55 protein-coding genes, 1 tRNA gene and 1 pseudogene (2 of these 57 running past the window's edge) are annotated in these 56,592 nt (G+C 62.7%); 50 read left to right on the top strand and 7 right to left on the bottom strand.

Features of this window, described 5'->3' with window-relative positions:
- The 5 genes from AB4037_RS13635 to kdsA all read left to right on the top strand — a co-directional run.
- Positions 1-427, top strand: the 3' end of a protein-coding gene (locus AB4037_RS13635) for a lysine--tRNA ligase (RefSeq protein ID WP_441771876.1). Its footprint begins 1,280 nt before the window's first position; only the last 427 of its 1,707 coding nucleotides appear in the window; the start codon falls outside the window, past its left edge; it ends in the stop codon at positions 425-427.
- A 111-nt stretch (positions 428-538) separates the two neighbouring features.
- Complete coding sequence (secG, locus tag AB4037_RS13630; protein ID WP_434956657.1) at positions 539-943, top strand: preprotein translocase subunit SecG; 405 nt, start codon at positions 539-541, stop codon at positions 941-943.
- A 125-nt stretch (positions 944-1,068) separates the two neighbouring features.
- Positions 1,069-2,697: a CTP synthase gene (locus AB4037_RS13625; RefSeq protein ID WP_441771875.1), complete on the top strand. Its 1,629-nt coding sequence runs from the start codon at positions 1,069-1,071 to the stop codon at positions 2,695-2,697.
- A gap of 93 nt (positions 2,698-2,790) precedes the next feature.
- Positions 2,791-3,666, top strand: coding sequence for a VOC family protein (locus tag AB4037_RS13620; protein WP_441771874.1), 876 nt, complete (start codon positions 2,791-2,793; stop codon positions 3,664-3,666).
- 176 nt (positions 3,667-3,842) lie between these two features.
- A complete protein-coding gene (gene kdsA / locus AB4037_RS13615; RefSeq protein WP_434956654.1) occupies positions 3,843-4,676 on the top strand; it encodes a 3-deoxy-8-phosphooctulonate synthase in 834 nt (277 codons plus the stop codon).
- A 166-nt stretch (positions 4,677-4,842) separates the two neighbouring features.
- Here the strand turns inward: kdsA and queF are convergent, their stop codons facing one another.
- Positions 4,843-5,304, bottom strand: coding sequence for a preQ(1) synthase (gene queF / locus AB4037_RS13610; RefSeq protein ID WP_441771873.1), 462 nt, complete (start codon positions 5,302-5,304; stop codon positions 4,843-4,845).
- A gap of 141 nt (positions 5,305-5,445) precedes the next feature.
- On the opposite strand from queF, the gene AB4037_RS13605 reads away from it, so the two are divergent.
- From AB4037_RS13605 to lipA, 9 genes are all read left to right on the top strand, one after another.
- A complete protein-coding gene (locus AB4037_RS13605; RefSeq protein WP_434956652.1) occupies positions 5,446-5,976 on the top strand; it encodes a hypothetical protein in 531 nt (176 codons plus the stop codon).
- Between the two features lie 97 nt (positions 5,977-6,073).
- Positions 6,074-7,354: a phosphopyruvate hydratase gene (gene eno / locus AB4037_RS13600; protein WP_434956651.1), complete on the top strand. Its 1,281-nt coding sequence runs from the start codon at positions 6,074-6,076 to the stop codon at positions 7,352-7,354.
- A gap of 186 nt (positions 7,355-7,540) precedes the next feature.
- A complete protein-coding gene (locus AB4037_RS13595) occupies positions 7,541-7,855 on the top strand; it encodes an FtsB family cell division protein (protein ID WP_434956650.1) in 315 nt (104 codons plus the stop codon).
- 264 nt (positions 7,856-8,119) lie between these two features.
- Complete coding sequence (gene pdhA, locus AB4037_RS13590; protein ID WP_434956649.1) at positions 8,120-9,178, top strand: pyruvate dehydrogenase (acetyl-transferring) E1 component subunit alpha; 1,059 nt, start codon at positions 8,120-8,122, stop codon at positions 9,176-9,178.
- 56 nt (positions 9,179-9,234) lie between these two features.
- A complete protein-coding gene (locus AB4037_RS13585) occupies positions 9,235-10,605 on the top strand; it encodes a pyruvate dehydrogenase complex E1 component subunit beta (protein ID WP_441771872.1) in 1,371 nt (456 codons plus the stop codon).
- A gap of 10 nt (positions 10,606-10,615) precedes the next feature.
- Complete coding sequence (locus AB4037_RS13580; protein ID WP_441771871.1) at positions 10,616-11,968, top strand: pyruvate dehydrogenase complex dihydrolipoamide acetyltransferase; 1,353 nt, start codon at positions 10,616-10,618, stop codon at positions 11,966-11,968.
- The gene (locus tag AB4037_RS13575; protein ID WP_441771870.1) at positions 11,965-12,510 is read left to right on the top strand and encodes a hypothetical protein; all 546 of its coding nucleotides are present in this window, start codon (positions 11,965-11,967) and stop codon (positions 12,508-12,510) included. The genes AB4037_RS13580 and AB4037_RS13575 overlap by 4 nt, the downstream gene beginning before the upstream one ends.
- Positions 12,511-12,589: 79 nt before the next feature.
- Positions 12,590-14,029 carry a dihydrolipoyl dehydrogenase gene (lpdA, locus tag AB4037_RS13570; RefSeq protein ID WP_441771869.1) on the top strand — a complete coding sequence of 480 codons (1,440 nt, stop codon included), beginning with the start codon at positions 12,590-12,592 and terminating at the stop codon, positions 14,027-14,029.
- A 129-nt stretch (positions 14,030-14,158) separates the two neighbouring features.
- Positions 14,159-15,118, top strand: coding sequence for a lipoyl synthase (lipA, locus tag AB4037_RS13565; protein ID WP_434956644.1), 960 nt, complete (start codon positions 14,159-14,161; stop codon positions 15,116-15,118).
- Between the two features lie 39 nt (positions 15,119-15,157).
- Here lipA and AB4037_RS13560 read toward each other — a convergent pair whose 3' ends face one another.
- Positions 15,158-16,072: a bifunctional helix-turn-helix transcriptional regulator/GNAT family N-acetyltransferase gene (locus tag AB4037_RS13560; RefSeq protein WP_441771868.1), complete on the bottom strand. Its 915-nt coding sequence runs from the start codon at positions 16,070-16,072 to the stop codon at positions 15,158-15,160.
- A gap of 157 nt (positions 16,073-16,229) precedes the next feature.
- On the opposite strand from AB4037_RS13560, the gene AB4037_RS13555 reads away from it, so the two are divergent.
- Positions 16,230-16,700: a type II toxin-antitoxin system RatA family toxin gene (locus AB4037_RS13555; protein WP_441771867.1), complete on the top strand. Its 471-nt coding sequence runs from the start codon at positions 16,230-16,232 to the stop codon at positions 16,698-16,700.
- Here the strand turns inward: AB4037_RS13555 and AB4037_RS13550 are convergent.
- Together AB4037_RS13550 and AB4037_RS13545 are read right to left on the bottom strand one after the other, a co-directional pair.
- Positions 16,697-17,206 carry a CinA family protein gene (locus AB4037_RS13550; RefSeq protein ID WP_441771866.1) on the bottom strand — a complete coding sequence of 170 codons (510 nt, stop codon included), beginning with the start codon at positions 17,204-17,206 and terminating at the stop codon, positions 16,697-16,699. The genes AB4037_RS13555 and AB4037_RS13550 overlap by 4 nt on opposite strands.
- Before the next feature lie 27 nt (positions 17,207-17,233).
- Positions 17,234-18,427: a bifunctional 2-C-methyl-D-erythritol 4-phosphate cytidylyltransferase/2-C-methyl-D-erythritol 2,4-cyclodiphosphate synthase gene (locus AB4037_RS13545; protein ID WP_434956640.1), complete on the bottom strand. Its 1,194-nt coding sequence runs from the start codon at positions 18,425-18,427 to the stop codon at positions 17,234-17,236.
- A gap of 22 nt (positions 18,428-18,449) precedes the next feature.
- Here AB4037_RS13545 and AB4037_RS13540 point away from each other — a divergent pair, with 22 nt between their 5' ends.
- The 7 genes from AB4037_RS13540 (at position 18,450) to AB4037_RS13510 (ending at position 24,529) form a co-directional block, all read left to right on the top strand.
- The gene (locus AB4037_RS13540; protein ID WP_441771865.1) at positions 18,450-19,643 is read left to right on the top strand and encodes a Ppx/GppA phosphatase family protein; all 1,194 of its coding nucleotides are present in this window, start codon (positions 18,450-18,452) and stop codon (positions 19,641-19,643) included.
- Positions 19,640-20,404 (top strand): RlmE family RNA methyltransferase, encoded by a 765-nt coding sequence (locus AB4037_RS13535; RefSeq protein WP_434956638.1) that lies wholly within the window; start codon positions 19,640-19,642, stop codon positions 20,402-20,404. Before AB4037_RS13540 ends, AB4037_RS13535 begins: the two co-directional genes overlap by 4 nt.
- 86 nt (positions 20,405-20,490) lie before the next feature.
- The gene (locus AB4037_RS13530; protein ID WP_441771864.1) at positions 20,491-21,408 is read left to right on the top strand and encodes an alpha/beta hydrolase family protein; all 918 of its coding nucleotides are present in this window, start codon (positions 20,491-20,493) and stop codon (positions 21,406-21,408) included.
- Positions 21,405-21,548 (top strand): hypothetical protein, encoded by a 144-nt coding sequence (locus AB4037_RS13525; protein ID WP_434956636.1) that lies wholly within the window; start codon positions 21,405-21,407, stop codon positions 21,546-21,548. The genes AB4037_RS13530 and AB4037_RS13525 overlap by 4 nt, the downstream gene beginning before the upstream one ends.
- A gap of 124 nt (positions 21,549-21,672) precedes the next feature.
- Positions 21,673-22,998, top strand: a complete 1,326-nt coding sequence (locus tag AB4037_RS13520) for a homoserine dehydrogenase (RefSeq protein ID WP_441771863.1) — start codon at positions 21,673-21,675, stop codon at positions 22,996-22,998.
- Between the two features lie 89 nt (positions 22,999-23,087).
- Positions 23,088-24,086, top strand: coding sequence for a class II fructose-bisphosphatase (gene glpX, locus AB4037_RS13515; RefSeq protein ID WP_434956635.1), 999 nt, complete (start codon positions 23,088-23,090; stop codon positions 24,084-24,086).
- Complete coding sequence (locus AB4037_RS13510; protein ID WP_434956634.1) at positions 24,086-24,529, top strand: GNAT family N-acetyltransferase; 444 nt, start codon at positions 24,086-24,088, stop codon at positions 24,527-24,529. Before glpX ends, AB4037_RS13510 begins: the two co-directional genes overlap by 1 nt.
- A 28-nt stretch (positions 24,530-24,557) precedes the next feature.
- Here AB4037_RS13510 and AB4037_RS13505 read toward each other — a convergent pair whose 3' ends face one another.
- Entirely contained in the window at positions 24,558-25,631 is a 1,074-nt protein-coding gene (locus tag AB4037_RS13505) for a class I SAM-dependent methyltransferase (RefSeq protein ID WP_434956633.1), read from the bottom strand.
- Between the two features lie 410 nt (positions 25,632-26,041).
- Between AB4037_RS13505 and AB4037_RS13500 the strand changes: the two genes are divergently transcribed.
- The 24 genes and pseudogenes from AB4037_RS13500 to AB4037_RS13385 all read left to right on the top strand — a co-directional run bounded on the left by AB4037_RS13500 (position 26,042) and on the right by AB4037_RS13385 (position 51,488).
- On the top strand, positions 26,042-26,848 hold the full coding sequence (locus AB4037_RS13500) for a glycosyltransferase family 2 protein (RefSeq protein ID WP_441771862.1): 807 nt from the start codon (positions 26,042-26,044) through the stop codon (positions 26,846-26,848).
- Positions 26,849-26,923: 75 nt separating this feature from the next.
- A complete protein-coding gene (locus tag AB4037_RS13495) occupies positions 26,924-27,115 on the top strand; it encodes a DUF4089 domain-containing protein (protein ID WP_434956631.1) in 192 nt (63 codons plus the stop codon).
- Complete coding sequence (locus AB4037_RS13490) at positions 27,112-28,530, top strand: AtzE family amidohydrolase (RefSeq protein WP_434956630.1); 1,419 nt, start codon at positions 27,112-27,114, stop codon at positions 28,528-28,530. Before AB4037_RS13495 ends, AB4037_RS13490 begins: the two co-directional genes overlap by 4 nt.
- Positions 28,531-28,667: 137 nt before the next feature.
- Positions 28,668-29,345 (top strand): hypothetical protein, encoded by a 678-nt coding sequence (locus AB4037_RS13485; RefSeq protein WP_441771861.1) that lies wholly within the window; start codon positions 28,668-28,670, stop codon positions 29,343-29,345.
- Positions 29,346-29,440: 95 nt separating this feature from the next.
- A tRNA-Asp gene (locus AB4037_RS13480) sits at positions 29,441-29,517 on the top strand.
- A gap of 480 nt (positions 29,518-29,997) precedes the next feature.
- Positions 29,998-30,363: an NADH-quinone oxidoreductase subunit A gene (locus AB4037_RS13475; RefSeq protein WP_441771860.1), complete on the top strand. Its 366-nt coding sequence runs from the start codon at positions 29,998-30,000 to the stop codon at positions 30,361-30,363.
- Entirely contained in the window at positions 30,354-30,941 is a 588-nt protein-coding gene (locus tag AB4037_RS13470) for a NuoB/complex I 20 kDa subunit family protein (RefSeq protein WP_149255038.1), read from the top strand. The genes AB4037_RS13475 and AB4037_RS13470 overlap by 10 nt, the downstream gene beginning before the upstream one ends.
- 11 nt (positions 30,942-30,952) lie before the next feature.
- Positions 30,953-31,564, top strand: a complete 612-nt coding sequence (locus AB4037_RS13465; protein WP_441771859.1) for an NADH-quinone oxidoreductase subunit C — start codon at positions 30,953-30,955, stop codon at positions 31,562-31,564.
- An 86-nt stretch (positions 31,565-31,650) separates the two neighbouring features.
- Positions 31,651-32,838 carry an NADH-quinone oxidoreductase subunit D gene (locus AB4037_RS13460; protein WP_434956626.1) on the top strand — a complete coding sequence of 396 codons (1,188 nt, stop codon included), beginning with the start codon at positions 31,651-31,653 and terminating at the stop codon, positions 32,836-32,838.
- Between the two features lie 155 nt (positions 32,839-32,993).
- Positions 32,994-33,710 (top strand): annotated as a pseudogene (nuoE, locus tag AB4037_RS13455) (NADH-quinone oxidoreductase subunit NuoE); the annotation flags it as partial.
- Between the two features lie 117 nt (positions 33,711-33,827).
- Positions 33,828-35,129: an NADH-quinone oxidoreductase subunit NuoF gene (gene nuoF / locus AB4037_RS13450; protein ID WP_441771858.1), complete on the top strand. Its 1,302-nt coding sequence runs from the start codon at positions 33,828-33,830 to the stop codon at positions 35,127-35,129.
- Between the two features lie 276 nt (positions 35,130-35,405).
- Positions 35,406-37,484: an NADH-quinone oxidoreductase subunit NuoG gene (gene nuoG / locus AB4037_RS13445; RefSeq protein ID WP_441771857.1), complete on the top strand. Its 2,079-nt coding sequence runs from the start codon at positions 35,406-35,408 to the stop codon at positions 37,482-37,484.
- A gap of 9 nt (positions 37,485-37,493) precedes the next feature.
- On the top strand, positions 37,494-38,543 hold the full coding sequence (gene nuoH / locus AB4037_RS13440) for an NADH-quinone oxidoreductase subunit NuoH (RefSeq protein ID WP_434956623.1): 1,050 nt from the start codon (positions 37,494-37,496) through the stop codon (positions 38,541-38,543).
- Positions 38,540-39,058, top strand: coding sequence for an NADH-quinone oxidoreductase subunit NuoI (gene nuoI, locus AB4037_RS13435; protein ID WP_068282998.1), 519 nt, complete (start codon positions 38,540-38,542; stop codon positions 39,056-39,058). Before nuoH ends, nuoI begins: the two co-directional genes overlap by 4 nt.
- 103 nt (positions 39,059-39,161) lie before the next feature.
- Positions 39,162-39,770 (top strand): NADH-quinone oxidoreductase subunit J, encoded by a 609-nt coding sequence (locus AB4037_RS13430; protein ID WP_434956622.1) that lies wholly within the window; start codon positions 39,162-39,164, stop codon positions 39,768-39,770.
- Positions 39,771-39,773: 3 nt separating this feature from the next.
- Positions 39,774-40,082, top strand: a complete 309-nt coding sequence (gene nuoK / locus AB4037_RS13425; RefSeq protein ID WP_068282543.1) for an NADH-quinone oxidoreductase subunit NuoK — start codon at positions 39,774-39,776, stop codon at positions 40,080-40,082.
- Positions 40,083-40,086: 4 nt separating this feature from the next.
- On the top strand, positions 40,087-42,210 hold the full coding sequence (gene nuoL, locus AB4037_RS13420; protein WP_434956621.1) for an NADH-quinone oxidoreductase subunit L: 2,124 nt from the start codon (positions 40,087-40,089) through the stop codon (positions 42,208-42,210).
- Positions 42,210-43,709, top strand: coding sequence for an NADH-quinone oxidoreductase subunit M (locus AB4037_RS13415; protein WP_434956620.1), 1,500 nt, complete (start codon positions 42,210-42,212; stop codon positions 43,707-43,709). The genes nuoL and AB4037_RS13415 overlap by 1 nt, the downstream gene beginning before the upstream one ends.
- A 14-nt stretch (positions 43,710-43,723) precedes the next feature.
- Positions 43,724-45,154: an NADH-quinone oxidoreductase subunit NuoN gene (gene nuoN / locus AB4037_RS13410; RefSeq protein ID WP_434956619.1), complete on the top strand. Its 1,431-nt coding sequence runs from the start codon at positions 43,724-43,726 to the stop codon at positions 45,152-45,154.
- A 13-nt stretch (positions 45,155-45,167) separates the two neighbouring features.
- The gene (locus AB4037_RS13405; RefSeq protein ID WP_149255050.1) at positions 45,168-45,923 is read left to right on the top strand and encodes a biotin--[acetyl-CoA-carboxylase] ligase; all 756 of its coding nucleotides are present in this window, start codon (positions 45,168-45,170) and stop codon (positions 45,921-45,923) included.
- Positions 45,924-46,210: 287 nt separating this feature from the next.
- Positions 46,211-47,881 (top strand): ribonuclease J, encoded by a 1,671-nt coding sequence (locus AB4037_RS13400; protein ID WP_441771856.1) that lies wholly within the window; start codon positions 46,211-46,213, stop codon positions 47,879-47,881.
- A 36-nt stretch (positions 47,882-47,917) separates the two neighbouring features.
- Positions 47,918-49,114: a patatin-like phospholipase family protein gene (locus AB4037_RS13395; protein ID WP_441771855.1), complete on the top strand. Its 1,197-nt coding sequence runs from the start codon at positions 47,918-47,920 to the stop codon at positions 49,112-49,114.
- Positions 49,115-49,246: 132 nt separating this feature from the next.
- Complete coding sequence (gene ilvD, locus AB4037_RS13390; RefSeq protein WP_441771854.1) at positions 49,247-51,088, top strand: dihydroxy-acid dehydratase; 1,842 nt, start codon at positions 49,247-49,249, stop codon at positions 51,086-51,088.
- A 67-nt stretch (positions 51,089-51,155) separates the two neighbouring features.
- Positions 51,156-51,488, top strand: a complete 333-nt coding sequence (locus AB4037_RS13385) for a hypothetical protein (RefSeq protein WP_441771853.1) — start codon at positions 51,156-51,158, stop codon at positions 51,486-51,488.
- Between the two features lie 10 nt (positions 51,489-51,498).
- Here AB4037_RS13385 and AB4037_RS13380 read toward each other — a convergent pair whose 3' ends face one another.
- Positions 51,499-51,984, bottom strand: coding sequence for a GNAT family N-acetyltransferase (locus AB4037_RS13380; RefSeq protein WP_441771852.1), 486 nt, complete (start codon positions 51,982-51,984; stop codon positions 51,499-51,501).
- Between the two features lie 76 nt (positions 51,985-52,060).
- Positions 52,061-52,720 carry an alpha/beta hydrolase gene (locus AB4037_RS13375; RefSeq protein WP_149255056.1) on the bottom strand — a complete coding sequence of 220 codons (660 nt, stop codon included), beginning with the start codon at positions 52,718-52,720 and terminating at the stop codon, positions 52,061-52,063.
- A gap of 350 nt (positions 52,721-53,070) precedes the next feature.
- Here AB4037_RS13375 and AB4037_RS13370 point away from each other — a divergent pair, with 350 nt between their 5' ends.
- The 4 genes in view from AB4037_RS13370 to sufD are tightly spaced (at most 54 nt apart) and all read left to right on the top strand, a layout consistent with a single transcriptional unit that may run on beyond the window.
- The gene (locus AB4037_RS13370; RefSeq protein WP_441771851.1) at positions 53,071-54,246 is read left to right on the top strand and encodes a cysteine desulfurase family protein; all 1,176 of its coding nucleotides are present in this window, start codon (positions 53,071-53,073) and stop codon (positions 54,244-54,246) included.
- A gap of 54 nt (positions 54,247-54,300) precedes the next feature.
- Complete coding sequence (gene sufB, locus AB4037_RS13365) at positions 54,301-55,773, top strand: Fe-S cluster assembly protein SufB (protein WP_434956612.1); 1,473 nt, start codon at positions 54,301-54,303, stop codon at positions 55,771-55,773.
- A 54-nt stretch (positions 55,774-55,827) separates the two neighbouring features.
- The gene (gene sufC / locus AB4037_RS13360) at positions 55,828-56,574 is read left to right on the top strand and encodes a Fe-S cluster assembly ATPase SufC (protein WP_434956611.1); all 747 of its coding nucleotides are present in this window, start codon (positions 55,828-55,830) and stop codon (positions 56,572-56,574) included.
- 2 nt (positions 56,575-56,576) lie between these two features.
- Positions 56,577-56,592 carry the start of a Fe-S cluster assembly protein SufD gene (gene sufD, locus AB4037_RS13355; RefSeq protein WP_441771850.1) on the top strand. The gene runs 1,307 nt beyond the window's last position, so the window shows 16 of its 1,323 coding nt (coding positions 1-16); the start codon lies at positions 56,577-56,579; the stop codon falls past the right edge of the window.

Below are 56,592 nucleotides of genomic sequence, written 5' to 3'. Positions count from 1 at the left end.
GCAGCTCGACAGGCTGGTCGGCTACGCGATCCGCTATTTCCAGGATTTCGTGAAGCCCGCCAAGAGCTATGCCGTGCCGACCGAGGAGGAGAGGGGGGCACTGCAGAAATTGTCCGACGCCCTCGGTGCCCTGCCTGACGATGCAGACGCCGCGGCGATCCAGGAGGCGGTCTACGATGTCGGCCGCGCTCTGCCGCCCTATCAGGACTTCAAGGCCAAGGGCGCCACGCCCGAGCGCCCCGGCGTCTCGCTGGAGTGGTTCAACACCCTCTATCGCATCCTCCTGGGCGAGCAGCGCGGCCCTCGCTTCGGCTCTTTCGCGGCGATCTACGGCATCCCGGAGACGAGGGCACTGATCGCCAAGGCATTGTCGGGTGATCTCGTGCGTGAGCACGAGGCTTTTGTTGCCTCCCGGCAGCCTGGTTGATCTTCAAAAACGGGGGGCTGGCGCAGTTCATGCCAGCTTCCCATATGACAGGGGTAGTCAGCGGGCCTCGCTTCGTGTAGGAACGCGCCCGAATTCTTTCCGGATCAGTTCATGCAAACCGTTCTCATCTCGATCCACCTGATGGTGGTGCTGGCCCTTGTTGTTGTGGTGCTGTTGCAGCGCTCCGAAGGTGGGGGGCTCGGCATCGGCGGCGGAACGGGCGGTTTCATGACCGGACGCGGCCAGGCGAATCTGCTGACGCGGACGACGGCCGGTCTGGCAGCTGCCTTCTTCATTACCAGCCTGCTGCTGACGATTCTCGCCAATCAGCAGAGCCGCCCGGGTGGTTCGCTGCTCGACCAGTATCGTCCGGCCGCGCCGGCCAGCCAGCCGGCCCAATCTTCGCCATCGGCTCCCGCTCAGCCGGCACCGGCGGCTCCGGCCCCGTCCAATGGCGGTTCGGTGTTCGACCAGTTGCAGGGCGGTGGCGAACCGGCTGCGCCGGCCAAGCCGTAACTGTGTAGCCCGGCGGTCATTTGTCGGGCTGAGGACTGTCGCGTCTTTGCGTGAACTGAAAATAATCCTGCGGGCAGCGATTGTCCGCTCGTCGAATCATTGTGTTTTTGTCTAAGTGGGGCTCCATGACGCGGTACATTTTCATCACCGGCGGCGTGGTCTCCTCGCTTGGTAAAGGGCTGGCCTCAGCCGCCCTCGGCGCGCTTCTTCAGGCGCGCGGCTACAAAGTCCGCCTTCGCAAGCTCGATCCCTATCTCAATGTCGATCCGGGCACCATGAGCCCGTATGAGCACGGCGAGGTCTTCGTCACCGACGATGGGGCCGAGACCGACCTCGACCTCGGCCATTACGAGCGCTTCACCGGGCGTCCGGCCTCCAGGGACGACAACATCACCACGGGCCGGATCTATCTCGACATCATCACCAAGGAGCGGCGCGGGGACTATCTCGGCGCCACCATCCAGGTCATTCCCCACGTCACCAACGCCATCAAGGATTTCGTCCTCAAGGGCAATGACGGCGTGGATTTCGTGCTGGTCGAGATCGGCGGCACCGTCGGCGACATCGAAGGCCTGCCCTTCTTCGAGGCGATCCGCCAGATCAAGAGCGACCTGCCGCGCGGTGCCTGCATCTACACCCATCTGACGCTGCTGCCCTTCATTCCCTCGGCGGGCGAGCTCAAGACCAAGCCGACGCAGCATTCGGTCGCCGAACTGCGCTCGATCGGTATCCAGCCCGACATCCTGCTCTGTCGTTCCGACCGGGAGATTCCCAAGGAAGAGCGCCGCAAGCTCGCTCTGTTCTGCAATGTGCGCGAAACCGCGGTGATCGAGGCGCGCGACGTCGCTTCGATCTATGACGTGCCGATCGCCTATCACGAGCAGGGCCTGGACACCGAGGTGCTGGCGGCTTTCGGCATCGATGACGCGCCCAAGCCGGATCTGTCGCGCTGGCGCAAGATCTCCCAGACCGTCCACAATCCCGAGGGCGAGGTCACTATTGCCATCGTCGGCAAATATACCGGCCTTAAGGATGCCTATAAGTCGCTGACCGAGGCGCTGACCCATGGTGGCATCGCCAATGGCGTCAAGGTCAAGCTGGACTGGATCGAGAGCGAGATCTTCGAACAGGACGATCCGGCTCCGCATCTGGAGCATGTTCACGGCATCCTGGTTCCCGGCGGCTTCGGCCAGCGCGGCGCCGAGGGCAAGATCAAGGCGGTGACTTTCGCCCGCGAGCGCAAGGTGCCGTATTTCGGAATCTGTTTCGGCATGCAGATGGCGGTGATCGAGGGCGCCCGTTCGCTCGCTGGTATCAAGGGCGCCAACTCGACCGAGTTTGGCGCGACCAAGGAGCCGGTCGTCGGCCTGATGACCGAATGGATGAAGGGCAACGAGCTCGAGCAGCGCGCCCAGGGCGGCGATCTCGGTGGCACCATGCGCCTCGGCGCCTATCAAGCCACGCTGAAGCGGGATTCCAAGATTGCCGATATCTACAACTCGACCTCGATCTCCGAGCGCCATCGCCATCGCTATGAAGTGAATATGAGCTATCGCGAGCGCCTCGAAGACAAGGGCATGGTGTTCTGCGGCACTTCGCCGGATGGCCTGCTTCCGGAGACCATCGAATATGCCGACCATCCCTGGTTTATCGGCGTGCAGTATCATCCCGAACTGAAGTCGCGTCCCTTCGAGCCGCATCCCCTGTTCTCTAGCTTCATCGCGGCCGCCGTCGAGCAAAGCCGGTTGGTTTGACGGGGGGCGGGTCTTCAGACCCGCCCTTCCTGACAAGACCCTGTTTCAGGCGGGTTTGAAGACCCGCCCCCCGATTCCGACTGGAGCGGCCTCATGTCCCGCGGTCTCGATCATCTCGTTCTTGCCGTTCGCGACCTCGATGCCGCCGCTGCGCATTACCGGGCACTCGGCTTCACGGTCGGCGCTCGCAACAGCCATCCCTGGGGTACCGAGAACCACGTGGTGCAATTTCCGGGCATCTTCCTGGAATTGATCACGGTGGGGGCTGACGGCATCACGGATGCCGCCTGGGCCGATCGCTCCCGCTTCGCCTCTTTCTCCCGCGACTATCTGGCCCGCTTCGGGGACGGCTTCGCGATGCTGGTGGTGGAAGCGCAGGATGCCGCCGCCGACAAACTCAGTTTCGACGAGGCCGATATTGGCGGCTTTGAGCCGTTCTTCTTCGAACGCCAGGCCACGCGGCCGGATGGTTCGGTGGTTCGTGTCGCCTTCACGCTCGCCTTTGCCGCCGACACCGCCATGCCGGCTGCAGGCTTTTTCGCCACACAGCAGCACGAGCCGCAGAATTTCTGGAATCCCGACTTCCAGCGTCACGCGAACGGGGCGGTCAAAGTCGGCGGCATCGTCATGCTGGCCGCTGAGCCGGCGGCAACGGTGCCTTTCTTCGAGGCCTTCACGGGGGCAAGGGCGGTCTGCGCCAGCGCCCGCAACATGGCGATCGTCACACCACGCGGGACGGTCGAGGCGATGTCGCCGGATTGCTATCGCGACGTGCTGGGCCTGGAGCCCGATTTGTCGCTGGCCCACGGACCGCGTCTGGCTGCCTTCAAGGTGACGGCACCGCTCGAAGCCGTCGCTGCCCGCCTGGATGAGGCAGGCATTCCCTTCATCCGCCACCGCAAGCATCTGGCCATCGCGGCCGCCGACAATTTCGGCACCGCCCTGATTTTCGAAGAGCCCAAGACTTGATCGGAGGGGTACGATTTCCAGGATCGTAGACGCCTCGCCCGACGCAATCGCGCATCTATCTCGTTAAAATCAGCGCATTAGGGGCGAGACGCCTGATGCCCCGTAGCATGCGCCAAGCTTGCCTTCGACTGCCGCCAGCCTTATCTCCGCGATATCGATCAACCTCAGGAGCGCTCATGACCGCCGCCAATCCCGTCGTCTCCCTCGGCAAGCTTCGCATCGGCAATGCGCTCCCGCTCACCGTGATCGCCGGCCCCTGCCAGATGGAGAGCCGCGAGCATGCCATGGAAATGGCTTCGGCCATCAAGGAGATCACGGACAAGCTTGGATTGGGCCTGATCTACAAGAGCTCCTTCGACAAGGCCAACCGCACCTCCGCCAAAGGAGCCCGCGGCGTCGGCCTCGACAACGCACTGCCGATCTTCGCCGAGATCCGCGAGAAGTTCGGCCTGCCGGTGATCACGGACGTCCATGAAAACGATCAATGCGCCAAGGTCGCTCAGGTCGTCGACGTGCTGCAGATTCCCGCTTTTCTTTCGCGCCAGACCGATCTCCTGGTGGCCGCTGCCCGCACCGGGCGGGTCGTCAACGTCAAGAAGGGGCAGTTCCTGGCGCCCTGGGACATGAAGAATGTCGTCGCCAAGATCACCGAGGCGGGCAATCCCAACGTGCTGGTGACCGAGCGTGGCGCCTCCTTCGGCTATAATACGCTGGTGACCGACATGCGTGCTTTGCCGATCATGGCCGAGCAGATTGGCGCGCCCGTGGTGTTCGACGCCACCCATTCGGTGCAGCAGCCGGGCGGACAGGGGACGTCGAGCGGTGGCCAGCGCGAATTTGTGCCGGTGCTGGCCCGCGCTGCCGTGGCGGTGGGCGTGGCCGCCGTCTTCATCGAGACGCATCAGGATCCTGATCACGCCCCCTCCGATGGCCCGAACATGGTGCCCCTCAATCAACTCGAGGCGCTGCTCACGCGCCTGAAGCAGTTCGACGCCATCGCCAAGAGCTAGCGTCACGGTTGCGGTTTGCGAGCAACTTTTGGAGCGCCGATCTCCTCAGCTCCATCAAGTGATGGAACGAGATCGACAAGCCTGGACACGCGGCATTCCCAGCCAAGAAAGATGTCAGCCCCGCTCCATCAGGTGATGGAGCTGTGAGGCTGACACTCCGCGGAGCTCAGCCCCGTCCGCGATAGCTCGGGACGCCCTGATCGGGCAGCCATAGAGCCTCGGGCGGCTTGCCGGTCTGCCAGAACACATCGATCGGGATGCCGCCGCGCGGATACCAATAGCCGCCGATACGCAGCCAGTGCGGTTCCAGGAGGTCGGCCAGGCGGCGGCCAACGGCCACCGTGCAGTCCTCATGGAAGGCACCATGATTGCGGAAGCTGGTGAGGTAGAGCTTGAGCGACTTGGATTCGACCAGCCAGTCCTTCGGCGCATAATCGATGACGAGATGGGCGAAATCGGGCTGCCCTGTCACCGGACAGAGCGACGTGAATTCCGGGCAGGTAAAGCGCGCGAGATAGAGCGTATCGGCCTGCGGATTGGGAACGCGGTCGAGCCTGGCTTCCTCGGGAGTAGCGGGGATCTTGCTGTCGCTGCCGAGTTGAAGAGAGGAGGGGTCGAAACTGGTCATGTTTGGCTCCCATGCATGGTTCATCTGCTCGGCAATCGGTGATTTCTTGCACCCATGCAAGCTGTTTCGGAGGGAACGTCGCCTGTCGTGACAATGTGACTATTTCGTGGCAGATCTCTCGTGCTAACGCTGGGGAATGCCATGCCGGTCATCGCTTTGATCCTGAGTGCCCTGATGGGCTGGGTCGTCTTTTGGCTGATCCGTTTTGATGGCCATGAGGTCATCGCCTCTTATTTCAGTGCGGCAGCGCGCCAGCGGCGCATGCAGCGGGCTCGAGACGCGGAGGTCAAGGCGGCTGTGCGCTCGGTGACGGAAGCGCGCGATGGCGCGCTTGCCCTGTTGATCAAGCTCGGCAGTGTCGACCACGCCGTGCTGCCGGCTGCGGAAAGCCTGATCGACGAGGCTGCCCGCACCGTGTTCGGCTATGGCGACAAACTGGTCGAACATCGGACCTTCGCCGAATATGTCGCCCGCAATACGCCGAGCTTTTCGGTGCTGTTCCGTGAATTGGCGCCGCTGTTCGACAAGCAGCTCGCGGCGGGAGAGCGCAAGGACCTGATCGATCTCATGCACAAGGTGGCTGAAGCTGCTGGTGGCATGACACCGGCGCGCCGGGAAATGCTCGACGAAGTACAGGCTCGTTTGTTGCCTCCCAAGGCGGCGCGCGTCTGAGATGGCGGTTTGGTGACGTTGTTTTACTCTTCCGCCATGGCCGTTCATCCGCTATGAGCGCGACGAACAATCCGTCATCACAAACAGGAGCAGCCCCATGACCGCTATCAGCGACATCATCGCCCGCGAAATTCTGGACAGCCGCGGCAATCCGACGGTCGAGGTCGATGTCCTGCTGGAAGACGGATCCACGGGAAGGGCTGCGGTGCCATCAGGCGCTTCCACTGGTGCGCATGAGGCTGTCGAATTGCGTGATGGCGGCAAGCGCTATGGCGGCAAGGGCGTCGAGAAGGCGGTGGAAGCCGTCAATGGCGAGATCTATGAGGCGCTTGGCGGCCTGGACGCCGAGGACCAGATCCAGATCGACCAGACCATGATCGACCTCGACGGCACCCCGAATAAGTCCCGCCTGGGCGCCAATGCCATCCTCGGCGTTTCCCTCGCCGTCGCCAAGGCTGCTGCGCAGTCAGCCGGCCTGCCGCTGTGGCGCTATATCGGCGGCCCTGCCGCTCGCGTCCTGCCGGTACCGATGATGAACATCGTCAATGGTGGCATGCATGCCGATAACCCCATCGACTTCCAGGAATTCATGGTGATGCCGGTCGGCGCGCCGACCTTCGCCGAAGGCCTGCGCATGGGCGCCGAGATCTTCCATACCCTGAAGAAGGGGCTGAAGGATGCTGGCCACAACACCAATGTCGGTGACGAGGGCGGCTTTGCTCCCAACTTGCCATCCGCCAAGGCTGCGCTCGATTTCGTGATGAGCGCCATCGAGAAGGCCGGCTACAAGCCAGGCGAGGATGTCATGCTGGCGCTCGACTGCGCCGCCACCGAGTTCTTTAAGGATGGCGTCTATGACTATAGCGGCGAGGGCGTGAAGCGCTCGATCGCCGAACAGGCCGATTATCTCGCCCAGCTCACGGCGGACTATCCGATCGTCTCGATCGAGGACGGCCTGTCCGAGGATGATTTCGAGGGCTGGAAGCTGCTCACCGACAAGGTTGGCAGCAAGGTGCAACTCGTCGGCGACGACCTGTTCGTCACCAACACCGAACGTCTGTCGATGGGTATCAAGAAGGGGCTGGGTAACGCGATTTTGGTTAAGGTCAACCAGATCGGCACCTTGACCGAGACGCTTGCGGCCGTGGAAATGGCTCACAAGGCAGGCTATCGCGCCGTGATGTCCCATCGTTCGGGTGAGACCGAGGACTCCACCATCGCCGATCTCGCCGTGGCCACCAATTGCGGGCAGATCAAGACGGGCTCGCTGGCGCGCTCCGACCGCACGGCCAAGTACAACCAGCTTCTGCGCATCGAAGAGGCGCTCGGCACGCAGTCTCTCTATGGCGGCCGCGCCGCGCTGAAGGCGCTCGCCTGAGCCTGATTCACTTGGGTTGAAGACCAAAGTCGGGGAGCTTCTGCTCCCCGGTTTTTTATTTGGGCCGCATTTTTGCATGGCGGTCCTGCCGGACCGGCATGCGGGAGGGGCTGAAACGTCGTGGATTTTGCGCTGCAGCAAGCGGCGTCAACGGAATATCAACCATCCAGGGTTAACCATGGCCGCATGGTCATTCGCACACGCATCCGCGCCATCTTGAACCAGCTCGCGCTTCTGGCGGGAGCGGCCGCAGCCATCGCTTATTTCTCCTATCAGGCCTTCAATGGCGAGCATGGCATCCAGGCACAGCACCAATTCGACCAGCAGAAGCAGGATCTGGGCAGTGAATTGGTCCTGCTGCAGAAGGAGCATGCCGCTCTCGATCGGCGTGTGAACCTGCTCAGGTCACAGGCGATCGATCCGGACATGCTGGATGAGAAGGCGCGTGACGTGCTGGGCCTCGTTCATCCCAATGACGAAGTAGTGTTGCTGACCAAGTAGGATCGGCTTTCCACTTGTTGCGACTTCTCTCCCGTTAAATCGATTCTATTTCGACGACGTTCCAGGGCAGTGTCGAAGTTTGACAAAAATGTGTCGAAGAATAACGGGAATTGAGTTCATTGCTAAATGAACTGAAATTGAGTTTATTCATAATTGTGTTGCATGTTCAATATGTTGCAGTGCAGCATTTGGGTGTGGCTCTCGCTTTTTGATATTGGATGCGCTAGCACTTCCTCAGCTTAGCCACCAATAATCGGAGGGTTCATGGCCGCTACAGCCGCAAAGGCCGCTGCTACCGCTAGCAAGGCTTCGAAGACTGCCGCCCGCTCGGGCAAGGCAGCGGGGGCAACCAGGACGGCATCGTCGTTCTCCCGCGACCAGGAGCTCAAGGCTTATCGCGAGATGTTGCTGATCCGCCGCTTCGAGGAGAAGGCCGGACAGATGTACGGCATGGGCCTGATCGGCGGTTTCTGCCATCTCTATATCGGGCAGGAAGCCGTCGTGGTCGGGCTGCAGATGGCTTCGCGTGAAGGCGATCAGGTCATCACTGGCTATCGTGACCACGGCCATATGATCGCGGCGGGCATGGCCCCTCGCGGCGTCATGGCCGAGCTGACCGGACGCCAGGGCGGTTATTCGCACGGCAAGGGCGGCTCCATGCACATGTTCTCGGTGGAGAAGGCTTTCTATGGCGGCCACGGCATCGTGGGCGCGCAGGTATCGCTCGGCACCGGCCTGGCTTTTGCCAATGCCTATCGCTCCGACGGCAAGGTGAGCCTGACCTATTTCGGCGACGGCGCCGCCAACCAGGGCCAGGTCTATGAAAGCTTCAACATGGCGGCGCTGTGGAAGCTTCCCGTCGTCTATGTGATCGAGAACAACAAATACGCCATGGGCACGTCGGTGAATCGTGCCTCGGCCCAGACCGACTTCTCCCGCCGTGGCCTCTCCTTCAACATTCCCGGCGAACAGGTGGACGGCATGGATGTGCGCGCCATCTACGCGGCGGGCCAGAAGGCGATCGAACATGCTCGTTCCGGCAAGGGCCCCTACATCCTGGAGATGCTGACCTACCGCTATCGCGGCCACTCGATGTCGGATCCGGCGAAGTACCGTTCGAAGGACGAAGTCCAGAAGATGCGGACCGAGCACGATCCGATCGAACAGAGCCGCGCACGCCTGCTGGAAGAGCATGGGGCGAGCGAGGAGGAGCTGAAGAAGATCGATTCCGAAATCCGCGACATCGTCAACGATTCCGCCGATTTCGCCACCAGCGATTCCGAGCCCGATCCCTCGGAGCTGTGGACCGACATCCTGAAGTGATGGTCGGCAGTTCCAGCCTGCTCGCGTAATTCCATTCTCCAGACTTCGAGGCACCCATGCCTGATATCCTGATGCCGGCCCTCTCTCCCACCATGGAGCAGGGCAAACTCTCCAAATGGCTTAAAAAGGAAGGCGACACCATCAAGTCCGGCGACGTGATCGCCGAAATCGAGACCGACAAGGCGACGATGGAAGTCGAAGCCATCGACGAAGGTGTGCTCACGCAGATCCTGGTGCCCGAGGGTACCGACAATGTCGCGGTGAATACCAAGATCGCCTTCATCCAGGGTGAGGGCGAGGCAGCCGCGCCGGCAGCGTCGGCACCGGCACCGGCCCAGCCGGCCGCCGCTCCGGCTCCCAGCGTTGCCGCTCCCGCCGTGGTGCAGTCGGCGCCGGCGCCGGCTGAAGCCCATGATGCCTCTGGCGAGATTCCGGCCGGCACCGAGTTCGTCACCCAGACCGTCCGCGAAGCCCTGCGCGATGCCATGGCGGAGGAAATGCGCCTCGACGCCAACGTCTTCGTCATCGGCGAGGAAGTTGCCGAGTACCAGGGCGCCTACAAGATCACTCAAGGGCTGTTGCAGGAATTCGGAGCACGGCGCGTCGTCGATACGCCGATCACCGAGCATGGCTTCGCCGGTATCGCCACCGGCGCTGCCATGACGGGCTTGCGCCCGGTCGTGGAGTTCATGACCTTCAATTTCGCCATGCAGGCGATCGACCACATCATCAATTCCGCGGCCAAGACCCTCTATATGTCCGGCGGCCAGATGGGCTGCCCGATCGTGTTCCGCGGCCCCAACGGCGCGGCGGCGCGCGTGGGTGCCCAGCACAGCCAGGACTATGGTTCCTGGTACTCGCATGTGCCGGGCCTGAAGGTGGTGGCACCCTATTCGGCGGCCGACGCCAAGGGCCTGCTCAAGGCAGCCATTCGCGATCCCAATCCGGTGGTCTTCCTGGAGAATGAAATCCTCTATGGCCACAGCCATCCCGTGCCCAAGCTCGACGATTTCGTCTTGCCGATCGGCAAGGCCAAGGTGGTCAAGCCGGGCAAGGATGTCACTTTGGTCGCCTGGTCGATTGGCATGACCTATGCCCTGAAGGCGGCGGAGGCCCTGGCAGGCGAGGGGATCGATGCCGAGATCATCGACATGCGTTCGCTGCGCCCGCTCGATACCGACACGGTCATCGCATCGGTGCGCAAGACCAGTCGTTGCGTGGTGATCGAGGAGGGCTGGCAACAGTCCGGCGTCGGCTCGGAAATCGCTGCCCGCGTCAACGAGCAGGCCTTCGACTATCTCGATGCGCCGGTGGCTCGTGTGTCCGGCAAGGATGTGCCGATGCCCTATGCGGCGAACCTCGAGAAACTGGCTCTGCCGAGCGTGGCTGACGTCGTCGGGGCGGCCAAAGCCGTCCTCTATCGCTGAGGAGTTGCCGATGCCTGTGAATGTGCTGATGCCGGCTCTGTCTCCCACGATGGAGAAGGGCAACCTGGCCAAATGGCTGAAGAAGGAAGGCGACTCCATCAAGTCCGGTGACGTGCTGGCGGAGATCGAGACAGACAAGGCGACGATGGAAGTCGAAGCCATCGACGAGGGCGTTCTGGCCAAGATCGTGGTGCCGGAAGGCACCGCCGACGTGCCGGTCAACGACCTCATCGCCGTGATCGCCAGCGAGGGCGAGGATGTCAAGGCCGTCGCCGCCAGCGGCGGGGCTCCAACTCCCAAGGCTGCCGCTCCGGCTGCCGCTGCTGCACCGGCTCAGGCCGCGCCAGCAACTGCTCCGGCCGCAACGCCTCCCGCAGCGTCGGCGCCTGCTCCAGCCCAGGCCGGTACGCGTATCTTCGCATCGCCTCTGGCCAAGCGCCTCGCCAAGGAGGCCGGCCTCGACCTCGGCGCCATCCAGGGCTCCGGCCCGCATGGCCGCATCGTCGAGAAGGACGTCAAGGCGGCCATCGCCGGCGGCGGCGCCAAAGCCGCCCCTGCGGCGGCTCCTGCCCAGGCCGCGGCTGCTCCCCAGGCGGCGCCAGCTCCCGCCGCGCCGGCCGGCGCTTCGGACGAAGTCACCAAGAAGCTCTTTGCTCCTGGTTCCTTCGAGGAGATTCCGCATGACGGCATGCGCAAGACCATTGCGCGCCGCCTGACCGAGGCCAAGTCGACCATCCCGCATTTCTACCTGACGGTGGAAGTCGAGATCGACGCCCTGCTCGCCCTGCGCGAGCAGATCAACCACGGCGCCCCGCTGACCAAGGAAGGCAAGCCCACCTTCAAGGTCTCGGTCAACGACATGGTTATCAAGGCCTATGCGCTGGCGCTCAAAGCCGTGCCGGATGCGAACGTATCCTGGACCGATGGCGCCATGCTCAAGCACAAGCATGCCGATGTCGGCGTCGCCGTCTCCATCCCGGGCGGCCTGATCACCCCGATCATCCGAAATGCCGAGGCCAAGACGCTTTCCGCCATCTCCAACGAGATGAAGGACCTGGCCGCGCGGGCCAAGGGCCGCAAGCTCAAGCCGGAGGAATATCAGGGCGGTACCGGTTCGGTCTCCAATCTCGGCATGTTCGGGGTGAAGTCGTTCGCAGCGATCGTCAACCCGCCGCATGCCACCATTCTGGCGGTTGGAGCCGGCATCAAGCAGCCGGTGGTGCATGGCGGTGAGATCAAGGTGGCGACGATCATGTCGCTGACCCTGTCGACCGACCACCGTGCCGTCGACGGCGCACTCGGTGCCGAGCTGATGCAAGCCTTCAAGGGCTATATCGAAAAACCCATGGGGATGCTGGTGTGAGCGGCGGGGCCGCAGGACGGACTTTCGCGCCGGGTATCATGATCCTGGCGCTGGCGGCCGGGCTTGCCGGGTGCAACACCCCGGGCCTAGCCGGCAAGCCTATCGTTGCGGCCCCACCCAAGCCCGAGCCGACCATGGATCAGGCACGCGAACTTGCCATGTCCGGCACGGCGTCCATTGGCGACGGCATCCTGGTGAAGCTCCAGGGCGACGGATCGGGGCATGGTTGGCGCACCGGCGCGCAAGGCGTTTTCCCAGTAGCCTGGACGGTCGTCGATACCGATCAGGTCGCAGTCGACCGGGCAAAGCGGGCTAGAGATCCTTCTACGACACCTGCGACTATAGAGCAGCAGATCCAGAAGGACGGGCAGGCAGCCCAGGAGCGCCGCCAGCGCGGATTGCCGCCAACCTATCAAATCTGCGTCGAACTGCCGGTGACCCTCGGGCTCACCTCTGGTCGGAAACGCTGCATTTTCGCCCGGGACTGGAAAACGCAATCGAGCACCGTGCCGGCACCGGCCGCTCCGGCGACTGCCGGATAGCGCCGAACCATTCCCGATCTGAATTCGGCGCTGTGACGGAGGGCGAGCCCTCGGTGTAGCGCCCAAGAGGAGACCTCAAATGAGTTCCTACGACGTCATCGTGATCGGTTCCGGCCCCGGCGGCTATGTCACCGCCATTCGTGCCGCCCAGCTCGGCCTGAAGACGGCCGTGGTCGAGCGCGAGCATCTGGGCGGTATCTGCCTCAATTGGGGTTGCATCCCCACCAAGGCGCTGCTGCGCTCGGCCGAGGTTCTGCATAATTCCCAGCACGCTAAGGATTTCGGTCTCGTGCTCAGTGGCTCGATCAGCGCCGATGTCGGCGCCGTGGTCAAGCGCTCGCGCGGGGTTTCCGCCCAGCTCGCCACCGGCGTCGGCTTCCTCCTGAAGAAGAACAAGGTTGACGTGATCTGGGGCGAAGCCGAGATCACCAAGCCCGGCGAGATCGTGGTCAAGGCTTCGACCAAGTCGGTGCAGGGGCCGGCCATCCCGGCGCCCAAGGGCGCGCAGGCCCCCGGAACCTACCAGGCCAAGAACATCATCGTCGCCACTGGCGCCCGCCCACGCGTCCTGCCGGGCCTGGAGCCGGACAAAAAGCTGATCTGGACCTATTTCGACGCCATGGTGCCGCCGGACATGCCCAAATCGCTGATCGTGGTCGGCTCGGGCGCCATCGGCATCGAATTCGCGTCCTTCTATCGCACGCTCGGCGCCGAGGTCACGGTTGTCGAGGTGCTGCCGCAGATCCTGCCGGTGGAGGACGAGGAAATCGCCGCCCATGCGCGCAAGCGCTTCGAGAAGGCGGGCATGAAGATCCTCTCCAGCGCCAAGGTGACCAAGGTCGAAAAGACGGCCAATTCGGTCAAGGCGACGGTGGAGACGGCTGACGGCAAGTCGCAGGTAATCGAGGCCGACCGCATGATTTCAGCCGTCGGCGTGGTCGGCAATATCGAGAATCTCGGCCTGGAGAAGCTTGGCGTGAAGACCGATCGCGGCTGCGTGGTGGTCGACGGCTTCGGCAAGACCAATGTGCCGGGGATTTTCGCCATCGGCGACGTTGCCGGGCCACCGATGCTGGCGCACAAGGCCGAGCATGAGGGCGTGGTCTGTGTCGAGGCGATCGCCGGCAAGAACCCGCATGCCTTCGAGAAGGACAAGATTCCCGGCTGTACCTATTGCACGCCGCAGATCGCCAGCGTCGGCCTGACCGAGAAGAAGGCCAAGGAGGCGGGCTTCACCGTGAAAGTCGGCCGCTTCCCCTTCATCGGCAACGGCAAGGCCATTGCCCTCGGCGAGCCGGAAGGCCTGGTCAAGACGGTGTTCGACGCCAAGACCGGCAAGCTCCTGGGTGCACACATGGTCGGCGCCGAGGTGACCGAACTGGTCCAGGGCTTCGTGATCGCCATGAATCTGGAGACCACCGAGGAAGACCTCATGCATGCGGTGTTCCCGCATCCGACCCTGTCGGAAATGATGCATGAGAGCGTCCTGGACGCTTATGGGCGCGCCATCCATATGTAATGATCAACTTGATCGCATGCCTGCGATCGCGCGAGGCATGCGATCAGGAGAAGGTTGCCGGGCTTGTCCGGCAATGGTGCAGCGCGGGCGTTCCTGATATACCGGCCGCAGTGAACCGAAAGGCTTGTCATGGCTGTCGTCCTCGACCTCCTCAACAACGACAACCGGCCCCGCCATCCCGAGAAGGCGCACCGGCCGGATCAGCCCATGCTGCGCAAGCCGGACTGGATCCGCGTCAAGGCGCCCGGTTCACCGGGGTGGCGCGACACCCAGGCGATCGTCAAGGAGAACAAGCTCGTCACCGTCTGCGAGGAGGCGGGCTGCCCCAATATCGGCGAGTGCTGGGACAAGAAGCACGCCACCTTCATGATCATGGGCGACACCTGCACGCGGGCCTGTGCCTTCTGCAACGTCAAGACAGGCATGCCCGGGGCGCTCGACCCCAAGGAGCCCGAGCACACCGGCATTGCCGTGGCCAAGCTCGGCCTCAGCCACGTGGTGATCACCTCGGTCGATCGCGACGATCTCAAGGATGGCGGTGCCCAGCATTTCGCTGAAGTGATCAAGGCGATCCGCCACCATTCGCCCGGGACGACCATCGAGATCCTGACGCCCGACTTCCTGCGCAAGGAAGGCGCGCTCGAGATCGTGGTGGCGGCCAAGCCGGACGTGTTCAATCACAATATGGAAACGGTCGCTTCCAATTACCTCACCGTTCGTCCCGGCGCGCGCTATTTCCATTCGATGCGGCTGCTGCAGCGGGTGAAGGAGATCGACCCCACCATCTTCACCAAGTCAGGCATCATGGTCGGCCTTGGCGAGAAGCGGAACGAGGTTCTGCAGTTGATGGACGATCTGCGCTCGGCCAATGTCGATTTCATCACCATCGGTCAGTATCTGGCGCCGTCCCGCAAGCACCACCCGGTGGTCGCCTATATCACGCCGGACGAATTCAAGAGCTATGAGACGGTGGCCTACACCAAGGGCTTCCTGATGGTCTCCTCCTCGCCGCTGACGCGTTCCTCCCATCATGCCGGCGACGATTTCGCCCGGCTGAAGGCCAATCGGTCTGCTAAGCTGGGGCGGTAATCGTCAACAATACCGGCGTCCGCTCTTCGGCACCACGCTCTATAGATCCAGCGTCCAGGTCTGGCCGACGAGGTCCTTGCCGAAGGAATGGTGGCGGTTCTCCGCCGCCAGCTGGAAGCCTTCTGCCTGATAGATATTCCTTGCCGCTATCAGGATGTCGTTGGTCCACAGCGTGAGCGAGGCATAGCCGAGCGCCCGGGCACGCTCGATGCAGGCGCGTACCAGCCTCTTGCCGAGCCCGTGCCCACGGGCGCTGGGGTCGACATAGAGCAGGCGCAGCTTGCCGATGGGGGCGCTGTCGCTCTTCATCAGGAAGATCGAGCCGACGATGCGCCCGTCGAGCTCGGCGATCCAGGCATCCTCGCGGGCCGGATCGAAATTGGCGACAAAATCACCCAGGATCGTGGCAACCAGCCCTTCATAGGTCCAGTCCCAGTCATATTCCTGGTGATAGAGCTGGGTCTGGCGATGGATGACCCAGCCAAGATCCCCGGGCCTGGGCTTGCGGAGAATGACCGGCTGCGGCGAAGGCTCTTTCACGTCGAGCAGCTTCTTGATCTCCTGCATGGCGCCGACGAGTTGACCGCGATCTCCCTCGCCGAGAGGAGAGAGCAACCTGTCGAGCTGCGCCGTGGTGCCGGCTTCAAGCTCGGCGAACGCATGGCGGCCGGCAGGAGATAGCGACAGGAGATCGCGGCGGGCATGCGCGGGATCGGTGCGGCTTTCCAGCAGGCCGTCGGCCTTCAGGCGCGCGACGATCCGGCTGAGATGCGCCTTGTCCATGTCGAGGCGCCGGCCGATGTCGGCGGCAGTTTGCTCCCCGCCGGCAGCGAGTTCGTAAAGCACGCGCGCCTCCGGCAAGGGGAAGGAACTGGCTGGCATGTGCCGATCGAGCAGGCGAAGCTTATGGGTATAGAAGCGGTTGAAATCGCGGATATCGTCGATGACGGACATGGGGGAGCCATTGAATGTTGACCAAGTCAACATTGTAATCCCTCGACGATTTGTCAAACGAAATCGCGAGTTGGTCTCGCCATCTCAAGCCGGAACGCCTCGATTAAACTGTTTTGCATGCCGTCCCTTGCCTATATGAAGGCATCGGAGTTTGATCATGCCTTCTTTCCGCACCACGCGCCGCGTCAAGCATTCGCCAGCCGACATGTTCGATCTGGTGGCCGATGTCGAAAAATACCCGCTCTTCGTGCCGCTCTGCTCGGCGCTGCGGGTTCGCAGCCGTCAGCCTCAGGACGACGGCCGGCTTGTCATGGTCGCCGACATGACGGTGGCCTACAAGTTGATCCGCGAAACCTTCGCCAGCCGCGTGACCATGGACAGGGACAAGCTGCAGATCCTCGTCGAATATCTCGATGGCCCCTTCAGCCATCTGGAGAACCGCTGGTCCTTTTTGGATGACGGGGCAGGAGGCTGCGTCGTCGAGTTCTTCATCGACTACAGCTTCCGCTCCCGCACCCTCGGCATGCTGATGGGCGCCATGTTCGAGGCCGCGTTCCGCCGTTTCGCCGAAGCCTTCGAGAAACGGGCTGACGTCGTCTATGGGCGCAAGGTGACCGCGGCGTCCTAGACGGCAATCCTGATCTCGCCAGCAAGTTTCAATAGGAGGTCGAGGGCCTGCTCTACGGCTTGCTTGCGGATTTCCGAACGCGACAGCTCACCGAAGCGGCGCTCCACATGCAGGCGTGGTCCCTGCTGGCTCCAGGCCGCGAAATGCACCAGGCCCACCGGCTTGGCGGCCGTGCCGCCACCAGGGCCGGCGACCCCCGTGACCGCAACCGCCAGTCCCGCCCGGGAATGCAGCACCGCTCCCTCGGCCATGGCGAAGGCGACGCTTTCGCTCACCGCGCCGTCACGCTCGATCAGGGCCGGCGATACGCCGAGCATCTGCGCTTTTGCCTCGTTGGAATAGGTGACGAAGCCGCGATCCACCACGTCGGACGAGCCGGGGATGGCGGTGAGGGCGCCGGCCACGAGACCGCCCGTGCAGGATTCCGCCGTTGCCACCATGAGGCCCTTGGCGCGGCAGGCAGCGAGCACCTTTGCGGCACGCTCGAAGAAGATCTCGTCATTCATGATGCGCTCTCCTTATGATGCTCCCGATCATCCCCAGGGGAGCCTTACGGTCGCCGACGCCATGGCGGCGATGCCTTCGCGTCGGCCGGTAAAGCCCAGGCCCTCGGTGGTGGTCGCCTTGACTCCCACCCGGTCGACGGCAATTCCGGCGATCTCGGCGATGCGCGCCCGCATGGCGTCTCGGTGCGGGCCGATCTTCGGTGCCTCGCACAGCAGCGTGACGTCGAGATGGGCGATGGCACCACCGCGCGCCCGTACCAGGCCAACGGCATGAGCCAGGAAACGATCGGACGAGGCTCCCTTCCATTGCGGATCGGAAGGAGGGAAATGCGAGCCGATATCGCCGTCTCCGATGGCACCCAGAATGGCGTCGGTCAGGGCGTGGAGGCCGACATCGGCATCCGAATGCCCCTTGAGCTTGCGGTCGTGGGCGATCTTCACGCCATTGAGCCAGACATGGTCGCCTTCGGCGAAAGCATGGACGTCGAAGCCTGTTCCCGTTCGGACATCGCCGAGGGCTGCCAATTCGTTGGCTGCCCGTTCCGCACGCTGGAAGTCGCTTTCGGTCGTCAGTTTCATGTTGGTTGCTTCGCCTTCGAAGATATGGAGAGGATGGCCGGCCCACTCGGCGACCGCGCCATCGTCGGTCAGTGTCTCGATGCCGGCTTCCGCTGCCGCGAGATGGGACGACAGGATCAGGTCGAAGCCGAAGGCCTGCGGTGTCTGTACAGCCCGCAGCAGGCTGCGTTCCGGCGTCGCCTTGACCCTGCCGTCCAGGTCGATCTGTTTGATGGTATCGGTGACCGCCAGCCCCGGCACGGCTGCCCCGTGCGCTCGGGCGGCCTCGATGGCCCGGTCGATCAAGGCGGGGCTGGCGAAGGGGCGTGCCGCGTCGTGCAGCAGCACGATGTCGGGCCTGTCGCCGATAAGTGCCTTCAGGCCCGCCAGACAGGACGCCTGCCGGGTGCTGCCGCCGAGAACCCAGCCGGCCTGCTTGCTGATTCCCGCAGAGCTTGCCGTAAAGAACGCCTCGTCTCCCGCGCCGATCACCGTGACGATGCTGTCGATGGCAGGATGCTGCTCGAAAAGGGCGAGGGTGCGGGCGAGGACGGTTCGTCCGCCCAACAGGCGATACTGCTTGGGAACGGCGCCGCCGACACGCGATCCGCGTCCCGCTGCGACGATCAGCGCTGCTACGCGCAACTTGGCTGGAGCCTTCATGATCTTGATAACACGAACATAGATGGAATTCTTTCTCGCCACCGGCGCGGAACTTGTTACACTCGTAGACGAAGTGGCGAAATGCCTGTGGCGCAGGAAAATTGCGACCGGGCAGGGTCAAGGTAGTATTTTGGTGGATCGAAGTTTGGAGGCACAAGCGCCTCGGTCGAGTGAGGGTGCACATCTGCCCGTGCCGCAATTCCGGCAAGGAGAACAGCCGCGCCGTCACCACACCTATGCCGCGCTTGATCTTGGCACCAATAATTGCCGCCTTCTGGTTGCGCGCCCGACGGGAGAGGGATTTCGCGTCATCGACGCCTTCTCTCGCATCGTGCGGCTAGGCGAGGGGCTGGGAGCCAGTGGCAGCCTGCATATCAACGCCATGGGCCGGGCTGTCGATGCCTTGGCTGTCTGCGCCCAGAAGATGCGGGATCGCCGCGTTGACCGGGCAAGGTTGATCGCCACCGAGGCCTGCCGTGCGGCCGATAACGGCCTGCTGTTTGTCGAGCGCGTGCTGAAGGAAACCGGGCTCGACCTCGAAATCGTCGACCGGGAGACCGAGGCCAGGCTCGCAGCCGCAGGCTGCATTCCCTTGATCGATCGCAATCTCGACGGTGTGGTGCTTTTCGATATTGGCGGCGGCTCCTCCGAGATCGTCTGGCTCGACATCGATCCGGCCGATCGGAACCGGCAGCCCAAGGTGCGTGGCTGGACGTCGCTCCCCGTCGGGGTGGTGACGCTCTCCGAACGCCATGGCGGCGTCAGGGTGACGCGCGAGAGTTTCGAGCGCATGGTGGACGATGTTTCGACCATGCTGGCCTCATTCTCGCACCGCGAGGCCATCGCCAAGCGGGTCAAACGCCTGCATTTGCTGGGCACCTCGGGCACGGTGACTACCATGGCCGGCATTCATCTCGAACTGCCGCGCTATGATCGGCGTCGGGTGGATGGCTTGTGGATGTCGCGCGGCGAGATCGACGACGTGCTCGAACGCCTGCTGGATATGACCTATGAGGAGCGCGTCGCCAATGCCTGTATCGGCCCGGAGCGGGCCGATCTGGTGATGGCCGGATGCGCCATTTTCGAGGCCATTCGGCGGGCTTTTCCCTGTGAACGATTGCGCGTGGCCGATCGGGGCCTGCGCGAAGGATTATTGGTGCAGATGATGCAGGAGGATCGCGTCTGGCGTCACAACGGTGCGGGGCGCAACCCGTGAGTGGTGGAGCAGGCAAGGGCGGTGGTCCCGGCAAAGGCAAGAACAGTTCCGGCCGGGGCAGTGGCGCGCGTGAACTGGGCGTTCGGCTGAAGACGGCACGGGGACGGACACATTCCTCGCAACTCTGGCTCGAGCGCCAGCTCAACGACCCCTATGTCGCCCGCGCCAAACGGGAGGGACGGCGTTCGCGCGCGATCTACAAGCTGATCGAGATCAACGACAAGGCCAAGCTCCTTAAGCCCGGCCAACGTGTGCTCGATCTCGGCGCGGCCCCTGGCGGATGGTCCCAGCTGGCGGCGGAGATCACCGATTCCGTCAATGGCCGCGGCAAGGTGGTGGCGATCGACCTCCTGCCCATCGATCCCATTCCAGGCGTCGATTTCGAGCAGATGGACTTCATGGACGATGCCGCGCCCGACCGGTTGAAGGCGATGCTCGGCGGCCCCGCCGATCTCGTCCTGTCCGACATGGCCGCCAATACGGTCGGCCATCGTGCCACGGATCATCTGCGCATCATTGCGCTGGTGGAAGCGGCGGCGTATTTCGCCGTAGAGGTACTGGCCCCAGGCGGGGCTTTCCTCGCCAAGGTCTTCCAGGGCGGTACCGAAGGCGATGTCCTGACCCTTCTCAAGCGCGACTTCGCGGTGGTGAAACACCTGAAACCGGCGGCGAGCCGCGCGGGTTCGAGCGAGATGTATGTGCTGGCGACCGGGTTTCGGGGGAGGGGCCCTTCGGCCGATCGAGAGACCGGCAACGCCTGAGCGGAAGTTCTCTCTATCTCTTCGCGCAAGAATCGCCATGATTGCCGCTATCAAGGCACGGAAACGGTATCTTCGGAATCGCTGGCATGGCTTGCCGCCTACGACTGACGCGCCGATCATTCCTTGCAGTCTCTGCGGCCTCGTTCCTGCCCTTCGAGGCGAAGGCGGTGTCCACCTCTCCGGCACTGCCGCCGCTGGTCACGCGTGATTACGCGCTGGATCGCCAGAGTTTCCGCAGCCATCTCCTCAAGTCAGGTCCGGCGCCTGATCACGGCGATGTTTTGACGGAACCCCCACGCGGAGCCCAGATTCTACCTTATCGATCGGGCTCCCTCGACCTGCTGGCCTGGCGATCTCGACCAGACGGAAAGGGCGGCAGGAAACCGGCGGTCCTCTTCCTTCATGGCGGCAATGCGCTGGGGCTCGGCCACTGGGAACTGGCCAGGCCTTACCTCCAGGCCGGCTATGTGGTGATGGTACCGGCCTTCCGGGCGGAGAATGGGCAGAGGGGAGCCTTTTCGGGCTTTTACGATGAGAGCGCCGACGTATTGGCGGCCGCCGAGGTGCTGGTGGCCCAATCCGACGTCGATCCTTCGCGGCTCTTCGTTTGCGGCCACAGCGTCGGCGGCACACTGACGCTGCTTGCCGCCCTCAGCAGCGGCGGCTTTCGCGGTGCCTCCTCCTTCTCGGGCAATCCCAGTGCTTTTGCCTTTTTCAAGCGTTTTCCCGAGGATATCCGCTTCGATACGGACGACCCGCGTGAATTCGAGATGCGTTCGGCGGTCTGTTATGCCCCGAGCTTCAAATGCCCGGTTCTCATCCAGCACGGCACGGCAGAGGTGCACATTCAGGACATGTCGGTGCTGACGGAGCGGCGCGCAAAGGCTGCCGGGCTGCCGGTCGAGCACGCCGCCGTTCGCGGCGACCATTTCTCGGCGCTGCCGGAAGAGACGATGCGCAGCCTGGCCTTCTTCGCCAGGTTGGGAAGCGGGCGCGCCGGATGAGCGGCCTGATCAATCATTATCGCGATATGACGCGTAGCAACGCCTTTTCCAGCGCCAGCCTGCCCAAGGCATGCTGCCGGCTCAGCGACGATCGCGACCTGCGCGAGACGGCTGCGCGCCATTTCGATGCCGGTGCCTGAAGGCTGCCTTTTGGTGCTCTATCCACCAAAGTTGGAAAGTTCATCGCGAGAAATCCCTGTCTGGATGACTTGATCCCGGCAGCGTGCCATTGCACAAATGCGCAATCTCTAGTTCGGACTGATGATGGCTGATCCTCTTAAAATCGGTATTGCCGGCCTTGGCACCGTCGGTGCCTCCACCATTCGCCTTCTCGATCGTCGTGCCAATGCGCTTGCCGCCAGTTGCGGCCGGGGCGTGACGGTCACCGCCGTTTCCGCCCGTTCGCGAACGCGCGACCGCGGCTTGCCGATGGAGCGCTTTCGCTGGTTCGACGATCCGGTCGAGCTGGCTCGCGATCCCGGCATCGATGTCTTCGTCGAATTGATGGGCGGCGAGGAGGGAGCAGCGCATGAGGCGGTGAAGGCGGCCCTCGATGCCGGCAAGTCGGTGGTAACGGCCAACAAGGCTCTGCTGGCGCGCCATGGCTTCGATCTCGCCAGGCGGGCAGAGGAGGCCGGCGTCGCTCTTAATTTCGAAGCAGCCGTTGCCGGCGGCGTGCCGATCATCAAGACGCTGCGCGAGGCGCTTATCGGCAACAATATCGATCGCGTCTACGGCATCCTGAACGGCACCTGCAACTACATCCTGACCAAGATGGAGGCCGAGGGCCTGTCTTTCGACGCCTGCCTGAAGGAGGCTCAGCGCCTGGGCTATGCCGAAGCCGACCCCACCTTCGATATTGGCGGCTTCGATACCGCCCATAAGCTGGCTCTGCTCACCAGCCTGGCCTTCGGCACGCAGGTGAATGCCGATGCCATCCATGTCGAGGGTATCGAGCGCATCACCACCGAGGATCTGCTGGCCGCCGACGAACTTGGCTATCGCGTCAAGCTACTCGGAGTCGCCACCCGTTCCGAAGCAGGTGTGGAGCAGCGTGTTCACCCCACCATGGTGCCGAAGTCGACCCCGATCGCGCAGGTCAACGGCGTCACCAATGCGGTGGCTGTTGATGCCGATGCCGTTCCGGAACTGACCCTGGTCGGCCCCGGCGCGGGCGGCGAGGCTACGGCCTCTGCGGTGGTCGGCGATATTGCCGATATCGCGCGAGGACAGGCCGTAGCACCGTTCGGACGCAAGACCGGTGATCTCGAGCCGCTGCCGGCGGCCGCCATGCAGGCCCACAAGGGCGGTTATTATGTCCGCCTTTCGGTGGCGGACAGGCCGGGCGCGGCGGCGGGCATCGCCACCCGCATGGCCGAACGCGGGATTTCGCTGGAATCGATCGTGCAGAAACACCGGGGCGGCAGGGTCTATGGCGGCGACGACCCGAGCAAGGTCGCCGGCGCGGTGCCCGTCATCCTCATTACCTACGCCACGACCGAGGCGGATATTCGCGGCGCCGTCGACGCCATGGTTTCCGATGGCTACATCGTGGAAACGCCGCAATTGATCCGCATCGAGCGCGAATAAGCAACATCTCAGGGCGTGTCGTCAGTTATGGTTTGACCTCGTCAAACGCCAAACCATAACTGACGACACGCCTAACAACGGAGGAAGCCATGTCGGAGATTATTCAGGTCAAGCCGACGGATGTCATTGAGCGCATCCTTTCCCTTGAACTGGTTCGTGTGACCGAACGCGCCGCCGTTGCCTCGGCATTGCTGCGTGGAAGAGGGGATGAAAAGGCCGCAGACAAAGCGGCTGTCGACGCCATGCGGCGCGAGCTCAACAAGATGCCGATCGACGGTACCGTCGTCATCGGCGAGGGTGAGCGCGACGAGGCGCCGATGCTGTTCATCGGCGAAAAGGTCGGCAATGGCCTTGGCCCCAAGGTCGACATCGCCGTCGATCCGCTGGAAGGCACCACGCTCTGCGCCAAGGACATGCCGGGTTCGATCGCCGTGATGGCGATGGCCTCGGCCGGTTCGCTCCTCAACGCGCCGGACGTCTATATGGACAAGATCGCCATCGGGCCCGGTTATGCCGAAGGCATCGTCGATCTCGACGCCAGCGTGGAAGACAATCTGCATGCCCTGGCCAAGGCCAAGGGCGTCAAGCCGCGCGAACTGACCGCGCTGGTGCTCGATCGTCCGCGCCACGCCCCGATCATCGAGGCGATCCGCAAGGTCGGCGCTTCGATTCGCGTCATCACCGACGGCGACGTCGCGGGAGTCATCTTCACCACCAATGCCCACGAGACCGGCATCGACATCTATCTGGGCATCGGCGGTGCTCCGGAAGGCGTGCTGGCGGCTGCGGCACTGCGCTGCGTCGGCGGCCAGATGCAGGCCCGTCTCATCCTCGACACCGAGGCCAAGCGTGAGCGCGCCCTGAAGATGGGCGTCACCGATCCGGCCCGCAAATACAAGATGGAGGAACTCGCCTCCGGGGACGTCATCGTTGCCGCGACCGGCGTGACCGACGGGGCTCTGCTCCAGGGCGTGAAGTTCCGCGGGCCCGTGATCACCACCGAGACGGTGATCTACCGTTCGCTCAACGGCACGGTGCGCCGCATCCATGGCGAACATCGCCAGATGTCGAAATTCAATCTCGACTGATGGATATTCGTGCGCTCACGGCCGAGGAACGCCCTGCCTGGGAACCGCTCTGGCAGGGTTACCTCACTTTCTACAAGGCGTCGGTGCCCGAGGAGACGACGGCACTGACCTGGGCACGATTCCACGATCCCGCCGAGCCGATGTCCGTCTATGGCGCCTTCATCGACGGCCGGCTTGCCGGCATCGTGCACCTGATCCTGCATCGCTCGACCTGGACGCCGGGCCCCTATTGCTATCTGCAGGACCTGTTCACCGCCGAATGGGCGCGCCGCCAAGGCGTCGCCCGCGGATTGATCGAATGGTCCTATCAGGAAGCCACGCGCTGGGGTGCCAGCCGCGTCTATTGGCTGACGCACGAAACCAATGTGGAAGCGCAAGCCGTCTATGACCAGGTAGCATCCCGATCGGGCTTCATCCAGTACCGCAAGATGCTGCCGGCCTGAACGGCCGGCCGGCTTCATCCCGCTCTGGTTACGGCCTCGCTTCGAGGATGAGATTGAACGGTGTTTCCGTTGCACGGCGGAAGCGGGTGAAACCGGCTTCCGCCGCCACCTTGCGCAGCCGAGCCTCCCCGGCTTGCGCGCCGAGCGCCAGGCCGACTTCCTGGTCGAGTGAGGCCGGCGTGCAGATCACGGTGGAAGCGGCGTAGTAGATACGCCCGACCGGATTGAAATTGTCCTCGAGCCTGTCATTGGCGAAGGGTTCCACCAGCATGCAGGTGCCTTCAGGGGCCATCGTCGTCCTGACGTGGCGCAAGGCTCCGACAGGATCACCCATGTCGTGCAGGCAATCGAAGAAACAGACGAGATCGTAGCCGTGCGCCGGCACCGTCTTGGCCGTGCTCACCTCAAAGGTGACGCGGTCGGCCATTCCCGCGGCTGCGGCGGCACTTCTGGCGTCTTCGATCGAGCCGGGGTGATAGTCGAAGCCGTGGAAGCGCGAATTGGGGAAGGCGCGAGCCATGATCATGGTCGAGACGCCGTGTCCGCAGCCGATATCGGCAACGCTCGCGCCTTGCTCCAGTTTTTCAACCACGCCGTCCAAGGCGGGCAGCCATTCCTGCACGAGATGGTGGCGATAGGCGGTGCGGAAAAAACGGGCCGTGCCGCAGAACAGGCATTTGTTCCGCTTGTCCCAGCCGACCCCCTTGCCAGTCCGGAACGCATCGGAGATGGCCGGTTCGTCTCGCAAGGTCGCGGCGACAAGATCGCCGACAGCACCCAGAAAGACGGGGCTGTCTTCATCGGCAAAGACCGCGGCCTGCTCCGGCTGCATGGAAAAGCGGCCGGTCCCGGGATCATAGTCCACATAGTCGGATGCGGCTTGCGCGGCGAGCCATTCGCGTATGTAACGCTCGGAGGTCCCGGTCTTCTCGGCGAGTTCCTGAGATGTCATCGGCCCGGCCTCTGCGAGGGCCTTGTAGAGGCCGAGCTTGTCGCCGATGAGGAGCAGCGACGCATTTATCGCGGCGCCGACATCGCCGAGCATCTTGCCCATGAAGGCGTTGAGCTTGTCGGGGTCTATCGTTCTATTCTGTACGGCCATCGCTGCTCTCCTGTCGTTGGATGCGGCCGTCGTCGGCATTCCAATCGGATTCCCTCGGCGATGCGGTCCTTGCGTGTTTCGTTTCGAGGCAGGCATGAGGCATCACTGCCGGGTGACAGCGATCTGCGACTTGAACCGTGAAATTGGCGACGCCTGAACTGGCTCGATCACGAGACGAGAGCGAAGGCTTGCATGACGCCTGCGCCGGGAACCCAAGCCGGCGACGATGACATCTTCGTCCTTGCGGGATCTTTCGTTACAACCATACCTTGTGCGCGATGAATAATACCACAGCAAGATGAGCGCTGCTCTTGGCCATTAGGCGGATGCCGCAACGTCGGGATGGACAAAATCCCGGGGTTCCGGTCGACGGGCTGGTCATTTTTCGAGGCATCGATTAGATCACCGCCATGTCGCCACCCGCATCACCATCCGGGCTGCCGGGCCCGCCGCCATTGTCCGTCTTCATCATCGCCTTCAACGAGGCCGATCGCATCGGCGCGACGATTGAAGCGGTGCGCGCCCTGACGGATGATCTCGTCGTGGTCGATTCAGGATCGACCGACGGCACGCAGGCGATCGCCGAGAAGCTCGGCGCCAAGGTGATCCACAATGCCTGGCCCGGCTATGGTCCGCAAAAGCGCTTCGCCGAAACGCAATGCCGCCACAACTGGATCCTCAATATCGACGCGGACGAGGTTGTGTCCTCGCAGCTTGCGGCCGAGATCCGCACCCTGTTCTCGGGCAGCGGCCCTCAGGCCGATGGGTACGAGATCAACATCGCGGAGGTCTTTCCGGGGGAAAGGGAGCCTCATCGCTGGGGATACACGTTGGCGCCGGTGCGGCTCTATCGATTCGATCGCGGCCGCTATGCCGATTCGACCGTGCACGATCGCGTGCATTTCAACGATCAGCCGAGAATCGCACGGCTCAAGGGGCGCATTCATCATTATTCGATTCGCTCGCTCGGCGACGAAATTGCCAAGTTGAATGCCTATACCGAGCAACAGGCCGAAGATCTCGACAAGAGAGGAAAGACACTCGGCAGTTGGCGGATTCTGACCGAGTTCCCCCTCAACTTCCTGAAGGCCTATATTGTACGCCGTCATTTCGTACGCGGCCTCTACGGCATCGCGACGGCGACGAACTATGCCTATTTCCGGTTTCTTCGCCTGGCCAAGCATATGGAGAGGCGTCGCCTGCGCAAACTTCGGTGATGCCCTATCATTTGGCTTGTCTTCGCGAGATGAAGGAGGGACAGTCCGCCTACATCCTTCTCGAGGGGCGATGCGATGAGCGACAAACCCGAATTCGATGCGCAGGCGGTCATCGATGCGATGGCACCGATGATCGGAATCGAAGTCGATCCTGATTTTCGTGAAGGCGTCGCCGCCAATCTGAAATTGACTGCCGAATTGGCGCAACTGGTGCTGTCTTTCCCGATCGAGGACAGCAATCAGCCCGCTGCGGTTTTCGAAGCATGACAAGCCTGCTCGATCAGGGCTGCTCGCCGCAACTGGGCGTTCTGGAAATCTCCTCCGGCATCCGCAGCGGCCGCTTCACTGCCCGCGCGGCGATCGAACACAGCCTCGCGCGAATCGAACGCCTGGATGGCAAAGTGGGGGCCTTTACCGCTGTGCTCACTGAGCGCGCACTGTCACGGGCCGATGCCATCGATGCCCGCCATTCCGCCGGCAAGCCGGTCGGGGCCCTGGCCGGCGTCCCCTTCGCCGTGAAGAACCTCTACGACATCGCCGGGCTCGTCACACTCGCGGGTTCCAGGATCAACCGGGACAATCGGCCGGCCACCCGGGATGCGACGCTGATCGAGCGCCTGGAAGGGCAGGGGGCGATCTGCGTGGGCGCGCTCAACATGAGCGAATACGCCTATGATTTTACCGGCCAGAACCCGCATGGGGCGCCTTCCCGAAATCCCCACGCACTCGATCATCTGGCCGGCGGATCCTCCAGCGGCCCGGCCAGCGCGGTGGCGGCAGGCTTCGTACCCCTGGCCCTGGGCAGCGACACCAATGGAGCGATCCGTGTGCCGGCCTCTCTGTGTGGGCTGTTCAGCCTGAAGCCGACCTATGGTCGACTTAGCCGCGCACGCAGTTTTCCTTTCGTCGCCAGCCTCGATCACATGGGCCCGCTGGCACGCTCGGCCCGCGACCTCGCCTTCGCCTATGATGCCATGCAGGGGCCCGATCCCGACGATCCAAGCTGTGCTCAACGCCCGGCGCAGCCGGCCCTGTTCGAACTCGGCCGGGGGATCGAGGGGCTGCGTATCGCCGTGGCCGACGGTTACTTTCATCCAGAAGGCAATCGCGATGCTATCGAGGCCGTACGGCGCTGCGCCAAAGCACTCGACGCCAGCGAGACCGTCGAGATCCCCCAGGCAGCGATAGCCCGCGCTGCCGCCTTCCTGATCACCATTACCGAGAGTGGAGGACTGCATCGCGAAAGGCTGCGCGTGCGTGCCAAGGATTTTGCGCCGGCCGTGCGGGACCGCTTGATCGCGGGCAACATGGTGCCAGCGACCTGGGTAACAGCGGCGCATCACTTTCGGCATTGGTTCCAAGCGGAGATGCATCGCATCTTCGAACGAATCGACCTGATCCTGGCACCGGCCACGCCCTGCCGAGCCCCCAGAATCGATGCGACCACTATCGAGATCGGTGACCAGACTATGCCGCTTCGTGCGAATCTCGGGCTGTTTACCCAACCAATTTCCTTTATTGGATTGCCCGTGGTTACGGTGCCGCTCTGGAGCGAGGGCGAGAGACTCCCGATTGGCGTTCAGATCATCGCTCCCGCCTGGCGGGAGGATCTGGCCTTGCGGGCTGCCTGGGCGCTGGAAACGGCAGGGGTCGTGCGGGCACCGGTCGCCGATATCGAATAGAGTCCGATCCGCTAGGCTATGGCGTTTTGCGATTTGGCGGAATCGCCAGGAAACGCAAAGACGCGTAGGACCTACAGAGTGAGAGCAAACAAACGTTTCCGTCCAAACGCGCTTTGCTCCAAGGAAAAGCAGACATAATGATTGGTTCTTTGTTGCGTGCCATCGGGTTGGGGGCACTTGCGATGGGGCTATGCTGGGCCGCCCTGTCGCAGTCGGCATCCGCCGCCGCCATGGACTTCAAGGTGGTGAGCCTGTCCTTCGGCTCCAAATGCGGCAAGCGCTGTCCCAGCCTGATGGTCGCCAATGGCGAGATGACGAGCGGCACGGTGCAGCGTTTCATCGCCTTCGCTCAACAGGCCTCGAAACTCGGCACCAGCAATGTGCTGATCATCGATTCGCCCGGTGGCCATCTGGTCGAAGGCGTCAATCTGGGCCATGTGCTGCGGAAATTGCGCACGAGCGTGTTCGTTGGACGCGTGATCACGCTGGGCGGGCAGACAATTGCGGTCAACGGCTCCTGCATGTCGGCCTGTGTCTATGCGCTGATGGGCGGCAATAAGCGATTCGTCACGGCCGGATCGCGAGTCGGCGTGCATCGCGAATATCTGCCCAACAGTTCCGGCAGCGATCCGCTCTCGGTCCTGCGCAGCACGAGGCGATTCCCGGAAGTGACGCAGATGCTGCGCGACTACTCAAAAAGAATGGGCGTGAACCCCGCTTTGATCGATCTCGCGGAGCGATATGGCGTCGGAAGCATCCGGATTCTGACGCCGGAGGACATCAAGCGCTTTCGGCTGGCGCGCATTGCGAACTGAATTTGCAGTGCGTTGCGAAATGTCGCTTGACACTGCGCGGGTGGCCCTCTAATCACCGCGCCACGCCAGCACGGTTCGCCGCCGCTGGCGGAGACGGGGGAGTAGCTCAGTTGGTTAGAGCGTCGGCCTGTCACGCCGAAGGTCGCGGGTTCAAGTCCCGTCTCTCTCGCCATTTGTGACAAAAAGCCAGCCTTCGGGCTGGCTTTTGCATTTTCAGCCCGACAATACGCAAGGCGGTCGGTTGCAGGCATATGGCTCCTTGCAACTCATATCGGCTATGCGCCAAGATCATGCCAGAATCGCCCGATATTCTGCCGCAGTGCGGTAGGAATCTCTTGGCTGGAACGCTTCCAAGCTTGCGCCTCCCATAGCCGTGGTTTAAGGCTCGCTGCAGGTCGTTCACGACGCAGCATGATGGTGGTTTTCCAAAGCGCTGTAGAGGGATGACCGGTGTGAGTGCCGCTGTCGAAGCGCGCCCATACTCGTATCGTCCAAACGTGGTGGCCCCGAGTTCAAGCGCTCCCGGTCGATCACAGCTGGAGCAACGTGCGTCTCAGCGAAAACGCCGCATTGCTCCAACTCTTTGTCTCGACGCGTCTTTGCGATTCCTGGTGAGCCCACCAAATCGCAAGCCGCTTTAGGGTTCGTGCTGATGGACAACCTTCTCGCCGGCTATCTGCCGCTTATCATCTTCATCGGGGTCTCGGCCGTCATTGGCCTGGCGCTTCTGGTGGCGCCCTTCCTCGTGGCGTATCAGCGCCCGGACCCGGAAAAACTTTCCGCCTATGAGTGCGGGTTCAACGCCTTCGACGACGCGCGCATGAAGTTCGACGTGCGCTTCTATCTGGTGTCGATCCTGTTCATCATCTTCGACCTCGAAGTGGCATTCCTGTTCCCCTGGGCGATCAGTTTCAAGGAGGTTGGCCTGTTCGGCTTCACCTCGATGATGATTTTCCTGGCCGTGCTGACCATCGGCTTCGTTTATGAGTGGAAGAAGGGCGCGCTCGAATGGGATTGAACCTGGACACAGCCGGCGGCACGCTGGTGGCGCCGGCGCCCAAGGGCATCATCGACCCGAACACCGGCAAGCCGGTCGGTTCGACCGATCCATTTTTCGTGGACATCAACGCTGAGCTGGCCGATCGCGGCTTCCTCGTCACCTCGGCCGACAACCTGATCAACTGGGCCCGCACCGGCTCGCTGATGTGGATGACCTTCGGCCTTGCCTGCTGCGCGGTCGAGATGATGCAGGTCTCGATGCCCCGTTACGACGTCGAGCGCTTCGGCTTCGCGCCGCGCGCCTCGCCTCGGCAGTCCGACGTGATGATCGTGGCGGGCACCCTGACCAACAAGATGGCGCCGGCCCTGCGCAAGGTCTATGACCAGATGCCAGAGCCGCGTTACGTGATCTCGATGGGTTCCTGCGCCAATGGCGGGGGCTACTACCACTACTCTTATGCGGTCGTGCGTGGCTGCGATCGCATCGTGCCCGTTGACATCTACGTGCCCGGCTGCCCGCCCACTGCGGAAGCGCTGCTCTATGGCGTGCTGCTGCTGCAGAAGAAGATCCGCCGTACCGGCACTATCGAGCGTTGAGCGGAGCTGACATGGCAAATTCGCAAACCCTGCAGGAGATCGGCGAGGCGCTTCAAGTTGCCTTTCCGCAAGCCGTGTCTGGCCTGGTCCACGCCTTCGGCGAACTGACCGTCAGCACGGATGCAGACAACATCCTGGCTGTTCTCAAGCATCTGCGTGATGATGCCGGCTCGCGCTTCGTGTCGATCATCGATGTTTGTGGAGCCGACTATCCGGCTCGCGAGAAGCGCTTCGATGTGGTCTATCATCTGCTTTCGCCGACCAAGAACGTGCGCATTCGCGTGAAGCTGGAGACGGACGAGGCGACCCCGGTGCCCTCGGCTATCGAGCTGTTCCCCGGCGTGCTCTGGTTCGAGCGCGAAGCCTACGATCTCTACGGCATCCTGTTCACCGGCCATCCCGACCTGCGCCGGCTCCTGACCGACTACGGCTTTGACGGCCACCCCCTGCGCAAGGACTTCCCGATGACCGGGTTTGTCGAGGTGCGCTGGGACGACGAAGCCAAGCGCGTGGTCTACGAGCCCGTCAGGCTCAACCAGGAATTCCGCAACTTCGATTTCCTGTCGCCATGGGAAGGCACCGATTACGTGCTGCCCGGCGACGAGAAGGCGAAGGCGAGCTGACGCGTTCCCGCGCGCCGGATCAGGACTAGCAAGACTCTCGAAATGGCTCCGAACAAGCTGGCCAACTCGGAAAGTTTGGAAACGACATGAACGACCAACCGCATCTGCGCAATTTCGCGATCAATTTCGGCCCGCAGCATCCGGCGGCGCACGGCGTGTTGCGTCTGGTCATGGAGCTGGACGGCGAGGTGGTCGAGCGTGTCGATCCCCATATCGGCCTGCTGCATCGCGGTACCGAGAAGTTGATCGAAGCCAAGACCTTCATGCAGGCCATTCCCTATTTCGATCGGCTCGATTACGTCGCGCCGATGAATCAGGAGCATGCCTATTGCCTGGCCATCGAACGCCTGCTTGGCTTGGAAGTGCCCAGGCGTGGCCAGCTTGTCCGCGTCCTTTATTCCGAGATCGGCCGCATCCTCTCGCATCTGCTCAACGTCACTACGCAAGCCATGGATTGTGGTGCGCTGACCCCGCCACTGTGGGGCTTCGAAGAGCGCGAGAAGCTGATGATCTTTTACGAGCGTGCCTCGGGCAGCCGCATGCATGCCGCCTATTTCCGCGCGGGCGGCGTCCACCAGGACCTGCCGCCGGAACTGATCGACGACATCGAGGCCTTCTGCGATCCCTTCCTCAAGGTTTGCGACGACCTTGAGGGGCTGCTCACCGACAACCGCATCTTCAAGCAGCGTAATGTCGATATCGGCATCATCGCTTTGGATGACGCCTGGGCATGGGGCTATTCGGGTGTGATGGTGCGTGGCTCGGGCGCCGCCTGGGATCTGCGCAAGTCGCAACCCTATGAATGCTATTCCGAGCTCGATTTCGACATTCCGATCGGCAAGAACGGCGACAATTACGATCGCTACTGCATCCGCATGGAAGAGATGCGCCAGTCGGTCCGCATCATGAAGCAATGCTGCGCGCTTTTGCGTACGACGAGCGGGCCGGTTTCTGCCGCCGACAACAAGGTCGTGCCACCCAAGCGCGGCGAGATGAAGCGCTCGATGGAAGCGCTCATCCATCATTTCAAGCTCTACACCGAGGGCTATCACGTGCCTGCCGGCGAGGTTTACGCGGCCGTCGAAGCGCCCAAGGGCGAATTTGGCGTCTATCTAGTCTCCGACGGCGGCAACAAGCCCTATCGCTGCAAGATCCGCGCACCAGGGTTTGCGCATCTACAGTCGATGGACTGGCTGTGCCGTGGCTACATGCTGGCCGACGTCTCCGCCATTCTGGGTTCTCTCGACATCGTGTTCGGCGAAGTCGATCGTTGATTTCTTAGGTTGCTGCCGGCCTTGAACCGGCTGCAAAAGCGTCTTGTGATTTGAGGGGATCACCACGAATCGCAAAGACGCGTCGAAACCAGAAGTGAGAGTAGAAGGGCGTTTGCCAAAACGCGCTTTGCTCTAGCAGTTAAAGAGGAATGCGCATGTCCGTCCGCAGGCTCGCGCCCCAGGAACTCCAGCCGGCAAGCTTTGCCTTCACGCCCGAAAACGAGGCGTGGGTGGACAAGCAGATCGCCAAATATCCGCCCGGCCGCCAGGCTTCGGCGGTGATTCCGCTGTTGTGGAAGGCGCAGGAGCAGGCCGGTGGCTGGGTATCCCAGGCGGCGATCGAGGTGGTCGCAGCCCGTCTCGACATGCCCAAGATCCGCGTTCTGGAAGTCGCGACCTTCTACACCATGTTCGCGCTGGAGCCGGTCGGCAAACATTTCATCCAGCTCTGCGGCACGACGCCCTGCCAATTGCGTGGCGCCGGAGCCATCCGGGACGTGGTCAAGAAGCGCATCGGTCCCGAGCGTCATGTGACGGATGACGGCAAGTTCTCTTGGCTCGAGGTCGAATGCCTGGGCGCCTGCTGCAATGCACCAATGGTGCAGATCAATGCCGATTTCTACGAGGATCTCACCCCCGAGATCATGGAACGCATCATCGACGATCTTGCCGCCGGCAAGGAAGTGAAGCCCGGGCCGCAGAATGGCCGCTTCTCGTCCGAGCCGGAAGGCGGCGCCCAGACCCTGACAGACCCGTCGCTCTATGACGGCTCGATGATCGGTTCCTGGAAGCAACGCCTGGCCGAGGAAAAGACCAAGCTGGAAGCTGCCAAGGCAGCGGCGGCCGAGGCCGCCGCGGCGGCGCCGGCCAAATCGTGACTTTTAACAGGGCAGGGGCTGGGATGACCGGCTCCTTTCCGACGACGTGTTCTGCCGCAAGCCTTGCATCGGCGACAGGACGATCCCCGTTCTCAGATATCCGGATCCGCCATGCTTGCTGATCGCGACCGCATCTTCACCAATCTCTACGGCCTCCAGTCGCCCGGACTGCAGGCGGCCATCAAGCGTGGCTCGTGGGATGGCACCAAGCAAATCCTCGAGATGGGGCAGGACTGGATCATCAACGAGATGAAGGCCTCGGGGCTCAGGGGCCGCGGCGGCGCAGGCTTTCCGACCGGCCTGAAATGGTCGTTCATGCCCAAGAAGTCCGATGGACGGCCGAACTATCTCGTCGTCAATGCCGACGAGTCCGAGCCCGGCACCTGCAAGGACCGCGAGATCATGCGGCATGATCCGCAGCATCTGGTCGAAGGCTGCCTGATCGCCTCCTTCGCCATGAATGCGCATGCCTGCTACATCTATATTCGCGGCGAATATATCCGCGAGCGCGAGGCTCTGCAGCGCGCCGTGGACGAGGCCTATGAGGCCGGCCTGATCGGCAAGAACAACAAGAACGGCTGGGATTTCGACCTCTACGTTCATCACGGTGCCGGCGCCTATATCTGCGGCGAAGAGACCGCGCTGCTCGAAAGCCTCGAAGGCAAGAAGGGCATGCCGCGCATGAAGCCGCCCTTCCCGGCGAATATGGGCCTCTATGGCTGCCCGACCACGGTGAACAATGTCGAGTCGATTGCCGTCGCCCCGACGATCCTGCGCCGCGGCGCAGGCTGGTTCGCTGGCATCGGCAATCCCAACAATGTCGGCACCAAGCTCTTTTGCGTGTCGGGGCATGTGAACAAGCCCTGTAACGTCGAAGAGGCGATGGGCATTCCGTTCCGCGAACTGATCGAGCGCCATTGCGGCGGCATCCGTGGCGGCTGGGACAATCTGAAGGCCGTGATCCCGGGTGGTTCGTCGGTGCGCATGGTGCCGGCCGAGCAGATCATCGACACGCCGATGGACTTCGACTCGCTGTCGAAGCTGCGCTCTGGCCTCGGCACCGCCGCAGTCATCGTGATGGACAAGTCCACCGACGTCGTGCGGACGATCGCGCGGCTTGCCTATTTCTACAAGCATGAGAGCTGCGGCCAGTGCACCCCTTGCCGCGAGGGCACGGGCTGGATGTGGCGCGTGCTCACCCGCATGGCCGATGGCCGCGCCCAGAAGCGCGAGATCGACATGCTGCTCGACGTCACCAAGCAGGTCGAAGGGCATACGATCTGTGCGCTCGGCGATGCGGCGGCCTGGCCCATCCAGGGCCTGATCACCCATTTCCGTCATGAGATCGAAGCGCGCATCGATCAGTATGCCGCCAACCCCCATTCCGATCCTGTCCTGCAGGCGGCGGAATAACAGGCCGGCTTCCGCCGGTTACAATCTACCAAGGCAAAACGCGTTTTAGCGAAAACGCACTTTGCTCTGGCTCGTTGATCGAACGCGTTTTGCGATTCTTGGTGACTCCACCAAATCGCAACACACCTTGGGCCGGGATCGTCTCCCGTTTCCGGCCTGTCACAGCGCTGAATTTTCGTTTCGCGATGTTGATCGCGGCACTGAATTTTGCGAAGTCGAGTTTGGAAAGAGTCTGGACTGCGTCTTGCATTCCAGGCCTGATCGTCAAGGTTATCCATGGCCAAGTTGATCGTCGACGGACAGGAAATCGAGGTCCCGGCGGAGTACACACTCCTCCAGGCCTGTGAGGTCGCGGGTGCAGAGATCCCGCGTTTCTGCTTCCACGAGCGCCTGTCGATTGCCGGCAATTGCCGCATGTGTCTGGTCGAGGTGAAGGGCGGTCCGCCCAAGCCCACGGCCTCCTGCGCCATGGCGGTACGAGACCTCCGTCCTGGCCCGAACGGCGAGCCGCCGGTGGTGCTCACCAAGAGCCCTATGGTCAAGAAGGCTCGCGAAGGGGTGATGGAGTTCCTGCTCATCAACCATCCGCTGGACTGCCCGATCTGCGATCAGGGCGGTGAGTGCGACCTGCAGGACCAGGCCATGGCCTACGGCGTCGACAAGAACCGCTATGCCGAGAACAAGCGTGCGGTCGAGGACAAGTATATCGGCCCGCTGGTCAAGACGGTGATGAACCGCTGCATCCATTGCACGCGTTGCGTCCGCTTTACCACTGAGGTGGCCGGCGTCTCCGAACTCGGCGCCATCGGCCGTGGCGAAGATATGGAGATCACCACCTATCTCGAAAAGGCGATGAGTTCCGAACTGCAGGGCAATGTCATCGATCTCTGCCCGGTCGGCGCCCTGACCTCCAAGCCCTATGAATTCCATGCCCGTCCCTGGGAGCTTTCCAAGACCGAATCCGTCGACGTGATGGATGCGGTGGGCTCCGCCATCCGCATCGATGCGCGCGGGCGGGAAGTGCTGCGCATTGTGCCGCGGACCAATGAACTGGTGAACGAGGAGTGGATCTCCGACAAGACCCGCTTCATCTGGGACGGCCTGCGCACCCAGCGCCTCGACCGACCCTATCTGCGTGTCGACGGTCGCCTGAAGCCTGTGAGTTGGCAGGAGGCCTTTGCCGCCATCGCGACCAAGGTGAAGGCAGCCAAGCCTGAGCGCATCGGCGCCATCGCCGGCGATCTCGCCGCGGTGGAAGAGCTGTTCGCGTTGAAGGATCTCATCGGCAAGCTCGGTTCCAAGAACCTCGATGCCCGCCAGGACGGCGCCAAGATCGATCCCGCTTTGGGCCGGACCAGCTACCTTTTCAACCCGACGATCGCTGGTCTCGAAGAGGCGGACGCGATCCTGTTGGTCGGCACCAATCCGCGCAAGGAAGCGTCGGTCCTCAATGCCCGCATCCGCAAGCGTTGGTTGCGCGGCGTCAAGGTTGGCCTGATCGGTGAACAGGCCGATCTGACCTATGGCTATGATTATGTCGGAGCCGGCCCCGATACCCTGGCCGAGCTGGCTGCCAGCAAGGGCTCGTTCGCCGACCTGCTGAAGGGGGCGGCCAAGCCCGTCATCATCGTGGGCGGCGGCGTCTATGCGCGCGCCGACGGTGCGGCCCTGCTTTCGCTGGCCGCCAAGGCAGCCCAGGCCCTCGGCGTGGTCAAGGACGGCTGGAACGGCTTCGGCGTGCTGCACAATGCAGCCTCGCGCGTGGGAGCGCTCGATGTCGGCTTCGTGCCGGGGGAGGGCGGTCTCGATGCAGCCGGCATGGCTAAGGACGGGGCACTCGACGTGCTCTTCCTGCTCGGCGCCGACGAGGTCACCATCGAACCGGGCGCCTTCGTGGTCTATCAGGGCAGCCATGGCGACCGCGGCGCGCATCGTGCCGATGTGATCCTGCCGGCGGCAGCCTATCCGGAGCGCTCGGGCCTGTTCGTCAACACCGAAGGGCGGGTCCAGCTTGCCAACCGCGCGGCGTTCCCGCCGGGTGAGGCGCGCGAGGACTGGGCGATCCTGCGGGCGCTCTCTGAAGCGCTCGGCGCCAAACTCGGCTACGACTCGCTCGATGCCTTGCGCAAGACCTTGTTCGCGGCCATTCCCCATCTCGGCCGGATCGGCGAAGTCGCCGCCGGCGATGCCTCCGGCGTGACGGCCCTGGCGGGACTTGGGGGAGACGTCGACAAGTCGGCCTTCGCGGCAGCGATCAGCGATTTCTATTTGACCAACCCCATCGCGCGCGCTTCGGCCGTGATGGCGCAGTGTTCGCAGCTCGCCTCCGGCGCGCTGCCGCTGGCGGCGGAATAAGGACGGGCCATGACGATCTGGGAAACACTGCTCTGGAAGGTCGGCCTGCCGCTGGTGCAAAGCCTGGTGCTGCTGGTCTGCCTGCTTGTCTTCATCGCCTATTATCTGCTGGCCGACCGCAAGGTCTGGGCGGCCGTGCAGCTGCGACGCGGGCCCAACGTGGTGGGTCCGTGGGGGCTGTTCCAGTCCTTCGCCGACCTGCTCAAATTCGTGCTCAAGGAGCCGGTGATCCCGGCAGGCGCCAACAAGGGCGTCTTCCTGCTTGCCCCCTTCGTGACCTGTGTGCTCGCTCTGGCGGGCTGGGCGGTGCTGCCGGTGGCGGCCGGCACCATGATCGCCGACATCAATGTCGGCGTCCTCTACGTTTTCGCCATCTCCTCGCTCGGCGTCTACGGCACCATCATGGCGGGCTGGGCCTCGAACTCGAAATATCCCTTCCTGTCAGCCCTGCGCGCCGCCGCCCAGATGGTGTCCTATGAAGTCTCCATCGGCTTCGTCATCATCACCGTGCTGCTTTGCGCCGGTTCGCTGAACCTGACGGCCATCGTCGACGCTCAGCAGAGCCGCGGCCTCGCCAGCCTGATCGGTCTGCCCTGGCTGACCTTCCTGAACTGGTACTGGCTGCCGCTCTTCCCGATGTTCATCATCTTCTTCATCTCGGCCCTGGCCGAGACGAACCGGCCGCCCTTCGACCTGGCCGAAGCCGAGTCCGAACTCGTGGCCGGCTTCATGGTCGAATACGCCTCGACGCCTTACCTGCTGTTCATGCTGGGCGAGTATGTGGCGATCATGACCATGTGCGCCCTGACCACCATCCTGTTCATGGGTGGCTGGAGCGCGCCGATCGATCTGCCGCCCTTCACCTGGATCCCGGGCTTCATCTGGTTCCTGGTCAAGGTGACCTTCGTATTCTTCATGTTCGCGATGGTAAAGGCTTTCGTGCCGCGCTACCGCTATGACCAGCTGATGCGTCTCGGCTGGAAAGTCTTCCTGCCGCTGTCGATCGCCATGGTCGTGATCGTTGCTGGCTTCCTCCAGATCACCGGATGGGCACCATGACCGCCGCCAATCCCAGCCGGCCGCGTGTCGGTCTCGATCAGGCCGCCAAGGCCCTGTTCCTGAAGGAATTCGTTTCGGCCTTCTTCCTGTCGATGCGCTATTTCTTCAAGCCGAAGGCGACGCTGAACTATCCTTTCGAAAAGGGACGGTTGTCGCCGCGCTTCCGGGGTGAGCACGCCCTGCGCCGTTATCCCAACGGCGAGGAACGCTGCATCGCCTGCAAATTGTGCGAGGCGATCTGCCCGGCCCAGGCCATCACCATCGAGGCCGGCCCGCGCGGCAATGACGGTACGCGGCGGACCACCCGCTACGACATCGACATGGTCAAATGCATCTATTGCGGCTTCTGCCAGGAAGCCTGCCCGGTGGATGCCATCGTCGAGGGGCCGAACTTCGAGTTCGCCGTCGAGACGCGCGAAGAGCTGTTCTATGACAAGGATCGTCTTCTGGCCAATGGTGACCGCTGGGAGCGGGAAATCGCCAAGAATATCGCCAAGGACGCGCCTTATCGCTAGGCACCGAGCGGACCTGCGGGGCCGAGTTTGTTTGTAGTGCTTCAGCCACGCTGAAGCGGTTGAGACTAGACGGCACGGAAACGAGCCGGAGAGGGGTTTGAACATGAATGTGGCGACAGCCTTCTTCTACCTGTTCGCCTTTGTTTGCGTGGCATCGGCCTTGATGGTCATCCTGTCGCGCAACCCTGTGCATTCGGTGCTCTATCTGATCCTGGCCTTCGTCAACGCGGCCGGCCTGTTCATGCTCACCGGGGCCGAGTTCCTCGCGCTGATCCTGATCGTGGTCTATGTCGGCGCCGTCGCCGTGCTCTTCCTCTTCGTGGTGATGATGCTTGACGTCGATTTCACCGAATTGCGGCAGGGCTTCCTGCAATATCTGCCGATCGGTTTCCTGGTCGGCCTGATCGTGCTGATCGAACTCCTGATGGTGGTGGTCGGCTGGGCGATCTCCCCCGGCATCGTCGTCAATCCGCAGACGCAGATCGACACCTCCGTCACCAACACCGAGGCGCTCGGACGCGTGCTCTACACGCACTATGTCTTCTTCTTCCAAGGCGCCGGGCTGGTGCTGCTGGTGGCCATGATCGGCGCCATCGTGCTGACGCTGCGCCACAAGGAAGGCGTCAAGCGCCAGAATCCGGCCTTGCAATCGGCGCGCACCAAGGCGCAGTCGGTCGAGGTCGTCAAAGTTCAGCCAGGGCAGGGGATCTGACACATGGCCGTCGATCTTTCCCATTTTCTCGCCGTTGCCGCCGTTCTCTTCACCATCGGCGTGCTTGGGATTTTCATCAACCGCAAGAACGTCATCGTCATCCTGATGTCGGTGGAACTCATCCTGCTTGCGGTGAACATCAATATGGTCGCCTTCTCCGCGGCGCTGCATGACATTACGGGCCAGGTCTTCACCCTGCTGATCCTGACGGTCGCCGCCGCCGAGGCTGCGATCGGTCTGGCCATTCTGGTGGCGTTCTACCGCAACCGCGGTTCGATCGCCGTCGAAGATATCAACGTGATGAAGGGCTGAGGGCGTGTATAACGCAATTGTCTTCCTGCCGCTCCTCGGCTTCCTGATTGCCGGCATCGCCAACATGCTGACCTGGCGCCTGGCGCCGGCCGATGCCGCCGAGACCTCCGGACATGGTCATGACGACCACGGCCATGGCTCTCATGCTGCGCATGGACACGATGACCATGGCCATGATGCCCATGGTCATGACGATCATCACGCCGTCGAGGAATCTCCCCACTCCCCAGGCAAGATCCGCTTCGCCGAGTATCTGACGACGGGCCTGCTCTTCCTGTCCTGCATTTTGTCCTGGGTCGCCTTCATCAATGTCGGCTTCAACGGCGCCACCACCACGGTGCCGGTGCTCGACTGGATCCATGTCGGCAAGCTGCAGATCGACTGGGCCCTGCGCATCGATACGCTGACGGCGGTCATGCTGGTGGTGGTCACCACCGTGTCCTCGCTCGTCCACCTCTATTCCATCGGCTATATGGAAGAGGATCCCTCGCGGCCGCGCTTCTTCGCCTATCTGTCGCTGTTCACCTTCGCCATGCTGATGCTGGTGACCTCCGACAATCTGGTGCAGATGTTCTTCGGTTGGGAAGGCGTCGGTCTGGCCTCCTATCTGCTGATCGGCTTCTGGTACAAGAAGCCCTCGGCCAATGCAGCCGCCATCAAGGCCTTCGTGGTCAACCGCGTCGGCGACTTCGGCTTCTCGCTCGGCATCTTCGCGGTGTTCGTCATCTTCGGGCAGGTCGGCTTCGAGGGTATCTTCAAGGAAGCCGCCGGCAAGGCTGCTACCACCATCCACTTCCTCGGCTATACCCTGCCGGCTCTGGAAGTCGCCTGCTTCCTGCTGTTCATGGGCGCCATGGGCAAGTCGGCGCAGTTCCTGCTGCACACCTGGCTGCCGGACGCCATGGAAGGCCCGACGCCGGTCTCCGCGCTCATCCACGCCGCGACCATGGTCACGGCCGGCATCGTGATGGTGGCGCGCTTGTCGCCCCTGTTCCAGCATGCCCCTAATGCGCTGGCCTTCGTCACCTTTATCGGCGCTACCACGGCCTTCTTCGCCGCTACCGTGGGCCTCGTCCAGAACGACATCAAGCGCGTCATCGCCTATTCGACCTGTTCGCAGCTCGGCTACATGTTCGTGGCTCTGGGTGTCGGCGCCTACAATGTCGGCGTGTTCCACCTGTTCACGCACGCCTTCTTCAAGGCCTTGCTCTTCCTCGGTGCCGGTTCGGTGATCGTGGCGATGCATCACGAGCAGGACATGCGCAAGATGGGCGGCCTCAAGTCGAAGATTCCATGGACCTACGCGGCCATGATCATCGGCACGCTGGCGCTCACCGGTGTCGGCCTGCCCTTCACCCAGATCGGCTTCGCCGGCTTCAATTCCAAGGATGCCGTCATCGAGGCGGCCTGGGCCAGCTATGCCGAAAGCGGCCGCCTGATCCCGCTCTATGCCTTCTGGATGACGATCGTCGCCGCGCTGATGACCTCCTTCTATTCCTGGCGCCTGATCTTCATGACGTTCCACGGGCAGACCAGGGCTGATGCGCACACCTATGATCATGCGCATGAATCGCCGCTGCCGATGATGATCCCCCTCGCGGTGCTGTCTGTCGGCGCGGTGATCGCCGGCATGGCCTTCCACCATGCCTTCATCACCGAGGAAGGGCTGGAGCATTTCTGGCGCGAGGCGGTCTCGCTGGGCGAGGGCACCAAGATCCTGGAGGGCATGGAGCACGTTCCGGCGTTCGTGCATCTGGCGCCCTTCACCATGATGCTGATCGGCTTCCTGACGGCCTACTACATGTACATCGTCAAGCCGACGGTGCCGGCGGCGATCGCCGAACGCAATCCGCTGCTCTACAACTTCCTGCTCAACAAGTGGTATTTCGACGAGCTCTATGACTGGGCCTTCGTTCGCCCGGCCAAGTGGCTCGGCCGCTTCCTGTGGAAGAAGGGCGACGGCGCCACCATCGACGGTCTCGGCCCGGATGGTGTTTCCGCCCGCGTCGTCGACGTCACCCGCGGCGTCGTCAAGCTGCAGACCGGCTATCTCTATCACTATGCCTTCGCCATGCTGATCGGCATTGCGGCCTTGTTCACCTGGTCCATGCTCGGAGGCACGCACTGATGTCCTGGCCGGTTCTTTCCGTTACGACCTTTCTGCCACTGGTCGGGGTGGTGCTGATGCTCGTGCTTCGGGGCGATCCCGAAGGCGTGAAACGCAATTCGCGCATCATCTCGCTGTGGACCACCATCGCGACCTTCGTCGTCTCGTTGCTGCCGCTGTTCGCCTTCGATCCGGCGAATACCAGCTTCCAATTCGTCGAGAACACCAACTGGCTCGGCGGCACCACGGGTGGCGCCATCAACTACCGCATGGGCGTCGATGGCATCTCGTTGCCCTTCGTCATCCTGACGACCTTCCTGATGCCATTCTGCATCCTCGCCTCCTGGCGTTCGATCCAGAACCGCGTGCGCGAATACATGATCGCCTTCCTCGTGCTGGAAACGCTGATGATCGGCGTGTTCTGCGCGCAGGACATCGTGCTGTTCTACCTGTTCTTCGAAGGCGGCCTGATCCCGATGTTCCTGATCATCGGCGTCTGGGGCGGGCAGCGGCGCATCTATGCCAGCTTTAAGTTCTTCCTCTACACGCTGCTCGGCTCGGTGCTGATGCTGATCGCCATCATGGCGATGTATTGGAACGCGGGCTCCTCGGACATCGCCGTGCTGCTCAAGCACCAGTTCCCGGCCCATATGCAGACCTATCTATGGCTGGCCTTCTTTGCCTCCTTCGCGGTGAAGATGCCGATGTGGCCGGTGCATACCTGGCTGCCTGACGCGCATGTCGAAGCGCCGACGGCGGGCTCGGTGATCCTGGCCGGCATCCTTCTGAAGATGGGTGGCTACGGCTTCATCCGCTTCTCGCTGCCGATGTTCCCCGCGGCCTCCGAATATTTCGCGCCGCTGGTGTTCACCCTCTCCGTCATCGCCATCGTCTACACCTCCCTGGTGGCGCTGATGCAGGAGGACATCAAGAAGCTGATCGCCTATTCGTCGGTCGCCCATATGGGCTTCGTCACCATGGGCCTGTTCTCGATGAACGAGCAGGGCGTGCAGGGGGCGATCTTCCAGATGATCTCGCATGGCATCGTCTCGGGCGCGCTCTTCCTCTGCGTCGGCGTCGTCTATGATCGCATGCATACCCGCGAGATCGCGGCCTATGGCGGCTTGGTCAATCGCATGCCCTGGTATGCGCTGGCGCTGATGGTCTTCACCATGGCCAATGTCGGCTTGCCCGGCACCTCAGGCTTCGTCGGCGAATTCCTCACGCTGGTGGGCGCCTTCTCGGCCAACACCTGGGTGGCCTTCTTCGCCACGCTGGGCGTGATCCTGTCGGCGGCCTATGCGCTCTGGCTCTATCGCCGGGTCGTCTATGGGGCGCTGGAGAAGCCGAGCCTGGCCGGCATCGCCGACCTGACGGGCCGGGAATTCATCATCCTGGCGCCCCTGGTTCTCCTCACGATCTATTTCGGTGTCTATCCCAAGCCGATCCTGAACATGAGCGAGGCTGCCGTCACCCATCTCATCCAGGCGGCGAAAGCTGCCAGCGTTGCGCTTAACTGATCCGAAGGCGAGCCATGTCTGCTTCTGAAATTGCAACGGCGCTTCCGGAGATCGTTCTGGTTCTCGGCGCTATCGCATTGTTGATGATCGGCGTCTTCTCGGCGCCCCGCGGCTACGGCCTCGTCACCACGCTCTCGGTGCTGCTGCTGGCGGTGGTCGTGGTGCTGGTGGCAATCAGCCATGACGGCAAGGCCTTCAACGGGTCCTTCACCGTCGACGCCTTCGCGCGCTTCACCAAGATCCTGGTGCTGATCGGATCGGGGGCGGCCATCCTGATGTCGGGCGACTTCCTGCGCTCGAGAGGCATCGAGAAGTTCGAATATCCGGTGATGATCCTGCTGGCCACCACCGGCATGTTGATGATGCTCTCGGCCAACGACCTCATTGCCCTCTATATCGGGCTCGAACTGCAGTCGCTCGCCCTCTATGTGATTGCCTCGATCCATCGCGACGATCTGAAGTCGACCGAAGCGGGCCTCAAATATTTCGTCCTCGGCGCCCTTTCCTCGGGCATGCTGCTCTATGGCGCCTCGCTGATTTACGGCTTTGCCGGTACGGTGTCGTTCACCGGTATCGCCACCGCCGTGCAGGGGCATGTCGGCCTCGGTCTGGTCTTCGGCATTGTCTTCCTGCTTGCCGGGCTGGCCTTCAAGATTTCCGCCGTGCCCTTCCACATGTGGACGCCCGACGTCTATGAGGGCGCTCCCACGCCTGTGACGACGCTGTTCGCCGGCGCGCCGAAGATCGCGGCCATGGGCTTGATGGTCCGCGTGATCATCACGTCTTTCCCCTCGGCGCTGGCGCAGTGGCAGCAGATCGTGGTGTTTATCGCGATCGCCTCGATGGCGCTTGGTTCCTTCGCCGCCATCGGCCAGAGCAATATCAAGCGACTGATGGCCTATTCCTCCATCGGCCATATGGGCTTTGCCCTGGTCGGCCTGGCGGCGGGCACTTCCGAGGGCGTTCAGGGCGTGCTGATCTATCTGGCGCTCTATCTTGCCATGACCCTCGGCACTTTCGCGGTGATCCTGTCGATGAAGCGCAAGGGCGTCTATGTCGAGAGCATCAGCGATCTTGCCGGCCTGTCGCGGACGGATACCTTGACGGCCTATGCCTTGGCGGCCCTGATGTTCTCCCTGGCCGGCATCCCGCCGCTCTCTGGCTTCTGGGCCAAGTGGTACGTCTTTGTCGCCGCCGTGCATCAGGGACTGTGGCCTCTGGCGATCCTCGGCGTGCTCTGCAGCGTGGTCGGCGCGTTCTATTATCTGCGCGTCATCAAGCTGATGTTCTTCGACGAGCCAGCCGAGGCCTTCGAGCCGATGCCGGTGACACTGCGTGCCGTGTTGGTGCTCGCCACCATCGTGACCGTATTCTTCATCGTCTGGCCGACGTTGATCACCGGCCCGGCCGCGACGGCCGCAGCCCTCGTCGCGGCTGCGGGCTGATGCTTTTGAGGCGATGAAACTCGGAGCAGGAGCACAGGCGGCAGGCTTCCGTCATCTACACTTCGACAGCATTGGCTCAACCAATGCCGAAGCGCTGGAACGTGGCCAGGACCGTCTGTGGGTGACTGCCGGCGAGCAGGTAGCAGGCAAGGGGCGGCGCGGCCGCCCCTGGAGTTCGCCAAGAGGCAATCTTTATGCTTCGCTCCTGCTGGTCGATCCGGCTGAACCGAGGCGGGCGGCGGATCTGTGCTTCGTCGCCGCGCTGGCGCTGAGTGATGCCGTGTTGTCAACGGCCCCTCGGGCGGCTCCGGCCCTGGCGTTGAAATGGCCCAATGACGTACTGATCGGCGGGGCCAAGGTGTCCGGCATCCTGGTCGAAGGTGCCCATGCCGGCGGCGGCTTTTCGGCGGTCATCGGCTGCGGCGTCAATATCGCCAGCCATCCGGATGGCACGCCTTATCCTGCCACGCATCTGGCCATGACCGATGCGACCGTCAATGTGGTGAATTTCTTTGCTGCCTTGACGGATGGCTTCGCCCGGCGCCTGGAGCAATGGCAGCGGGGCCTCGGCTTTGCGACGATACGGGAAGCATGGCTGGAACGTGCCGCAGGTCTCGGGCGCAGGATCGTGGTGCGGCTGCCCTCTGGTGACATAGACGGCGTATTCGAGGCCTTGGATGCGGAAGGGGTCCTGATCCTGCGGGACGATTCCGGCGCGCGTCGGGAAATTTCCGCAGGCGAGATCTTCTTTCCGGGCCTGCTTTCTTGAGCAAAGCGCGTCCGGAGCATCGTGCCGAAGGGTGGGCGCCGGTCTTCGGCGAAAACGATGCGACGACAACGACCTGCTGCATCTGGCCCGCTTCCGACATCGGGTCCGATGCTGTAGACGGAAACCCTCTTTTGCTCGAACTCTCTGGTTCGACGCGTTTTTGCGATTCTTGGCGATTCCGCCAAGCTGCAAAACGCTTTAATTCATCCGATTCATGAACATGTCGGTTGCCACGCTTGTAGCCGGTTATGAAACAGTGGCGCGTTCGCGCCCGTAAGGAACCTGATATGGCACGCGACACCACCGATCTTGTCTTCTGCGCCCTGGGCGGCATCGGCGAGATCGGCATGAACATGGCTCTCTATGGCTATGGACCGGCCAACAAACGCCAATGGCTGATGGTCGATTGCGGCGTATCGTTTGCCGATGACAATTTGCCCGGCGTCGATCTCGTCATGCCCGACACGCGCTTTATCGAAGGCCAGCGCAAGAACCTGACTGGCATTGTGATCACCCATGCGCATGAGGACCATTTCGGCGCGCTCATTCACCTGGCGCCCAAGCTGCAGGTGCCGATCTACGCCACCAGGTTCACGGCAGCCCTGCTGGAAGCCAAGCGCCTGCATGATCCGGATGCCCCCAAGCTCGACGTGCGCATCATCCCGTCCCAGGCCCGCTTCACCTTGGGTCCGTTCGACATCGAATTGATCAATGTCGCTCATTCCATTCCGGAATCGAACGCGCTGGCCATCCGCACGCCGGCGGGCATGGTCATCCATACCGGCGACTGGAAGATCGACGAGACGCCGGTGATCCCGCCCCGCACCGATTCCGAACGCCTGAAGGCGCTGGGCGACGAGGGCGTGCTGGCACTGATCTGCGATTCCACCAATGCGATCCGCGAGGGACGCTCGCCTTCCGAGCGTGACGTCGCCAAGAGCCTTGGGGAAATCATCGCCGCCAAGAAGGGCAGGGTGGCGGTGACCACCTTCGCCTCCAATGTCGGGCGCATCCGCTCGATCGCCGAAGCCGCCATGCAGAATGACCGCAGCGTGGTGCTTGTCGGCCGGGCGATGGAACGGGTCTGCCAGGTTGCACGCGAATGTGGCCTGCTCGACGGCATTCCCGATTTCCTCAGCCCGGAAAGCTATGGCTTCCTGCCGCGCGAGAAGGTGGTGGCCGTGCTGACCGGCAGTCAGGGTGAACCGCGCGCCGCGCTGGCGCGTATCGCCCGCAGCGAACACCCCGAGGTCACCCTGGCCAAGGGCGATACGGTAATTTTCTCCTCGCGCACCATTCCGGGCAATGAGAAGGCTGTCGGCAACATCATCAATGGCTTGGTACGGCAGGGCGCGGAAATCGTGACCGATCGCAACCAACTCGTGCATGTTTCCGGACATCCCCGCCGTGGCGAACTCACGGACATGTATCAATGGACCCGGCCGAAGATCGCCATCCCCGTCCATGGCGAGGCCTGGCACCTCGCCGAGCACGCTGACCTTGCCCGTTCGCTCGGGGTGCCCGAGGTCGTTGCCGCCGGTGACGGCCAGATCATCGCGTTGCGGGAGGGCGGCACCCAGGTGGTGGACGAGGCACCGACCGGCCGCATCTGCCTCGATGGTGATGTGCTGATCAATGCGGCGGAGGAAACCATCCCCCAGCGGCGGCGTCTGTCCTGGTCCGGCGCCGTCTCGATCGCCCTGGCGCTGTCGGAGAAGGGCGAGATCGTCAACGAGCCCGATGTGAAGTTTTCGGGTCTGCCGCTGCGCATCGGCGATGGGCGCCTGATGGACGAGGTCATTGCCGAGGCGGCCCTGCAGGTGCTCGAGAGCCTGCCCAAGCCGAAGCGGCGTGATCCGGACGCGGTGGAACTGGCGGTCGAGCGCGCCGTGCGTTCGGCCGTGAACGGGGTATGGGGCAAGAAGCCCGTCTGTCATGTGATCGTGCTGGTGGTCTGATAGGCGGCTTGGCAGCCACAGAATGGACCTTGCCCCGTGACCGTTACAGACCGAAGCAGCAGCAAGACACGCCGTACCCGCAAGCCGGAGGAGCCGGAAGAAGGCCATAACGGTTTCGAGCGTGTCGCGCTGCTGCTGCAAGGCGGCGGTGCGCTCGGGGCCTATCAGGCCGGCGCCTACCAGGCTCTCGAAGAAGGGGGCGTTCAGCCCAACTGGATCGCCGGCATTTCCATCGGCGCCATCAACGCGGCCCTTATCGCGGGCAATGCCCCCGGCAAGCGTGTCGCCCAATTGCGCCGCTTTTGGGAGATGGTGAGCGATCCGCCCTTCGAGCCGGCCCTCGAATGGATCCGCCTGTTCGCCCGGGAGGGTGACCGCCAGCACAAGCTGGTGAATCAGTTCCAGGCCGGCCAGGTTCTGCTGAAGGGGGCGCCGAAATTCTTCGAGCCTCGCTTTCCGCCGCCTTACCTGATGCCGCCCGGCTCGGCCGGCGCCACCAGCTTCTATGACACCGCGCCTTTGAAGCAGACTTTGCTGGAGCTGATCGATTTCGAGCGGCTCAACAGCGGCGAGACCCGCTTTGCGGTCGGCGCCGTCAACATCGCCAGCGGCAACTTCGCCTATTTCGACAATGGCAACGGCACCGCCCGCCTCACGCCGGAACATATCATGGCAAGCGGGGCGCTGCCGCCCGGCTTTCCCCCGATCGAGATCGACGGGCAGTTTTATTGGGATGGCGGATTGGTCTCGAACACGCCGCTGCAATGGATCCTGGAGCGGCAGGACCTCGATACGCTCGCGTTCCAGGTCGATCTATGGAACGCACGCGGCGACATTCCCACGGACATGGCCGAGGTCGAGGTCCGGCAAAAGGAGATCCAGTATTCCAGCCGCACCCGTGCAGCCACGACCCGTGCTCGCGACTATCAGCGCCTGCGCGGTGCCCTCAAGCGTATCCTGGCAAAGCTGCCGGAGGATTTCGGCCTGGAGGAGGACGTCGGGTTGCTGAGCAAGGCCGTCGAGCGCAAGAGTTGCAACGTGGTGCAACTGATCTATCGAGCCCAGAAATATGAAGGGGCCAGCAAGGATTACGATTTCTCGCGCCTGATGATGGAGGAGCACTGGGCTGCGGGCTATGAGGATGCCAGGCGGGCGCTTGCCCATCCGGAGATCTTTCGCAAGCCCCGCAATGCCGAAGCTTTTGCCAGCTATGATTTCGGCCGGGGAGCGTGAAGCCCTTCCTCAGATCGCCATGGCAGCCAGCAGGAATTCCATCGGTCCATGAACTGCGGCTTGCCATTATCGGTTCGGCGGCTCATATACGATCGCTTCCCCGCCTGATTTAACGAACGCACAGAGACGCCGATGCCCGCCTATCGTTCCCGTACCACTACCCATGGCCGCAACATGGCCGGTGCCCGTGGCCTCTGGCGCGCCACCGGCATGAAGGACGGGGATTTCGGCAAGCCGATCATCGCGGTCGTCAACTCCTTCACCCAATTCGTCCCCGGCCATGTCCATCTCAAGGACCTCGGCCAATTGGTGGCGCGCGAGATCGAGCAGGCCGGCGGCGTTGCCAAGGAGTTCAACACCATCGCGGTGGATGACGGCATCGCCATGGGCCATGACGGCATGCTTTACAGTCTGCCTTCGCGCGAACTGATCGCCGACAGCGTCGAATATATGGTCAATGCCCATTGCGCCGACGCGATGGTGTGCATCTCCAATTGCGACAAGATCACGCCCGGCATGCTGATGGCCTCGCTGCGCCTCAACATTCCCACGGTCTTCGTGTCGGGTGGCCCGATGGAAGCCGGCAAGGTCGTCCTGGGCGGCAAGACCAAGGCGCTCGATCTCGTCGACGCCATGGTCGCTGCGGCCGACGACAAGGTCTCCGACGAGGATGTGAAGGCAATCGAGCGCTCGGCCTGCCCGACCTGCGGCTCCTGCTCGGGCATGTTCACCGCCAATTCGATGAACTGTCTCACCGAAGCCCTTGGCCTGTCGCTGCCCGGCAACGGCTCGACCCTGGCCACCCATGCCGACCGCAAACGTCTCTTCGTCGAGGCAGGCCATCTCATTGTCGATCTCGCGCGTCGCTACTATGAGCAGAACGACGAAAGCGTGCTGCCGCGCCAGGTCGCCAGTTTCGGCGCTTTCGAGAATGCCATGACGCTCGATATAGCCATGGGTGGCTCGACCAACACGGTGCTGCATATTCTGGCTGCCGCCCATGAAGGCGAGATTGCCTTCACCATGGACGATATCGACCGGCTGTCGCGCCATGTGCCGGTGCTCTGCAAGGTCGCCCCGGCCGTCAGCCACGTTCATATGGAGGACGTTCACCGTGCCGGCGGCATCATGGGCATTCTCGGCGAGCTCGACCGCGCCGGCCTGATCAACCGCGACCTGCCGACCGTGCATTCGGCCAGCCTGGCGGAAGCCTTGGACCGTTGGGACGTCGTGCGCACCAAGAGCGAGAGCGTGCGCGAGTTCTTCAAGGCCGCGCCGGGCGGCGTGCCGACCCAGGTCGCCTTCAGCCAGGATCGGCGCTGGGACGATGTCGATCTCGACCGCGAGAAGGGCGTGATCCGCTCGGCCGAGCATGCCTATTCCAAGGATGGCGGCCTCGCCGTGCTGAAGGGCAATCTCGCTCTCGACGGCTGCATCGTGAAAACCGCCGGCGTCGACGAATCCATCCTGAAATTCGCCGGGCCGGCCGTGGTGTTCGAAAGCCAGGACGCGGCGGTCGACGGCATCCTCAATGGCAAGGTCAAGGCCGGCGATGTCGTCGTCATCCGTTATGAGGGACCGCGCGGCGGGCCGGGCATGCAGGAAATGCTCTATCCGACCAGCTATCTGAAGTCGAAGGGCCTGGGCAAGGCCTGCGCCTTGATCACCGATGGGCGCTTCTCCGGCGGCACTTCGGGCCTGTCGATCGGACATGCCTCTCCGGAAGCCGAAGAGGGCGGCACTATCGGCCTCGTCGAGCCGGGCGATCGCATCGAGATCGACATTCCCAACCGCACCATCGTGCTGGCGGTGCCGGAAGCCGAGCTCGAGCGTCGCCGCGCCGCCAAGGGAGCCGCGCCCTGGCGCCCGGCCGCACCGCGCAAGCGCAAGGTCACCACGGCGCTGCGCGCCTACGCCGCCATGGCCACCAGCGCCGCCAAGGGCGCTGTCAGGCAGGTGCCCGATTTCGATTGACGCCGGTGTGTGTGCCGGTCTTCGGACCGGCATGCTTTGTCATGATTTGTCATCCGGGACACGGGCGATGGCCAGTATCGAATATCGTTTATTGACAACGGCTATAGGTGTTTTCTTTGGGGTCGTTTCCTGCACGCCCAATTTTTCAATGAGCGGTTGGGAATACGAGGCCTCTATTAGGCGAGAATTTGTGCCAGGTAGTGACTTCTTGACTGTTAAACGAGCCTTGTTGTCGAGAGGATTTCGTCAGAGTTCTGAAGATAATCGATATGGGTTTTCATTTTCCAATACCAAAGGATATTTTGTCTGCGGTCAGGTAATTAGCGGAGCATTAACGGAAGACGGGAAAGTCTCTCGTATTGGAGCTTACCAGGGGTGTTTTCGGACACTTGCGCCTTGAATATTCGGCTTCAATTGAGCGCGTCAGCCAGCGCTTCCAGCGCTTCGCCCGTCAACCGGCAGCCGATCCATTCCTTGCGCAGCACGGCGCCCTGTCTTTCATAAAAGCCGATGGCAGGCTCGTTCCAGTCGAGCACGGACCATTCGAGGCGGCCTAACTCCTCGCTGACGCAACGCTTGGCGAGATGGCCGAGCAGGGCCTGGCCAATGCCGTGGCCGCGATAGGCATCACGGACGAACAAATCTTCGAGATAGATGCCGTGGCGGCCGAGGAAGGTCGAGTAACTGTAGAACCACAGGGCGAAGCCGGCCGTCTCGCCCTGCCATTCCGCGATCTCGCAGAAGACGCGAGGATTGCTGGCGAATAGACTGGCCTCGATGTCGGCTTCGGTGGCGATCGCCTCGTGTTCGAGCTTCTCATAGAGCGCCAAGCCGCGGATCAGATCCAACACTGTTGCGGTATCGGCCGGTTCGGCGCGGCGGATGATCAGGGACATTGTCGTGCTCCAACAAAAAAGCCCGCCATGGAAGGCGGGCTGGCTGTGTTGCCTGGAACCAAGATTTCGACGCGGATCAGGCCGCGTCGATGTCGTTCAGCCCGAGGCGCTTGTCGAGATAGGACGAGCAGGAAGCGATCAACTCGTCCGTCTTGTTATCGAAGAAGTGATTGGCGCCGGCAATGACCGATTGTTCGATGACGATGCCCTTCTGCGTCTTCAGCTTGGAGACCAGTGTCTCGACATCCTTGAGCGGCGCGACGCGATCGGCGTCGCCATGGACGATCAGACCGGAGGACGGGCAGGGGGCGAGAAAGGAGAAGTCGAAGCGGTTGGCCGGTGGTGCCACCGAGATGAAGCCCTCGATCTCCGGGCGGCGCATCAGGAGCTGCATGCCGATCCAGGCGCCGAAGGAGACGCCGGCGATCCAGCAGGATTTGGCTTCCGGCGTCACCGCCTGGACCCAGTCGAGGGCGGAAGCTGCATCGGAGAGTTCGCCCGCGCCATGGTCGAAGGAGCCCTGGCTACGGCCGACGCCGCGGAAGTTGAAGCGCAAGGCCGAAAAGCCCCGCTGCACGAAGGCGTAGAACAGATCGTAGACGATCTTGTTGTTCATCGTCCCGCCGAACTGCGGATGCGGATGCAGGACGATCGCAATGGGGGCTCCGCGTTGCTTGGACGGCTGGAAGCGGCCTTCGATGCGGCCTGCCGGGCCGGTGAACGTAACTTCGGGCATATATTGAGTTGCCTTTTTCGTGTGCCAGAGCAGAATTTGGTTGATCGGAACGGCTTCCGGCCAATCAAATTCTGCTAGAACTTTCAAACCCTGCTCGGGACCCGCGCTCCGGCTCCGATGACTGGCCTTGACGGCTGAGGTCGGCAGGAGTAGAACTTTAGAATAATTCTAATGACTTAGAATAATTCTAAAGTAGCTCATCGCTGCTACGCGATGCGCTCCGATCCATGCGCCGATAAGGACGCATTGCACCCAGCCCGCGTTCGGGTAGCGCTTCTTAACACGAAGAGCAGGGCGTTTTGCAAGCTTTTCCGCATTGGTGGAGCGGTAGAACAACGGATTTTTGGGGTTTGACCAGGTCGCGCACCTATCTGGACCACAATGCAACCACGCCGTTGCGGCAGGAGGCTCGCGTCGCCTTGCTGTCGGCACTGGAGCTTTGCGGTGCGCCGTCTTCCGTTCACGCGGATGGCCGTGCGGCACGCAAGCTGGTCGAGTCGGCCCGGCATGAGGTTGCCGATCTCATCGGTGCCTTGGCCAAGAACGTGGTTTTTTGCGCCTCCGCCACCGAAGCCAACAATCTGGCCCTCAATCTCGACTGGCAGCGGCCCGGTCAGCCCTCTCTTCGACGCATGGCTGTGTCCAACGTGGAGCATGCCAGCGTGACCAATGGCGCCCATCCGCAGAATGCCGATATCGCCTTGTTGCCAGTGGATGGAAACGGGGTGCTCGACCTCGATGCCCTTGATGCCCTGTTGAACGAATGGCGCGCGAGGGGAGAGACCGGTCTTGTTTCGGTGATGCTGGCCAACAATGAAACCGGTGTGGTGCAGCCGGTGGAGGAGATCGCAGCGCGCGTTCACGCGGCCGGCAGCCTGTTTCATTGCGACGCTGCGCAGGCAGCGGGGAAGATATCGTGTCTGATCAATGAGATTGGAGCCGACCTTCTAACGATTTCGAGCCACAAGCTCGGCGGGCCGCTCGGTGCTGGCGCTCTGGTTTTGGGTAGCGCTGGCCTGCATCAGCCTAACCCCCTTATCCGTGGCGGTGGCCAGGAAAAGGGGCTGCGGGCCGGCACCGAGAACGTGCCGGCGCTGGCCGGTTTCGGCGCGGCGGCACGTGCCGCCGCACGGGATCTTGTGGCCTATGCCGAGAGAAGCCTTGCTCTGCGCTCGATGCTGGAGACGGCGTTGCGCGAAGCGTCGCCGGACGTGGTCGTGTTTGGCGAGGGAGTACCGCGCCTGCCCAACACGCTCAATGTGGCCGTGCCGGGGATGGCGGCGGAAACGACATTGATCGCATTGGATCTTGAGGGTATTTCCGTCTCCTCGGGATCTGCCTGTTCATCGGGCAAGGTGAAGGTCAGCCATGTGCTGACCGCGATGGGCGTGGCGCCGGCGCTGGCCGGTTGCGCCTTGCGCGTGTCGCTGGGACGGGAAACCACAGTCCAAGAGATCGAGTTTTTCATCGCGGCCTGGAAAAGGCTGCGCAAGAACTTACATGACAGAAAGCATCGGGCCGCATAAAGCCCTGTTCGATCTGTAAAATTTGTCGCTTTCGGGCGGCACCAGGAGACCAACATGCCTGCAGTCCAGGAAACCGTCGAACAGGTCCGGGCGATCGACGTCGACCAGTATAAATATGGCTTCGTCACGGACATCGAGATGGAGCTTGCACCCAAGGGCCTGTCCGAAGAGATCGTGCGCTACATCTCGGCCAAGAAGGGCGAGCCGGATTGGATGACCGAATGGCGTCTCGACGCCTACAGGCGCTGGATCACCATGCAGGAGCCGACCTGGGCGCGCGTGGAATATCCGCCGATCGATTTCCAGGATCTCTATTATTACGCGGCACCCAAGAAGAACGCCGCGCTGACTTCGCTCGACGAAATCGATCCGGCCATTCTCAAGACCTATGAGAAGCTCGGCATTCCCCTGCGCGAAGTCGAGATCCTCGAGGGCGTGGCGCCGGCCAACCGCATCGCCGTCGACGCGGTATTCGACTCGGTTTCCGTCGTCACCACCTTCAAGGACGAATTGAAGAAGGCCGGCGTGATCTTCTGCTCGATCTCCGAGGCGCTGCGTGAGCATCCGGATCTGGTGAGGAAGTATCTTGGTACCGTGGTACCGACCACCGACAATTTCTACGCGACGCTCAACTCGGCCGTGTTCTCGGACGGTTCCTTCGTCTATGTGCCGCCGGGCGTGCGCTGTCCGATGGAACTGTCGACCTATTTCCGTATCAACGAGGAAAAGACCGGCCAGTTCGAGCGCACCCTGATCATTGCCGACAAGGGCGCCTATGTCTCCTATCTCGAAGGCTGCACGGCGCCCCGTCGCGACGAGAACCAGCTCCATGCCGCCGTGGTCGAACTGATCGCGCTCGATGACGCCGAGATCAAATATTCCACGGTGCAGAACTGGTATCCGGGCGATTCCGAGGGCAAGGGCGGCATCTACAATTTCGTTACCAAGCGTGGCGATTGCCGCGGCGCGCGCTCGAAGATCTCGTGGACTCAGGTCGAGACCGGTTCGGCCATCACCTGGAAATATCCGTCCTGCATCCTGCGCGGCGAAGGCTCCCAGGGCGAGTTCTACTCGATCGCAGTATCGAATGGCCGCCAGCAGGTCGACAGCGGCACCAAGATGATTCATCTGGGCAAGAACACCAAAAGCCGGATCATCTCCAAGGGCATTTCGGCCGGCCACTCCAACAACACCTATCGCGGCCTGGTCTCGGCCCATCGCAAGGCAACCGGCGCCCGCAACTTCACCAATTGCGACTCGCTGCTGATCGGCGAGCACTGCGGGGCGCATACCGTGCCCTATATCGAGTCGAAGAACTCGACGGCGGTGTTCGAGCATGAGGCCACCACCTCGAAGATCTCGGACGACCAGCTGTTCTACTGCCTCCAGCGCGGCCTGTCGGCCGAAGAGGCGACGGCGCTGATCGTCAACGGCTTCGTCAAGGACGTGCTGCAGCATCTGCCGATGGAATTCGCGGTCGAAGCGCAGAAGCTCATCTCCATCAGCCTCGAAGGCAGCGTCGGCTGATCCGGCGCGCCAGTCTTTTCACGCTCCGGCGTTACTATTTCTAGGAACTTTACGATGCTCGAAATCAAGAACCTCCATGCCGAAATCGACGGCAAGCCGATCATCCAGGGCCTGAGCCTCAAGGTGGCAGACGGCGAAGTCGCGGCCATCATGGGTCCGAACGGCTCAGGCAAGTCGACACTGTCCTATATTCTGGCCGGCAAGGAGGATTACGAGGTCACCGCGGGTGAGATTCTGCTCGACGGCGAGAACATTCTCGAAGTTCCGGTCGAGGAGCGCGCGGCTCGCGGCGTCTTCCTGGCCTTTCAGTATCCGCTCGAAATTCCCGGCGTCGCCACCATGACCTTCCTGAAGGCGGCCTTGAACGCCCAGCGTAAGGCGCGCGGCGAAGCCGAGCTCACCACGCCCGATTTCATCAAACGGGTGAACAGCGCTGCCGATGAGCTTAAGATTGCGAAGGAAATGCTGCGTCGTGCCTTCAATGTCGGCTTTTCCGGCGGTGAGAAGAAGCGCATGGAGATCCTGCAGATGGCATTGCTGCAGCCCAGCCTTGCCGTGCTCGACGAGACCGATTCCGGCCTGGACATCGATGCGCTGCGCATCGTGGCCGATGGTGTGAACGCGCTGCGTTCGCCCAAGCGTTCCTTCATCGTCATCACCCATTATCAGCGCCTGCTCAACCACATCGTTCCCGACAGCGTGCACGTCCTCTCCAAGGGCCGCATCGTGAAGTCAGGCGGCAAGGAATTGGCGCTCGAGCTCGAAGCCAACGGCTATCGCGACTACGAGGAAGCTGCGTAACCATGGCCAATATCGTTG

Origin of the sequence: Labrys sp. KB_33_2 (assembly GCF_052114505.1) — a bacterium.
In the GTDB taxonomy this organism is placed as follows: Bacteria; Pseudomonadota; Alphaproteobacteria; order Rhizobiales; family Labraceae; genus Labrys.
This window is presented reverse-complemented; position numbering and strand designations above follow the sequence as displayed.

Bases quoted from the DNA above. Each gene is read 5' to 3' on its own strand.
- AB4037_RS13415 (WP_434956620.1), top strand. From the start codon at position 42,210: ATGTCCTGGCCGGTTCTTTCCGTTACGACCTTTCTGCCACTGGTCGGG.
- AB4037_RS13465 (WP_441771859.1), top strand. From the start codon at position 30,953: ATGGCAAATTCGCAAACCCTGCAGGAGATCGGCGAGGCGCTTCAAGTT.
- AB4037_RS13385 (WP_441771853.1), top strand. From the start codon at position 51,156: ATGGCCAGTATCGAATATCGTTTATTGACAACGGCTATAGGTGTTTTC.
- nuoG (WP_441771857.1), top strand. From the start codon at position 35,406: ATGGCCAAGTTGATCGTCGACGGACAGGAAATCGAGGTCCCGGCGGAG.
- nuoF (WP_441771858.1), top strand. From the start codon at position 33,828: ATGCTTGCTGATCGCGACCGCATCTTCACCAATCTCTACGGCCTCCAG.
- nuoI (WP_068282998.1), top strand. From the start codon at position 38,540: ATGACCGCCGCCAATCCCAGCCGGCCGCGTGTCGGTCTCGATCAGGCC.
- AB4037_RS13495 (WP_434956631.1), top strand. From the start codon at position 26,924: ATGAGCGACAAACCCGAATTCGATGCGCAGGCGGTCATCGATGCGATG.
- lipA (WP_434956644.1), top strand. From the start codon at position 14,159: ATGGCTGTCGTCCTCGACCTCCTCAACAACGACAACCGGCCCCGCCAT.
- AB4037_RS13545 (WP_434956640.1), bottom strand. From the start codon at position 18,427: ATGAAGGCTCCAGCCAAGTTGCGCGTAGCAGCGCTGATCGTCGCAGCG.
- AB4037_RS13400 (WP_441771856.1), top strand. From the start codon at position 46,211: ATGGCACGCGACACCACCGATCTTGTCTTCTGCGCCCTGGGCGGCATC.
- AB4037_RS13380 (WP_441771852.1), bottom strand. From the start codon at position 51,984: ATGTCCCTGATCATCCGCCGCGCCGAACCGGCCGATACCGCAACAGTG.
- ilvD (WP_441771854.1), top strand. From the start codon at position 49,247: ATGCCCGCCTATCGTTCCCGTACCACTACCCATGGCCGCAACATGGCC.
- glpX (WP_434956635.1), top strand. From the start codon at position 23,088: ATGTCGGAGATTATTCAGGTCAAGCCGACGGATGTCATTGAGCGCATC.
- AB4037_RS13520 (WP_441771863.1), top strand. From the start codon at position 21,673: ATGGCTGATCCTCTTAAAATCGGTATTGCCGGCCTTGGCACCGTCGGT.
- AB4037_RS13490 (WP_434956630.1), top strand. From the start codon at position 27,112: ATGACAAGCCTGCTCGATCAGGGCTGCTCGCCGCAACTGGGCGTTCTG.
- AB4037_RS13485 (WP_441771861.1), top strand. From the start codon at position 28,668: ATGATTGGTTCTTTGTTGCGTGCCATCGGGTTGGGGGCACTTGCGATG.
- pdhA (WP_434956649.1), top strand. From the start codon at position 8,120: ATGGCCGCTACAGCCGCAAAGGCCGCTGCTACCGCTAGCAAGGCTTCG.
- AB4037_RS13625 (WP_441771875.1), top strand. From the start codon at position 1,069: ATGACGCGGTACATTTTCATCACCGGCGGCGTGGTCTCCTCGCTTGGT.
- AB4037_RS13595 (WP_434956650.1), top strand. From the start codon at position 7,541: ATGGTCATTCGCACACGCATCCGCGCCATCTTGAACCAGCTCGCGCTT.
- AB4037_RS13475 (WP_441771860.1), top strand. From the start codon at position 29,998: ATGGACAACCTTCTCGCCGGCTATCTGCCGCTTATCATCTTCATCGGG.
- AB4037_RS13500 (WP_441771862.1), top strand. From the start codon at position 26,042: ATGTCGCCACCCGCATCACCATCCGGGCTGCCGGGCCCGCCGCCATTG.
- AB4037_RS13510 (WP_434956634.1), top strand. From the start codon at position 24,086: ATGGATATTCGTGCGCTCACGGCCGAGGAACGCCCTGCCTGGGAACCG.
- queF (WP_441771873.1), bottom strand. From the start codon at position 5,304: ATGACCAGTTTCGACCCCTCCTCTCTTCAACTCGGCAGCGACAGCAAG.
- AB4037_RS13505 (WP_434956633.1), bottom strand. From the start codon at position 25,631: ATGGCCGTACAGAATAGAACGATAGACCCCGACAAGCTCAACGCCTTC.
- AB4037_RS13460 (WP_434956626.1), top strand. From the start codon at position 31,651: ATGAACGACCAACCGCATCTGCGCAATTTCGCGATCAATTTCGGCCCG.
- AB4037_RS13560 (WP_441771868.1), bottom strand. From the start codon at position 16,072: ATGTCCGTCATCGACGATATCCGCGATTTCAACCGCTTCTATACCCAT.
- AB4037_RS13540 (WP_441771865.1), top strand. From the start codon at position 18,450: ATGGAATTCTTTCTCGCCACCGGCGCGGAACTTGTTACACTCGTAGAC.
- nuoH (WP_434956623.1), top strand. From the start codon at position 37,494: ATGACGATCTGGGAAACACTGCTCTGGAAGGTCGGCCTGCCGCTGGTG.
- AB4037_RS13550 (WP_441771866.1), bottom strand. From the start codon at position 17,206: ATGAATGACGAGATCTTCTTCGAGCGTGCCGCAAAGGTGCTCGCTGCC.
- AB4037_RS13405 (WP_149255050.1), top strand. From the start codon at position 45,168: ATGAAACTCGGAGCAGGAGCACAGGCGGCAGGCTTCCGTCATCTACAC.
- sufB (WP_434956612.1), top strand. From the start codon at position 54,301: ATGCCTGCAGTCCAGGAAACCGTCGAACAGGTCCGGGCGATCGACGTC.
- AB4037_RS13580 (WP_441771871.1), top strand. From the start codon at position 10,616: ATGCCTGTGAATGTGCTGATGCCGGCTCTGTCTCCCACGATGGAGAAG.
- lpdA (WP_441771869.1), top strand. From the start codon at position 12,590: ATGAGTTCCTACGACGTCATCGTGATCGGTTCCGGCCCCGGCGGCTAT.
- AB4037_RS13585 (WP_441771872.1), top strand. From the start codon at position 9,235: ATGCCTGATATCCTGATGCCGGCCCTCTCTCCCACCATGGAGCAGGGC.
- AB4037_RS13470 (WP_149255038.1), top strand. From the start codon at position 30,354: ATGGGATTGAACCTGGACACAGCCGGCGGCACGCTGGTGGCGCCGGCG.
- AB4037_RS13530 (WP_441771864.1), top strand. From the start codon at position 20,491: ATGGCTTGCCGCCTACGACTGACGCGCCGATCATTCCTTGCAGTCTCT.
- nuoK (WP_068282543.1), top strand. From the start codon at position 39,774: ATGGCCGTCGATCTTTCCCATTTTCTCGCCGTTGCCGCCGTTCTCTTC.
- kdsA (WP_434956654.1), top strand. From the start codon at position 3,843: ATGACCGCCGCCAATCCCGTCGTCTCCCTCGGCAAGCTTCGCATCGGC.
- sufC (WP_434956611.1), top strand. From the start codon at position 55,828: ATGCTCGAAATCAAGAACCTCCATGCCGAAATCGACGGCAAGCCGATC.
- eno (WP_434956651.1), top strand. From the start codon at position 6,074: ATGACCGCTATCAGCGACATCATCGCCCGCGAAATTCTGGACAGCCGC.
- AB4037_RS13605 (WP_434956652.1), top strand. From the start codon at position 5,446: ATGCCGGTCATCGCTTTGATCCTGAGTGCCCTGATGGGCTGGGTCGTC.
- AB4037_RS13525 (WP_434956636.1), top strand. From the start codon at position 21,405: ATGAGCGGCCTGATCAATCATTATCGCGATATGACGCGTAGCAACGCC.
- AB4037_RS13375 (WP_149255056.1), bottom strand. From the start codon at position 52,720: ATGCCCGAAGTTACGTTCACCGGCCCGGCAGGCCGCATCGAAGGCCGC.
- secG (WP_434956657.1), top strand. From the start codon at position 539: ATGCAAACCGTTCTCATCTCGATCCACCTGATGGTGGTGCTGGCCCTT.
- AB4037_RS13555 (WP_441771867.1), top strand. From the start codon at position 16,230: ATGCCTTCTTTCCGCACCACGCGCCGCGTCAAGCATTCGCCAGCCGAC.
- nuoN (WP_434956619.1), top strand. From the start codon at position 43,724: ATGTCTGCTTCTGAAATTGCAACGGCGCTTCCGGAGATCGTTCTGGTT.
- AB4037_RS13620 (WP_441771874.1), top strand. From the start codon at position 2,791: ATGTCCCGCGGTCTCGATCATCTCGTTCTTGCCGTTCGCGACCTCGAT.
- AB4037_RS13430 (WP_434956622.1), top strand. From the start codon at position 39,162: ATGAATGTGGCGACAGCCTTCTTCTACCTGTTCGCCTTTGTTTGCGTG.